Origin of the sequence: Priestia sp. YIM B13552, from assembly GCF_042787775.1 — a bacterium.
Taxonomy (GTDB): Bacteria; Bacillota; Bacilli; order Bacillales; family Bacillaceae_H; genus Priestia; species Priestia megaterium_E.
Genome location: NZ_JBHZOU010000001.1, coordinates 634,116 through 691,786, shown reverse-complemented (window position 1 = coordinate 691,786; position 57,671 = coordinate 634,116). Strand labels below are relative to the sequence as shown.

The 57,671-nt window shown below is 35.6% G+C and carries 43 protein-coding genes (2 of these 43 cut by a window edge); 41 read left to right on the top strand and 2 right to left on the bottom strand.

The features are described 5' to 3' along the window. From ACFX40_RS03410 to ACFX40_RS03385, 6 genes are all read left to right on the top strand, one after another. Window positions 1-1,218, top strand: the 3' portion of a protein-coding gene (locus ACFX40_RS03410) for a hypothetical protein (protein WP_377254119.1). It extends 315 nt beyond the left edge of the window; 1,218 of the gene's 1,533 nt are visible here — the last part of the coding sequence; its start codon lies beyond the left edge, outside the window; it ends in the stop codon at window positions 1,216-1,218. Window positions 1,219-1,382: 164 nt separating this feature from the next. Further along, window positions 1,383-3,095 (top strand): methyl-accepting chemotaxis protein, encoded by a 1,713-nt coding sequence (locus tag ACFX40_RS03405; RefSeq protein WP_377254117.1) that lies wholly within the window; start codon window positions 1,383-1,385, stop codon window positions 3,093-3,095. A 297-nt stretch (window positions 3,096-3,392) separates the two neighbouring features. Then, entirely contained in the window at window positions 3,393-5,393 is a 2,001-nt protein-coding gene (locus ACFX40_RS03400) for an Ig-like domain-containing protein (protein WP_377254115.1), read from the top strand. Between the two features lie 276 nt (window positions 5,394-5,669). After that, entirely contained in the window at window positions 5,670-9,044 is a 3,375-nt protein-coding gene (locus tag ACFX40_RS03395) for an Ig-like domain-containing protein (protein ID WP_377254113.1), read from the top strand. Window positions 9,045-9,204: 160 nt separating this feature from the next. Continuing rightward, a complete protein-coding gene (locus ACFX40_RS03390; RefSeq protein ID WP_377254111.1) occupies window positions 9,205-11,544 on the top strand; it encodes a SpoIID/LytB domain-containing protein in 2,340 nt (779 codons plus the stop codon). Window positions 11,545-11,654: 110 nt separating this feature from the next. Next, window positions 11,655-12,674: a hypothetical protein gene (locus ACFX40_RS03385; protein WP_377254109.1), complete on the top strand. Its 1,020-nt coding sequence runs from the start codon at window positions 11,655-11,657 to the stop codon at window positions 12,672-12,674. Window positions 12,675-12,728: 54 nt separating this feature from the next. Here the strand turns inward: ACFX40_RS03385 and ACFX40_RS03380 are convergent, their stop codons facing one another. Further along, window positions 12,729-14,975 (bottom strand): NPCBM/NEW2 domain-containing protein, encoded by a 2,247-nt coding sequence (locus tag ACFX40_RS03380; protein WP_377254107.1) that lies wholly within the window; start codon window positions 14,973-14,975, stop codon window positions 12,729-12,731. 293 nt (window positions 14,976-15,268) lie between these two features. Beyond that, window positions 15,269-15,718 carry a VanZ family protein gene (locus tag ACFX40_RS03375; RefSeq protein WP_377254105.1) on the bottom strand — a complete coding sequence of 150 codons (450 nt, stop codon included), beginning with the start codon at window positions 15,716-15,718 and terminating at the stop codon, window positions 15,269-15,271. A 754-nt stretch (window positions 15,719-16,472) separates the two neighbouring features. On the opposite strand from ACFX40_RS03375, the gene galU (ACFX40_RS03370) reads away from it, so the two are divergent. The 35 genes from galU (ACFX40_RS03370) to ACFX40_RS03200 form a co-directional block, all read left to right on the top strand. Continuing rightward, entirely contained in the window at window positions 16,473-17,366 is an 894-nt protein-coding gene (galU, locus tag ACFX40_RS03370) for a UTP--glucose-1-phosphate uridylyltransferase GalU (RefSeq protein ID WP_377254103.1), read from the top strand. 56 nt (window positions 17,367-17,422) lie between these two features. Next, window positions 17,423-18,076 (top strand): sugar transferase, encoded by a 654-nt coding sequence (locus ACFX40_RS03365; RefSeq protein WP_377254450.1) that lies wholly within the window; start codon window positions 17,423-17,425, stop codon window positions 18,074-18,076. A gap of 24 nt (window positions 18,077-18,100) precedes the next feature. Then, window positions 18,101-19,042, top strand: coding sequence for a GDP-L-fucose synthase (gene fcl / locus ACFX40_RS03360; protein WP_377254101.1), 942 nt, complete (start codon window positions 18,101-18,103; stop codon window positions 19,040-19,042). Window positions 19,043-19,101: 59 nt separating this feature from the next. Continuing rightward, complete coding sequence (gene gmd, locus ACFX40_RS03355; protein WP_377254099.1) at window positions 19,102-20,181, top strand: GDP-mannose 4,6-dehydratase; 1,080 nt, start codon at window positions 19,102-19,104, stop codon at window positions 20,179-20,181. Window positions 20,182-20,433: 252 nt separating this feature from the next. Continuing rightward, a complete protein-coding gene (locus ACFX40_RS03350) occupies window positions 20,434-21,699 on the top strand; it encodes a glycosyltransferase family 4 protein (RefSeq protein WP_377254097.1) in 1,266 nt (421 codons plus the stop codon). Between the two features lie 22 nt (window positions 21,700-21,721). Continuing rightward, window positions 21,722-22,801, top strand: coding sequence for an acyltransferase family protein (locus ACFX40_RS03345; RefSeq protein ID WP_377254095.1), 1,080 nt, complete (start codon window positions 21,722-21,724; stop codon window positions 22,799-22,801). 52 nt (window positions 22,802-22,853) lie between these two features. Continuing rightward, the gene (locus ACFX40_RS03340) at window positions 22,854-23,372 is read left to right on the top strand and encodes an acyltransferase (protein WP_377254093.1); all 519 of its coding nucleotides are present in this window, start codon (window positions 22,854-22,856) and stop codon (window positions 23,370-23,372) included. An 84-nt stretch (window positions 23,373-23,456) separates the two neighbouring features. Continuing rightward, complete coding sequence (locus ACFX40_RS03335) at window positions 23,457-24,365, top strand: glycosyltransferase family 2 protein (protein WP_377254091.1); 909 nt, start codon at window positions 23,457-23,459, stop codon at window positions 24,363-24,365. A gap of 25 nt (window positions 24,366-24,390) precedes the next feature. Then, window positions 24,391-25,533 carry a glycosyltransferase gene (locus ACFX40_RS03330; RefSeq protein ID WP_377254089.1) on the top strand — a complete coding sequence of 381 codons (1,143 nt, stop codon included), beginning with the start codon at window positions 24,391-24,393 and terminating at the stop codon, window positions 25,531-25,533. Window positions 25,534-25,558: 25 nt separating this feature from the next. Beyond that, window positions 25,559-26,656, top strand: a complete 1,098-nt coding sequence (locus ACFX40_RS03325) for a glycosyltransferase family 4 protein (protein WP_377254087.1) — start codon at window positions 25,559-25,561, stop codon at window positions 26,654-26,656. A 12-nt stretch (window positions 26,657-26,668) separates the two neighbouring features. Then, a complete protein-coding gene (locus tag ACFX40_RS03320; protein WP_377254085.1) occupies window positions 26,669-27,763 on the top strand; it encodes a glycosyltransferase family 4 protein in 1,095 nt (364 codons plus the stop codon). A 127-nt stretch (window positions 27,764-27,890) separates the two neighbouring features. Beyond that, window positions 27,891-29,144 (top strand): O-antigen polymerase, encoded by a 1,254-nt coding sequence (locus ACFX40_RS03315; protein WP_377254083.1) that lies wholly within the window; start codon window positions 27,891-27,893, stop codon window positions 29,142-29,144. Between the two features lie 26 nt (window positions 29,145-29,170). After that, window positions 29,171-29,842 (top strand): CatB-related O-acetyltransferase, encoded by a 672-nt coding sequence (locus tag ACFX40_RS03310; protein WP_377254081.1) that lies wholly within the window; start codon window positions 29,171-29,173, stop codon window positions 29,840-29,842. A 19-nt stretch (window positions 29,843-29,861) separates the two neighbouring features. Next, on the top strand, window positions 29,862-31,046 hold the full coding sequence (locus ACFX40_RS03305) for a glycosyltransferase family protein (RefSeq protein WP_377254079.1): 1,185 nt from the start codon (window positions 29,862-29,864) through the stop codon (window positions 31,044-31,046). Window positions 31,047-31,393: 347 nt separating this feature from the next. After that, on the top strand, window positions 31,394-32,785 hold the full coding sequence (locus ACFX40_RS03300; protein WP_377254077.1) for a flippase: 1,392 nt from the start codon (window positions 31,394-31,396) through the stop codon (window positions 32,783-32,785). Window positions 32,786-33,052: 267 nt separating this feature from the next. After that, on the top strand, window positions 33,053-34,378 hold the full coding sequence (locus tag ACFX40_RS03295; protein ID WP_377254075.1) for a UDP-glucose dehydrogenase family protein: 1,326 nt from the start codon (window positions 33,053-33,055) through the stop codon (window positions 34,376-34,378). An 88-nt stretch (window positions 34,379-34,466) separates the two neighbouring features. Next, a complete protein-coding gene (locus tag ACFX40_RS03290; RefSeq protein ID WP_367077433.1) occupies window positions 34,467-35,855 on the top strand; it encodes a sugar phosphate nucleotidyltransferase in 1,389 nt (462 codons plus the stop codon). Between the two features lie 66 nt (window positions 35,856-35,921). After that, complete coding sequence (locus tag ACFX40_RS03285; protein WP_377254073.1) at window positions 35,922-37,004, top strand: glycosyltransferase; 1,083 nt, start codon at window positions 35,922-35,924, stop codon at window positions 37,002-37,004. Window positions 37,005-37,021: 17 nt separating this feature from the next. Further along, complete coding sequence (manA, locus tag ACFX40_RS03280; protein WP_377254071.1) at window positions 37,022-38,032, top strand: mannose-6-phosphate isomerase, class I; 1,011 nt, start codon at window positions 37,022-37,024, stop codon at window positions 38,030-38,032. Window positions 38,033-38,235: 203 nt separating this feature from the next. Further along, the gene (locus ACFX40_RS03275; protein ID WP_377254069.1) at window positions 38,236-38,988 is read left to right on the top strand and encodes a YveK family protein; all 753 of its coding nucleotides are present in this window, start codon (window positions 38,236-38,238) and stop codon (window positions 38,986-38,988) included. Further along, window positions 38,978-39,688 (top strand): CpsD/CapB family tyrosine-protein kinase, encoded by a 711-nt coding sequence (locus ACFX40_RS03270; RefSeq protein ID WP_226701041.1) that lies wholly within the window; start codon window positions 38,978-38,980, stop codon window positions 39,686-39,688. The genes ACFX40_RS03275 and ACFX40_RS03270 overlap by 11 nt, the downstream gene beginning before the upstream one ends. A 225-nt stretch (window positions 39,689-39,913) precedes the next feature. Further along, window positions 39,914-40,813 carry a coiled-coil domain-containing protein gene (locus ACFX40_RS03265; protein ID WP_377254067.1) on the top strand — a complete coding sequence of 300 codons (900 nt, stop codon included), beginning with the start codon at window positions 39,914-39,916 and terminating at the stop codon, window positions 40,811-40,813. A 49-nt stretch (window positions 40,814-40,862) separates the two neighbouring features. Further along, window positions 40,863-43,523 (top strand): CgeB family protein, encoded by a 2,661-nt coding sequence (locus ACFX40_RS03260; RefSeq protein ID WP_377254065.1) that lies wholly within the window; start codon window positions 40,863-40,865, stop codon window positions 43,521-43,523. A 15-nt stretch (window positions 43,524-43,538) separates the two neighbouring features. Beyond that, window positions 43,539-45,146: a glycosyltransferase family 4 protein gene (locus ACFX40_RS03255; protein WP_377254063.1), complete on the top strand. Its 1,608-nt coding sequence runs from the start codon at window positions 43,539-43,541 to the stop codon at window positions 45,144-45,146. A 17-nt stretch (window positions 45,147-45,163) separates the two neighbouring features. Beyond that, window positions 45,164-45,886, top strand: a complete 723-nt coding sequence (locus ACFX40_RS03250) for a DUF6270 domain-containing protein (protein ID WP_377254061.1) — start codon at window positions 45,164-45,166, stop codon at window positions 45,884-45,886. Between the two features lie 339 nt (window positions 45,887-46,225). Then, window positions 46,226-46,993 (top strand): tyrosine-protein phosphatase, encoded by a 768-nt coding sequence (locus tag ACFX40_RS03245; protein WP_377254059.1) that lies wholly within the window; start codon window positions 46,226-46,228, stop codon window positions 46,991-46,993. A 20-nt stretch (window positions 46,994-47,013) separates the two neighbouring features. Further along, window positions 47,014-47,166 carry a hypothetical protein gene (locus ACFX40_RS03240; protein WP_170943804.1) on the top strand — a complete coding sequence of 51 codons (153 nt, stop codon included), beginning with the start codon at window positions 47,014-47,016 and terminating at the stop codon, window positions 47,164-47,166. A gap of 61 nt (window positions 47,167-47,227) precedes the next feature. Continuing rightward, the gene (gene wecB, locus ACFX40_RS03235; protein ID WP_095379785.1) at window positions 47,228-48,352 is read left to right on the top strand and encodes a non-hydrolyzing UDP-N-acetylglucosamine 2-epimerase; all 1,125 of its coding nucleotides are present in this window, start codon (window positions 47,228-47,230) and stop codon (window positions 48,350-48,352) included. A gap of 22 nt (window positions 48,353-48,374) precedes the next feature. Further along, window positions 48,375-49,256 carry a UTP--glucose-1-phosphate uridylyltransferase GalU gene (galU, locus tag ACFX40_RS03230; protein WP_275211457.1) on the top strand — a complete coding sequence of 294 codons (882 nt, stop codon included), beginning with the start codon at window positions 48,375-48,377 and terminating at the stop codon, window positions 49,254-49,256. A gap of 58 nt (window positions 49,257-49,314) precedes the next feature. Continuing rightward, the gene (locus tag ACFX40_RS03225; RefSeq protein WP_377254057.1) at window positions 49,315-50,568 is read left to right on the top strand and encodes a glycosyltransferase family 4 protein; all 1,254 of its coding nucleotides are present in this window, start codon (window positions 49,315-49,317) and stop codon (window positions 50,566-50,568) included. Further along, on the top strand, window positions 50,562-51,848 hold the full coding sequence (locus ACFX40_RS03220) for a glycosyltransferase (protein WP_275211823.1): 1,287 nt from the start codon (window positions 50,562-50,564) through the stop codon (window positions 51,846-51,848). The genes ACFX40_RS03225 and ACFX40_RS03220 overlap by 7 nt, the downstream gene beginning before the upstream one ends. A 24-nt stretch (window positions 51,849-51,872) precedes the next feature. Beyond that, window positions 51,873-52,133, top strand: a complete 261-nt coding sequence (locus ACFX40_RS03215) for a hypothetical protein (RefSeq protein ID WP_098332204.1) — start codon at window positions 51,873-51,875, stop codon at window positions 52,131-52,133. Next, window positions 52,130-55,639, top strand: a complete 3,510-nt coding sequence (locus ACFX40_RS03210; protein ID WP_377254055.1) for a CgeB family protein — start codon at window positions 52,130-52,132, stop codon at window positions 55,637-55,639. Before ACFX40_RS03215 ends, ACFX40_RS03210 begins: the two co-directional genes overlap by 4 nt. A gap of 10 nt (window positions 55,640-55,649) precedes the next feature. Beyond that, the gene (locus ACFX40_RS03205; RefSeq protein WP_377254053.1) at window positions 55,650-56,648 is read left to right on the top strand and encodes a glycosyltransferase family 4 protein; all 999 of its coding nucleotides are present in this window, start codon (window positions 55,650-55,652) and stop codon (window positions 56,646-56,648) included. 81 nt (window positions 56,649-56,729) lie between these two features. Continuing rightward, on the top strand, window positions 56,730-57,671 hold the 5' portion of the coding sequence (locus ACFX40_RS03200) for a nucleotide sugar dehydrogenase (RefSeq protein WP_377254051.1). 336 nt of this gene lie beyond the right edge of the window; 942 of the gene's 1,278 nt are visible here — the first part of the coding sequence; it begins with the start codon at window positions 56,730-56,732; the stop codon falls past the right edge of the window.

Genomic DNA, 57,671 nt, shown 5'->3' with positions numbered 1-57,671 from the left:
TTTACGTCTTCGGTCATTTACCTTCACGGATCGCAGCAATTGGAAACAGGAAATAAAACAACGATAAGCAACATCAGCATGATTAATATGTCAGGCTCTTATAATGGAAAAGGCATTTATTTTTATTGCCAAAAAGCGTGGGATTTTATCAGCTTTGTGAACGTATCCTTTGTACACCTTCGCAACTTTGAAAGAGGCGTACTGCTGCAAACTGAAAAAATCACCAACATCAATACACCTGCATGGATTAACGCGAATAACTTTAGCTATTTATCCATCGACGGCTGTCAGTATGGAATTGACGTAGCCGGTATCAGTGACGTACCGTATGAAACGTCAGGAAACAGCTTTGTTCATTTTCAAATGCAGTGCCGCAGCCAAACGAAACGAGCGATTAAATGTTCAGGTGCTTACAATACGTTTGAAGGGCATATTTGGGATACGTATTTGATGAACGGAGGAGAACCACCCGTAGAATTTACGAGTATCTCACATCGAAATCAGCTTGCCTCTAATCTTTTATCCACATCAATTTTAAACAACGGACAGTATAATGACATCACGTCTCCTTTTGAACAAACCCGAAATATATTTGCGCCAGGACTTCCGGGAAAACCTGATATCATCGGCAATCAAGACGATATTTTCGTACAAGCTGATAAAAAATATACCGTCAAACAAATCGCTGGAAAAGCCCCGTACGGAGGAAGCATCAGCAACTGCTTCAGCTTAGTTGATGAACAAAGCATGAACTATCTCGACGTGCCGGCTTCAGCTCCCGTTGTGATTGAAATGGACTTCAGCTCGAATCCAATTAAAATGCTGAATATGGCGGGCGTTTCATTTGGATGGGGTGAGTCACCTAAAAATATTAAATTTGAATATCTAACAGTACTAGACGGTGCGTGGACAACGGCGAAAGACGTAAAAAACAACTTAGGAAACACGGTAACGGCAGAAGTGCGAGCCAATACGCTGTATAAAATGAGACTCACGCTAAGCGAATATACAAAAGATCACAAGCGTTTTCGAATTAACCGTATCTTCGGTACGTCTTCTATGATGCCCGGTTCCTCTTGGGTGGCAACGTCCGGAAGCAAAATGTATGGGAATCTGGAGTTTCAGCAAGGAAACAGCCTGATCCTTAAATCTCCTGACGGACAAAGCTGGAAGCTAAGCGTCGATAACACAGGGAAAGTATCAGGGACAAAAATCTAAGTGGAGAAATTGTTTTTAAACCAGCTTCTTTTTATAAGAAGCTATTTTTTATGCCGATAAAAAGTCACGAGCGTACTATGGATAGAACACCCCCTATGACCGAGAGATATAACGAAGTGTGAAAATGAAAGCAGAAGAATACATCAGCGAAAAGGGGAAATGTTATGGGGGCATTACGAAATCTGAGTATCTATCGAAAGCTGCTAGTCATGGTTATAATTTCAACAATTTCACTTATTGCAGTCGCCGTGATCAGCTATTTTTACACACAGCGAATTGCTGACAGCTCGGAGTCTATGTACAATGACCGCCTGCAGCCAATCAGGCAGTTAGGGCAAATTCGTACGAATAACCGAGCGATTGATGCCAATACGCTTGAAATGATTTTATCAAAAGACGAAAACTATCAGCGTAAGCGTCTCGATGAAATTCAAGAAAAAGAAGCTGAAAATAACAAGCTTATCGAACAGTATAAAAAGACATTTTTGCTAGATAGTGAAAAAGAAAAACTGGCTCTATACGAAGAAAATATAGGTAACTTAACACAAGCAAGAAGTGAAGCCGTACAGCTTGCTCAAGATGAAAAAGGGGACGAAGCCTATAACGTTTTTTCTAAACAAATCGTCACCCTGCGTACAACCATAAACAACACGTTAGATGATCTTCAGACGATAAATAATAACGAAGCAAAAAGCATTTACCAAAAAAATAAGCAAAGCGTAAAATCAGCCGTTACTACTCTTTTACTCGTTAGCGCACTGGTTATTCTGCTTACGATAGCCGTAGGGCTTCTAATTGCACGCATGATTACAAAACCATTAAATGATATTAAAAACCTCATGGAAACAGCAAAAGACGGGGATTTTCAAGTGCAAGGCACCTACGAATCCAAAGATGAAATTGGCTTACTTACAGCATCTTTTAATAAAATGATCGGTGGATTAAAAGAAATGATTATGTCCGTTGGAAACATTTCATCAACGGTTGCCGCTTCTTCAGAAGAACTAAGCGCCAGCGCAGAACAAAACAACAGTGCGATTGAACATATTTCAAGCATCACTGAAAAACTAGCCTCAGGATCCAACCATCAAGTGAATCAAATTCAAGAAAGCTCCACCATTATTCACCGCATTACGAACCAAACATCAGAAGTTGTTGAAAACGTCGAGCAAATCACTAAGCGAGCACTCGACACGGCTGCGATCTCAAATAGCGGAACAGCGACCGTTGAAACAGCAGCCAAACAAATGAAATCAATCAACGAAAATGTCACTGAACTCTCATCTGTTTTTCAAGGTCTTAGCGAACACTCAGCTAAAATTAGTCAAATTAACGATGTCATTACAACCATTGCGGATCAAACGAATCTGCTTGCTTTGAACGCAGCAATTGAAGCCGCAAGAGCAGGTGATCACGGAAAAGGCTTTGCTGTTGTGGCAAGTGAAGTACGTAAACTAGCAGAAGGCTCATCCAACTCAGCGCATCAAATTAAAGATCTGGTTGCACTCATTCAAAGCGAAACAGCTCGAACGTTGCAGTCGATGACAACCACAACCAAAGAAGTAAAAGAAGGCCTAGCAGTAGTCGAACAAGCGGGTACATCATTTATGCAAATTAACGAAGCTGTACAGCACGTAGTGAATCAAATTCAGCAAATCGGAAGCGCTATTCACAATTTAGCCAAAGATACGCTTGAAGTCCAGCAGGCGATTCACGAAGTCAACGGTATCGCGGAAGAAGCGGCAGCAGGCGCGCAAAACGTATCTGCTACAACGGAAGAGCAGCTTGCTTCCATGGAGGAAATTGCTTCATCTGCGATGGATTTAGCCAATATGTCGGAGGAACTGCAAGAATTGATTGCAAGATTTAGAATCTAAGGAAAAGCATGGGGCGCTTGCTTCATGCTTTTTCTTATGAAATAGAGTTATAAAAACGGCGTATTAAGCCTACCCCTTGAAGTGCTGCCAAGCAGAAATTCCGTGCTCTTCCTTAAACAGTTAAAGTTGCAAAAAATGAATATGTCTTTGATTAAATTAGTTGGAATATTTAAAATAAATAAAACTTTAGTATTACTAAAATCCAATTATTGTTATATTATAGATTTGTTAGTTACATATGCCTAGAGGGAGGGAAGTAATGGTTTTGCACGGAAATTAAAAATAAAGGGGATATCTATGAAAAAAATAATGAAGAAGAGTGTATGGGGATTATTCATTTTATTAGTAGGAGCTGTAATTTTTCCACTCAATCAATCAGCTTATGCTGAAGCTTCAAAACCAAAGCTTATTTATGAAATAGAAAAGAATCAAAATTATAACGTAATAGATGCGTGGGATAATGGAGGAGTAATTTATCAAAAGCAGCAAGAGAATTATAGCGAGGAGCAAGAGTTTAGCGTCATTAATAATGGACAGAAAAAATGGAGTATCAAATCTTTAACGCTATTCTATATTGGAGATACAAAAGATAGCTTATATTTTTATAAGCGAAACGATAATAACTCCAAACAGCTTTATATTATAAGCAAAACAACGTGGAAACAAGAAACGGTTAATCTACCAGAATGGGTGTTAAGCAAAAGCGTTATCGCTCCAAATGGCATGATTTATATGGCAGGAGGAGAGCCTGAAGAAAAAAACTTCCTTTATGCCTTTGATTCAAAAGGGAAACTAAAGTGGCATAATGAATTTGTTGCTATAGGAATTACTGAATTGCTAGTGGACAAAAGCAGCAACCTGTATGCTAACGGTATAGAAGGTGTAACGGTATTTGATCCTTCTGGAAAAGTGAAATGGAAGAAATCTGGAGGTTCTGTGTTTGCAACAGATCCACAAAATAATATGATCTATTTTCAGGAAGGGTACCCGTCAAACTTATACGGTTTAAATGCAAACGGCTCTACAAAATGGACAAAGAAAATGACTGTGGATGTGTGGCCAGCACCTACTTATGATTCTACTAATAAAAATCTTTTAGTAGCAGATAACGAAGCAGGTATTTTATACAGCTATGATGGAGTAACAGGACAAGCAAAGTGGAACGTAAAAAGCGATGCTCCTTTTCCAGTAGGAATGGGTGATTATCGACCTTCCACTACCCCTGTTATAGAAACAGGGAAAAGTGGAACAACTTATTATTCGGCTCACCGAGGCGATTATGCACCAAAAGAAACATATATTAAAGCCATTAGCAAAGAAGGAAAAGTAAAGTGGACATTGAAGACAAATGAATTAGTTTCGATCAAGGAATCTGTTAATCAAAGTGTCTATCTAGCAGGAAAAACAACTCTAACGGCTGTACAGTCAAATGGTAAAAAAGCATGGGAGACACCAGGTGATTTTTCAAAAGTACAATTTATATCAACTGATAGTGGAGAAATCTATTATTCCCAAGGAGCTAAAGTTTATCAAATAAACGATAAAATAGCCCCTGTTGTCCCAGCAGCGCCAAAAGTGAATGCTGTAAGTGATCAAAATACAGCAGTAACAGGCACTACAGAAGCTAATGCCACAGTTTACGTAAAAGTTGGGAGTAAGACATTGGGAAGCGGCAAGGCAAATAGCAAAGGGGTATTCAGTATCAAGGTACCGAAGCAAAAAGCAGGTACCAAGCTATCGGTAACAGCTCAAAATGCAGCGAAGAATACTAGTACAGCAACGGTAGTAACGGTACAGGATAAAACAGCTCCATCCGCACCGAAAGTGAATGCGGTAAGTGATCAAAGTACAGCGGTAACAGGAACTACGGAAGCAAACGCCACGGTTTATGTAAAGGTTGGAAGTAAGGCATTAGGAAGCAGTAAAGCAAACGGTAAAGGAGCATTTAATGTCAAAATACCAAAACAAAAAGCAGGAACAAAGTTAGCCGTAACAGCTCAAGATGCTGCCAAAAATACAAGTAAAGCAGCGGCAGTGACGGTACAAGATAAAACACCTCCACCTGCTCCAAAAGTGAACAATTTGACTAGTAAATCAACTCACGTCATAGGCACAACTGAAGCTAATGCTACAATTGAAGTAAAAGTAGGTACTAAACTTATAGGAAGCGGAAAAGCCAATTCAAAAGGAAGCTTTGATGTAAGAATTCCAAAACAAAAGGCAGGAACAAAAGTCGATGTTTTTGCAAAAGATGCTGCTAAAAATCAAAGCAAAACGACTAAAGTAGTAAGTAAATAATTATTTATATGAAAAAAAGTCTGTTCCTCATATGAGAAACAGACTTTTTTTCGGTTTTATTATCAAGCAAGATATAAAGATATCTTTAATATTATAGCATGAATAGATAGAATAAGTCATTGAAATATGGAAAATAAATAAAAAAATATCTTTATTGGATGAATTAAATAATTATTCCTTTATTACCAATAACCATGATATAATTAGCTGATTTTTGAGTCTTAAGTTTTAGGTCTTTATAATCAATTATTGTTAGGGAAAAAGGAGAACAAGTTTATGTTGAAAAAATATTTTATAGCACTCCTGTTGCTATGTTTGGTTGTAATAGAGGTACCGATTAACCCTGCATTTGCAGCTGTAGATGTAACAAAGCCAACTTTAGAAAGCGTGAAAATAGATAAGAAAGAGGGAAAAGTAGGAGATATCATCCACATGCAGGTAAAGGCAAGTGATAAGGGATCAGGAATAAGGAGCGTATACTTGAATTACAAATCTCCTATAACAGGAAAATATAAGGATATGCAGTTAATGTACAACACATCCACAAAGTATTACGAAGGAGACCTGACAATTGATGAGTCAATGGAGTCGGGGGAATGGTATATAGGGTATGCGCTAGTATATGATAATGCAGACAACAATACCACAGTATACGGCCCAATCGAAGGAAGTAGTTTCGTAGTAAGAGGAACCAATCCAGATGTAACGAAACCAACTTTAGAAAGTGTAAAAATAGATAAGAAAGAAGGAAAAGTAGGAGATACCATCCACATGCAGGTAAAGGCAAGTGATAAGGGATCAGGAATAAGGAGCGTATACTTGAATTACAAATCTCCTATAACAGGAAAATATAAGGATATGCAGTTAATGTACAACACATCCACAAAGTATTACGAAGGAGACCTGACAATTGATGAGTCAATGGAGTCGGGGGAATGGTATATAGGGTATGCGCTAGTATATGATAATGCAGACAACAATACCACAGTATACGGCCCAATCGAAGGAAGTAGTTTCATAGTAAAAGACTATACCCAAGATAATAACAAACCCACGTTTAATGAAATAAAAGTAGATAATCCTAAAGTTGAAGTTGACAATTACAACCGCATCATAGTAAAAGCAACTGATGATACTTTAGTAAAAAGCGTAACGGTTAACTACATAAAACCGAATTCTAAAAAAACGGAAGCTATTGTGTTAGACAAAGGCTCTGATCAAGAAACCTTTTTTAAAGAATGGTACGTTCCAAGTGATGCTGAAGTTGGAGAATGGAAAGCAGCATCTATTGAAATTGTTGATTTAAATGGAAATAAAACAAATGTTACAACAAATATTCAAGATGGAAATTTTACTATTTTAAAACCAATTAAGCCTTTAGATAATTATGTAGTAACAAGTAATGAAGTTTGGTCAAATCAAGTCATTGATCATGATGTTTACATCGGACCAAATGCTATTTTAACTATTAATGGAAACGTAAGAATAAACGGTAACATTTACGTTTTGGGTGCGCTTAGGAGCTACGGAGGTTTAAGTATAAACGGAACAATCAATGCTAAAAACTTTACTTTCGGCTATAGCAACTCGTTATATAACGGGTCTGTTGTTCTAAGCGGAAGTGATTCTATCTCAGGACTAAATGCTTCAAATCAACCGTTAAAGGATGTTCCACTTACAGTTTATAATACAACGTTAAAAGCGGTTAACGGAAAAGTGGACATTGAAGGAGTGACGGTGCCTGTTGTAGATGTATATCTAAATGATCGCCCGTTAGGTTTAAATAGTAACGGAACATTCCGTTTAAATGGTTATAATGTGGAAAATCAAAAGCAGTTAACGTTCAAATTTATTGATGTGTTTGGAAATACAACTACTAAGACATATAAAGTGTACGGTGCTGTGCCAGTCAGCAAGCCGACAGTGAATGCTGTAAGTGATCTGGATACAACGGTGACGGGTACTGCTGATGCGGAATCCGTTGTAACGGTCAAAGCAGCGACTAGCACATATAAAGCTACAACAGATAAAAATGGCCAATACTCTGTCTTAATTAAAAAGCAAAAAGCTGGAACGAAATTAACGATTACAGCAACAGATGAAGTAGGCAATAAAAGTGAAAGCGCATCTGTGAACGTTTTAGATAAAACAAAACCTCAAACACCAAAAGTTAATGCAGTAACAAATGAAGATACTAAAGTTACTGGAATGGTAGAAGCAAAAAATAGCGTATACGTGAAACTTGGGTCTACAATCATAGGCCGAGCAACAGCGAATTCAAAAGGGCAATTTACTGCAACTATACCAAAGCAAAAAGCGAAGACAAAATTAAGCATTCTTTCTAAAGATGGAGCTGGAAACTATAGCCCGGCAGCTTCTATAACTGTAGGATATGTGGATCGAATTGCGCCACCATCACCAAAAGTGAATCCTGTAAGCGACCAAGATCAATTGGTTACGGGAACTGCAGAAAAAAATGCAACGATTGAAGTGAAAGCAGGAACTAAAACATACACAACAATTGTTAAAGCAGACGGAACTTATAGTGTAAGTATCGATAAACAAAAAGCAGGATCTACTTTATCTATAACAGCAACGGATCAAGCAAAAAATAGCAGTAATCCCACTACTGTTATCGTACAGGATAAAACGAAACCTAAAGCGCCAAAGGTAAATGCTGTAACAGCTGATGATTCAAAAGTGACAGGGGTTGTAGAAGCGAAAAATGCAGTCTATATAAAAGTCGGGTCAACTATTATCGGCCGAGCAACAGCGAATACAAAAGGAACGTTTACTGCAAACATTCCAAAGCAGAAAGCTAAAACAAAATTAGTTATCTTATCTAAAGATGCAGCAGGTAACTACAGTCCTTCTACTTCTATTTTAGTAGGCGCAGCAGATCGAATAGCACCGCCAGCGCCAAAGGTAAATGAAGTGAGTGATGCAGATCAAGCAGTGACAGGAACAGCTGAAAAAAATGTTTTAGTGGAAGTAAAGATTAACGATAAGGTATATAAAACGAGTGCTAAATCAGATGGTACCTACAGTGTAACGATTAATAAGCAAAAAGCAGGGACAGTCCTATCCGTAACAGCGAGAGATTCATCAAACAACACGAGCACTCCAACAAGTGTAACAGTTCAAGATAAGACGGCTCCGCTGCAAGCAACAGTAAATCCTGTAACTACGAACGATACAAAGGTCACAGGAAAAGCTGAACCGAAAACGTTAGTATTTGTCAAAGTGGGAGCTACGATTATCGGAAAAAACCAAACGGATGAAAAAGGTAGTTTTGCTGTTGCTATACCAAAACAAAAAGCGAAAACGAAAGTGAATATTGTATTAAAAGATGGAGCTGGAAATTATAGCCCATATACTCATGTAGTTGTCGCAGCTGGTTCTACTGAACAATCTTTATCGCCAGCAGTGGATCAAATAACATCGAGGGATACGAAAGTAACAGGAAAAACAGAGCCCAATGCTCTTATTTATGTGAAAGTGGGAGCAGATATTATTGGTAGAGGAAAAGCCAGTGCAGGCGGCAGTTTTTCTGTAAATATTTCATCTCAAAAAGCAGGAACAAAACTAAGTGTAACAGCTAAGAAGGTTTCTGGTAAGTATACGCCATACACGGTTCTAATTGTAAAATAATAGAGTTTTGATTGTAGCTTGTCACCTATTAGGTGACAAGCTATTTGTATATTTATAGATTAATATGCTTATTTTTGTTATTATTTTCAATTTCGTACCGATAGTAAATAAGAGATTTCCGAGGAGGACTATTAAAAACGAAAAAGGAGTAAAAAGATTAATGAAAAAAATAGGGAAAATTTTCTTTGCAGTCATCATTATGCTTATTGCTTTAAACGTTGTGAACAAAGCAGAAGCAGCTGAAACAGAGCCATTAATTTCAGTGAAGCTATCAAACTATTTAGGTAGCAAAAGCTCAATTACGATTCAGCCATCAGAAATTTATCGCATTAAAGATACTAATTTAACCTTAAGCGCCAAAAAAGATTATGAAGTGAAAGTAACATCTAACGGCGTAGCTATTTATAAAGGAACAGAGAAGCTTGGGGAATTTCCTCGCTTTGAAGTAACTCCTTCTACATATGATGCGACATTAAGTATACAAGGAAGAAAGTACTTAGGTGATGTAGCATTCACGAATGAAAATCAAAAGTACGTTCGTCCCATTAATACATTGCCAATGGAAGATTACCTAAAAGGTGTAGTTCCAGAAGAATCCTTAAAAAATTGGACTTCTTTAAATACATTTAAAGCCCAAGCAGTAGCAGCTCGAGGATATGCATTAAGTCATTTGAAGGAATCTGACCTTACAGATACACAGAATAGGCAAGTTTATGGAGGAAAACAAGAGCTGTCTATTACTCCTCTTACTGACAAGGCTATTGAAGAGACGTTTGGTGAAGTGGTGACGTACAATGGTAGAGCAGTAGAAACTTTTTTTTCTTCAAGTAACGGCGGAATTATTGAGGCTAACTCCAACTACTGGACTACTAGCGCTCCATTACCTTACTTTCAAGTGAAAAATGATCCGTACGATCCTCAAATGCCGTGGAAAAAAGTCGTAAATAAGCAGCAAATTGATTTATCAACAAAAGATTTAGCTGCATCCGATACGTGGTGGAGTCAAACGAACGAAAAAGATTTAAAAATGACAGATAACATTAAAAACAAAATGAAAGCTAACGGATTAGATACAAAAGACATCAAAATCACTGAGATTACAAAAATAGATTTTTATGATCGTGCGTCCGGTCAGCGTGTCACAAAAGGAGATCTAAGCGTTCGTTATATTAAGAAAAATGATGTGGATAAAGACGGTAAACTCCTTATTCATGATTGGGATTTAATAGGAGAAAGTGCTAAGACAGTTAAAAATTTAATTGAAGGATCATCCATGCTAAATCTGTACGTGATTCAGATTGAGGAAGGTGATACGTCGTTTACGATTCGTGGAAAAGGCTTTGGACATGGCGTAGGGATGAGTCAGCAGGGATCGAACGTAATGGCGAATCAAGGAATGGACTATAAAGAGATTTTAGCATTTTATTATCCAGGTACGGCTCTTACTGAATATTACAGCACAAAAGCAGAACGTTCTTATAAAACAGCTCCATATGCAGCTGCCTTAAATTCAATTAATGAAACGGATACAAAAATAACGGGAAAAGCAGAAGCAAATACGCTTGTCTACGTGAAATTTAATTCTACGAGTGCTGCGATTGCTGCCAGAGGGAAAGCAGACAGCAACGGAAACTTCTCTATTTCTATTCCAAAACAAGCAGCGGGAACAAAAATATATGTCATTTTAAAAAATGATGTGAATTATAGTCCTTATGCTTCAACCGTTGTAAAAGCAATAGCCGCACCTAAAAATCCGGCAGTAAATGAATTAAAAGAAACGGATACAGCCGTAAAAGGAACAACAGAGGCAAATGCGCTTGTGTATATTAAGTTTGGCTCTACTTCCGGACAGATTGAAGCCAGAGGAAAAGCAGATTCAAAAGGAAACTTTACTGTTGCAATCCCAGCGCAAGCGTCGGGAACGAAAGTATATGTTATTGCCAAAAATGCTGTGAAATACAGCAAGTATACAAGCGTTACTGTTAAAGCTTATCCTGCACCAGCGGCACCCGTGCTTAATCCAGTTACAGAGGATGATACCGTGTTAAGCGGAAAAGCAGAAGCAAATACGACGGTATATGTAAAATTAGATTCTAGTAAAAACAGCACTTCTTTTAGAGGGAAAACAAATGCAAAAGGTAGTTTTTCTATCTCTATTCCAAAGCAAAATGCAGGAAGAAAAATGTTCGTAATTGTAAAAAATACTATAAAATACAGTTCTTATTCTTCCGTTACGGTTCAAGCAAAACCAGCATCAAAAGCGCCCACTATTGACTCGGTTATCAGAACTTCTACATCTGTGTCTGGTAAAGCGGCGGCAGGAGCTTTAGTCTATGTCAAAGCTGGCTCAAGCAAATCTCCTATTGTCGGCCGAGGAAAAGTAGATGCGAGAGGAACATACAAGGTATCCATTCCTTCTCAACCAACAGGAACTAGAATGTATGTGATTATAAAAGCTGACGGCGTATATAGCCCTTACGCATGGACTACTGTAAAGTAAAGCTTACACCTATTTAAATACACCTTTTCTTCACAATATTTCGTATACGTAATAAAGAATCTCATGGTATAATGTAGTATAAAATACCAGTTAAATAGGAGAAAAGAATTATGTCTTTGTCAGCGTATATTATTGAAAATGAGAAGGTGTTTAAAGGAGCTCAGGACATTAAATATTTATTTATGCCTGCAAGCAAACCTTCTAAACATTTAATTGTTGTGTTTTCTGGTTTCAATGGAAAAGAAGAAGAAGGTGTTTTACCTTACTATAACTATGTAAAATATCTTAAAGATATAGATTGCCATCGCTTATTTATCCTTGATCAATGCTTAGGACACCCTTGCTATTATTTAGGTCATAATAAGAAGCTTGACTATGAAGTATCTGTTGCATCACTTATTTATTTGATTTCGAATGAATACAAGATTATGAGAAAAAATATTATGACGGCCGGATCTAGTAAAGGTGGAAGTGCGGCGGTGTACTTTGCGTTAAAGTATGATTTTGGTCACGTAATTGCCGGTGGCTTTCAATTTAAAGTAGGGGAGTACCTGTACACAACAAAGCGTTATACAAGGCAGACCGTTTTAAAAGTTATTACCGGCGGAAATACTTCAGGTCATAGAGATTATTTAGACCGAATCTATGTGGATCTTGTAGAGAAAGGTACATATACAACGAATATCAATGTGCACGTAGGAAGCGGCGACTCTCATTACGAAAAGCATATTAAGCCTTTTATTGAAATTTTACAAAAGCGAAACATTCCATATAATCTCGATGTACAAGACTACAGTGAACACGGAAAAGTCGGAGTCTATTTCTCTCAATATTTAATTGATCAAGTTTCGAATATAACAGGTCAGCTTGTGATTAAAGAAGCCGCGATTACCAATGAAAATCAGATGATTTCGGTATCATGCAGTGTGCCGCAAGACTCTAAAGAGCCGGTACACTTTGCGTATTATGTATTTAAACAAGGACAAGCGGATCCTGTAAAAAAAGTATCTTATTCTCCTAGGGCAAAGTTACGTTACAAAGTAGAACATCCAGGGAAATACAGCGTTAAAGTATTTGTGAAAAAAGGCGATCAAAAAGTAGCAAAACGCACGCCTGTAATAGAAGTATAAGTAACGAAAAAAGCAGCTTATGAAATAATCATAAGCTGCTTTTTAGTGTATTGCTTATTCTGCTTTAAATGGAACTGAAATCTTTGCACTTTCTAGCTTTTTGCTGCTTGTGCGGGTCAAAAGCACATTGCCTTTATTCTTTCCAAGCTGCTTAACAGATATTTTAACGTAATAAGTAGTAGCTGGTTTTGACGTTACAATCAGTTTGTTTTGGCTGTTATATACTTTAACAACATCACCTGTATATAAAGACTTAACGGTAATAACATCGTCTTTGTTGCGGTTATTTTCGATGGTTACTCTGCTAGCGGAAAGACTAGATGAAGTAACTGGTTCAGCTGCATAAGAAACAGCCGTTTTTCCGCTTTCAAGTTTGTTAGGTGTAAGGCGAGTAAGATAAACTGTTCCTTTTCCTGTACCAAGCTGTTTAACAGAAATGACAACAGAATCTTTTGCGGCAGCACCCGACGTAGCAATAAGCGTTCCTTTTGCGTCATATACTTTTACTTTGTCGCCTTTAGTAAGTGATTTAACTGTGATTGTATCGTTTTTTCCTTTGTTATTTACAATGGTTGTTTGCTGAGCTGAAACAGAAGACGACACAGCTGGTTCAGCTGCAAAAGAAGCTGATACCGTAGCGCTTTCTGCTTTATTGGGGCTGATGCGAGATACTAAAATCGTACCTTTCCCTGTACCAAGCTGTTTAATAGCTACTTTTGTATAATTCGTTGTTGCAGGTTTAGAAGTAGCAAGCAAAGTGCCTTTTGAATTGTACACTTTAATAACGTCACCTTTTGTGATCGAACGCACGGTTACAATATCATCTTTATTGTAGTTGTTTTCAACAGAAATACGTGATGAAGACAGTTTGCCAGAGGCAGGAAGTTTTTGAAACACTGGATTACCGAATAGAATATTTTGAGTTCCTTTTGCTCCTGCTTTTGAATCCACAGTAATCTTAAAATATTTAGTGCGAGCTGGGATTTGTAATGCTAAATTTTCAATGTTTGTTGACTTTTTAATTGTTTTCGCAAATATTTGCTTATTGTCTGCAAATATTTTTACTACGGATGAACCGTGATCACCCTGTACGGACTCGTAGTCAAGAGATAACTTGGCTTTAAACACATTTACGTCTGTATCACTAATATTATATTGAGCATAAGACGGGTCATAGGTTATGCCTTTTAACAGAATACTGCTGCTTCCTAAAGATCCGTTTGCATAATGCGTTACATAATCTGAAGAAGTGGGTTCATCTTCAAGCAGCATGTATGAGTCGTCTGCTCCGATACTTTGAGGAGACGTTGTGTATGGGACCGAAACAAATGCAGAACCAACGGTTTTAAACACAGGTTGGTTAAAGGTAACAGAGTGAGTTCCTTTTGCTCCTTTTAATTGCTGAGCAACAATTTTAATTTGTGAAGTATTTTTAGGGATATTGACTTTCACTGGCTGAACCGGAGTCTTAGACGACAATTCTTTTTCGTAGAGAAGATAAGAATCAGCATAAATGCCAACAACTGTTTTGCCATAATCCCCAGTGACATTATTCGAGTCAAGCGATACTGAAGTTTCGAACACATTATAGCCTGTATCATTTACATTGTAGGCTGCATAAGCACTTCCACTGTCGTAACTGTGCAGCTGGAAGCCTTTTGTAATAATATTTCCATTAATGTCTCGGAACGTTTTAGTGTCGCCTGTTATGTAGTAGTACTCGCTGTCAGAAGATCCAATACTTAAAGCCGAATGATATTGCGTGTCACCTACGTTTAAGAAAGAACCTGTTTTGATGAATTTTGCATCTTGAATAACAACTAAATGAGTACCTTTGCTGCCATCTAACTGCATAATCACAATAGAGAATGTTTTTGTGTTTTTTGGTAACGCTACGTCGTAGCTCTGTGACGAACTTGTTCGATTCATTTGCTTTTCGTAAACTAAGCGATCATCTGCGTAAAAACCTACAGCTGTTTTTCCATAATCCCCTTGCAAGTAGCGGCTGTCTAACGTTACTTTCCCTTGAATATGAGTATAATTCTGGTCTTCTACATCGTATGAAACATACGATTCATCACCAGCACTATAAGTTTTTAACCCGAATCCATTTGACACATTTTTGCCAGCGCTATCTTTAAAAGCTTCATCGTTCCAATCCGTGTAATAACCAGTAGAATCAGAAGGATCTAAGGATGTTAAGAAAGGACTTGAACTGGCGGCACTTGCCTGATGAGGAAGAGCTAAGCCCATAAACAGTGCAAATAGTGCAATGAACCCTAACCATTTTTGTGTTTTCATACTAAAGTCTCCTTAAATTAAAATATTTTACCATTTAAATATTTTAATTGACCTAAAAGAGCATAGCAATTTGTTTTGTTCGACATTTTGTGACAAAAGGTTTATTTTTGTAGATTTCTTATAAGAGTTATGACTTATGAAAGAAGAAGGAGGATAAGAGTACTTTTTACTAGTTTTGAAAACTAAAAAACGAAGTAAAGGGTAGACATGGAGAACAGTACAAAAAGGTAAAGATAACTTATGCATAAGGAATTTGAGTACTTATATAAAGTTTATTACATATAAAAAGATCTCTAGATTTTAGAGATCTTTTTGTATCTGTATAGTAAAAATAAAAATAGCGCCCCACCAAATGAATCGATAGCCACATCGATAATTCGCCCGTCACGTCCAATAATAAAAGCTTGATGCAGTTCGTCTAAAAAAGCAAAACAAGCGAGTAAAACCCACGCTTTTACATATCTCCAAGAACTTTTTTTCAAATTCCAGTAAATTAATAGGGCTAATAAGCCGAAAAAAGAAATATGAGCAATTTTACGCAAAATAAATTCTAAATTAAAGCCATAGGAGTATGAAGTGTAAAAAGGGCTGCCAGGATGTAGCACAGACCAAAGAGTAGCTTTATGATTCCAGACTGAAGCATTGCTCCATGAGTTTGGGTCCGTCACTTGAAGATGAGGCGTGTGGGAAAAATGGGAAATAGCAAGTATCATCGCAACAACACAAATTCTTTTTAATATCATACAAAAAATTCCTTTTGTTTTTAGATTTATCTTCATATCGTAAGAGAAAAGCAGTGAAAATGCAAGAAATATTCATGTGTCTCTCTCTATATAAATCCTCTTCTAAAATATTTTCATATAGAAATATCAATTATTTCAAGTATAGATGACAAAAGTTCTAACACATTACTAAATTTAGAAGAATATGAGACTATCAGCATTTAACGACATAAAAAGGTCTTTTGAAGCGAAAATATTATCTTTTCATTCAAAAACCTTGTTATATCGCAAATTTCGACAAAAAAATTCATCCCTCTTTTCCTATTTTTGTGATAACATTAATTTTGCGATTGCTTCATAAGTTATAGGTCTAATGACTGTTAATAAAATCTTATAGAAATAATTGAGAATAGATAAGATAAATGAACTATAAAAAATCATCGTAGATAAAGTATCGAAGCCTTAGAAACTTGTTGAAATTAAAGACAAGTTTTTAATTTTTATCTAGTGAAGGATGAATATTCAAGAAAAGTCATATAAAGCGCAATATGTATGGTGATGTCTCCTCAGCCACTATCAAAGGAGGCACTCGGCCGCACTGTGGGTAGAAAACTACCTTAGACACGTTTGTTGTCAGGAGTGTGGTGTGAGGTGGGGTTAAATGCCCCTATTAATTTATAAGCATTAACGAATGCGCTGCAGCTACAGCTGCAGCGCATTCGTAAGTGCTTACAAAAAATATATATAAATAGGAAGAAACGGGGAGTGAGTGACGATGAAAAAAATAAAAAAAGCTATTATTCCAGCTGCTGGACTGGGCACGCGGTTTTTACCCGCAATGAAAGCAATGCCAAAAGAAATGCTTCCAATCGTTGATAAACCAACTATTCAATATATCGTTGAAGAAGCGGTTCAATCGGGTATTGAAGACATCATCATCGTAACGGGCAAAGGAAAACGCGCGATCGAAGATCATTTTGATTATGCTCCAGAACTTGAAAATAATTTAGTCGAAAAAGAAAAATTTGATATTTTAGAAAAAGTGCGTCAATCCTCAAATGTTGATATTCACTATATCCGTCAAAAAGAGCCAAAAGGATTAGGTCATGCCGTATGGTGTGCTCGTAACTTTATCGGCGATGAGCCATTTGCGGTATTGTTAGGCGATGATATTGTCCAAGCAGAAACACCTTGTCTTCGTCAGTTGATGAATGAATATGAACAAACGCTTTCGTCGGTAATAGGCGTGCAAACGGTTCCTGATAATCAAACGCATCGCTACGGCATCGTAGATCCAATTTCAAACGACGGCCGTCGTCACCAAGTGAATACATTCGTAGAAAAACCAGCGGCAGGTACAGCTCCTTCAAATCTAGCAATTATGGGACGCTACGTGTTCACTCCTGAAATTTTCAAATTTTTAGAAGAACAAGAAGTCGGAGCCGGTGGTGAAATTCAATTAACAGATGCTATTCAAAAGCTAAACGAAATTCAGCGTGTGTTTGCGTATGACTTTGAAGGCAAGCGTTATGATGTAGGGGAGAAGCTAGGATTTATTCAGACAACCATTGAATTTGCTCTCCAACATGACGATTTACGTGAAAATCTTTTAACAATTATGGAAGATTTATTAAAAAAAGAAACAAAGAAACCGGTAGAAATAGAGTAGAATAGAAGGAGTGAGTTGCGTTGCCATCAGTTGCTGAACCTAAAACGGAAACTTCTATTCAACAAACACAAGTTGTGCAAAAGCAAGTTCAGCCTAATAATCAAGCCGGGTACCTTTTGGCGAAGAGATGTATAGATATAGCAGGAGCACTCGTTGGTTTACTTGTTTTGTTTGTTGTTTTTCTTATTATTGGTCTTTTAATAAAACTCGAAGACCCTAAAGGTTCAATTTTCTTTTCTCAAAAAAGAGTGGGGAAAAATGGTGAAGAATTTCATATGTACAAATTTCGTTCCATGGTTTCAGATGCCGAAGCAAAATTAGCTGCATTACTTGAACAAAATGAAGCTACGGGCGCGATGTTTAAAATGAAAAACGATCCTCGTATCACGAAGATAGGGAGGTTCATCAGGAAGACTAGTATTGATGAACTTCCTCAGTTAATCAACGTCTTAAAAGGCGATATGAGTCTAGTAGGTCCACGACCGCCGCTTGTAAGAGAAGTAAACGAGTATACAGAATATCAAATGCAAAGATTGCTTGTCACTCCTGGCTGTACAGGACTTTGGCAAGTAAGTGGAAGAAGCAACGTAGGGTTTGAAGAAATGGTCGAATTAGACTTAACATACATAACAACACGTTCACTAACGGCCGATATTAAAATTATATGCCGAACTATTTTTATGCTGTTTGGCTCGAAAAATGCTTATTAAATCAAGGAAAGCTGGTGTCTTAAAATGAACAAAAATTCAAAAATTTATGTAGCTGGCCACAGAGGGCTTGTCGGTTCAGCTATCGTACGAAAACTGCAAGAAAAAGGCTATAGCAATCTAGTGTATCGTACAAGCGCTGAGCTAGATTTACGAGATAAGTCGCAAGTAGACGCATTTTTTGCTGAAGAAAAGCCTGAATTTGTTTTCTTAGCAGCAGCTAAAGTAGGCGGTATTGTGGCAAACAATACATATCCAGCGGAATTTATTCACGATAACCTATTGATTCAATCAAATATCATTGACGCGGCGTACCGAAATAATGTAGAGAAACTATTATTCTTAGGAAGTACATGTATTTATCCAAAATTAGCGCCTCAGCCATTAAAAGAAGAATACTTACTAACAGGTGCGCTTGAACCAACAAACGAACCGTATGCGATTGCTAAAATTGCCGGTATTAAAATGTGTGAATCGTATAACCGTCAGTACGGCACAAAGTACATCTCAGCAATGCCTACTAACCTTTACGGTCCAAACGATAACTTTGACCTTCATACATCACACGTTCTTCCTGCACTGCTTCGTAAGTTCCATGAAGCGAAAGAAAGCAATTCACCGTTTGTGGAAATGTGGGGAACAGGTACACCAAAACGTGAATTTCTATATTCAGATGACCTAGCAGATGCGTGCGTATTCTTAATGAATACATATGAAGGCAATGAAATCGTTAATATTGGTGTGGGAGAAGATATTACGATTAAAGAGCTTGGCGAAAAGGTAAAAGCAGTTGTTGGTTATGAAGGAGAAATTCAATTCGATACCTCAAAACCAGACGGAACGCCTCGTAAACTAGTAGACGTAACAAAGCTGAACGGTCTTGGCTGGAAAGCAGAAACTGTTCTAGAAGACGGTCTTCAAAAAGCGTATCAATGGTTCTTAGATAACGAACTGGCTACAGCAAAATAATTAAAAACTTTTAATTAACCAAAATCATAAAATAACAGTTGATATATATGGAGGATACGATGAAAACAGCATTAATCACGGGTGTAACAGGACAAGACGGATCATACTTAGCAGAATTTTTACTAGAAAAAGGTTACGAAGTGCACGGATTAATTCGCCGCAGCTCTTCTTATAACCAAGAGCGCCTAGAAGATCTTTTAACAGAAGAAGCAGCAAGCGCATTATTAAATAACTCAAACTTCCATCTTCATTATGGTGACGTAACAGATGCATTAAACGTAACGCGAATCATTGGTGACATTCAGCCAGATGAAATTTATAACCTAGCAGCACAATCACACGTACGCGTGTCTTTTGATATGCCTGGATATACATTAGATGTTGATGCAAAAGGTACGTTAAACATTCTTGAAGCTGTACGTATTTTAGGATTAACTGACAAAACACGCGTGTACCAAGCTTCTACATCTGAGCTGTATGGAAAAGTTCAAGAAGTACCACAAAAAGAAACAACGCCTTTCTACCCGCGTTCTCCGTACGGCGTAGCAAAAATTTACGGCTTCTGGATTACAAAGAACTACCGTGAATCTTACAACATGTTTGCAGTAAATGGTATTTTATTTAACCATGAATCAGAACGCCGCGGTGAAACGTTCGTAACGCGTAAAATCACACTTGCTGCTTCACGTATTGCACAAGGTAAACAACAAAAATTAACACTAGGAAACTTAGATTCTCTACGCGACTGGGGTTATGCTAAAGACTATGTAGAATGCATGTGGTTAATTCTTCAACATGACAAGCCAGAAGATTTCGTTATTGCAACAGGTGAGATGCACTCAGTGCGTGAATTTGTACAGCTTGCTTTCAAGCACACGGGCATTGAAATTGAGTGGAGCGGTGAAGAGTTAGAAGAAAAAGGAACAAACAAAGCAACAGGTGAAGTGATCGTCGAAATCGATCCTAAATTCTTCCGACCTGCAGAAGTGGATCAATTGTTAGGTGATCCGACTAAAGCGAAGACGTTATTAAACTGGAATCCGACGAAGACTTCGTTTGAAGAGTTAGTTCGTATTATGGTTGAAGCGGATATGAAGAAGGTTGAGAGTGAAGAAAAGATTAAGGTAATGTTTGATTAATTTTTTAATTAGAATTAATGATTGGTTAAATTTGATATATGGCTGTTAGAAGGAGCTAACTTCTTTCTGTTTGAATGTACTCATTACATAAAAATAGGAGAGAAGTGCTCTTTTTGACGTTTTGGAATATCGGGATAAAAAGCTTGAGAAATCAAAGATAGTTTATAAATAATATAATATAGAGGCTAGTAAAGAGGGGTCTTTGTTAAGGCAAGTAAGTGTAGCCTCAGGCAGATAGGAAAGAGATATTCTATGATTGAAAAGGTGAAAACTGATAAGAAAAAACTATTAATATACGCACATTATTATATTCCAGATGTAGCTTCGACCGGTCAGATCCTAAGAGAGTTAGCGGAAGGAATGATTGATGAGTTTGATATAACTATAGTCTGTGTAGTTCCATCTTATACAGGAAAAGTTGCTGACGAATATAAAAAGAAAATGTTTTACAAAGAAGAAATTAACGGCGTAAAGGTTATTCGAATCCGTGTACCGGAATTTTCTAAGAGCAATAAACTAAGCAGAGTTAAAAATATTCTTTCCTATTTTATTGGAGCTATGATCGCTACCTTTAAAGTTGGAAAAATGGACTACGTATATTCTATTTCTCAGCCACCTATTTTAGGAGGCCTGCTCGGTGTTTGGGGTAAATGGATGAAGCGGGCTAAGTACATTTACAATATCCAAGACTTTAACCCGGAACAGACAATGGCTGTTGGATATAGTAAAAACAAGCTGGTACTAAAAGCTATGATGATGTTTGATAAGTTCAGTTGTAGACAAGCGGATAAGGTCATTGTGGTTGGGCGCGATATGGTTGAAACATTAAAAGGTAGATTTAAAGGAAGAAAAGTACCTAATCATACATTTATTAATAACTGGATCGATGAGAAAGAAATTTATCCTTTGCCAGCAAATCATGAAAAAGTGGTAGCTTTCAAAGAAAAGTATGGTTTGCAGAATAAGTTTATTATCATGTATTCAGGTAATCTAGGACTTTATTATGACCTTGAAAACTTGATGAATGTTATAGAAAAGTTTAAAGATAGAGACGATGTAGTTTTTGCTTTTATAGGAGAAGGCACTATTCGAGAGAGCTTAGTTCAATACAAAGAGAAAAATAATCTTCAAAATGTCCGATTTATTCCTTATCAAGATAAAGCAGATTTAATTTATAGTTTAAATGCTGGTGATGTCCACTGGTGCTTAAATGCTAAAGGAATTAAAGGAGTATCAGTACCGAGTAAGTTGTATGGAATTATTGCTGCTGGAAAACCAATATTGGGTGCCCTAGAGAGAGGATCTGAGGCACGATTAATTATAGAAGAGACGCAGTGCGGGTATGTAACTGAACCAGGGAATTATGCAGAAATTGAGGGTGTGATTGAAAAAATCCTCAAAGATCGAGGTACTTATACACTAACTAAAATGAGTGAGTCCGGAAGATCATATCTAATTAGAAACTTAACTAAAGATGTTTCTATTAACAAATATAAAGAAAAAATACTTAAATGTTAATGTTTATTAAAGAGGTAGTATTATGAAGCTTTCAAAAGATACGTACTTTGATAAGTTTAGTATAAAGGTCACTCTAATCTCATTTATTATGTCAATATTTGTAATATACATCCATGCAAATAATCTAGCATACTACGGTATAGAGAATGATTTTAATTCTATGGCTTATAAAATAGAGCAGGTAGTTGGAAGTGGTATAGGTGGGATAGCCGTACCATTTTTTTTTATGATGGCAGGATATTGGTTTTTTAGGTTTGATTTGGATAAAGTGAATATATCTCAAATTATTTCTACTAAGTTAAAGAAGAAGATATTTACTTTGTTAATTCCCTATGTGTTGTGGAATTCTTTTGGCATGATTTTTTATATGTTAGTTCCAAGGATTCCTATTTTTGGGGGATTTATGAATGGTGAAGCAGTGGAAATCAACATGGAGAATACTATAAACGGTATTTTTTTACATGCTAATTATTTTACTTTTTGGTATTTACGAGACTTGATATTACTAACATTTCTAACCCCCTTCTTTGCTATAGTCCTTAAAAGTAAAAAGGTTAGTATCGTTATTCTTATTGCCTTTTCTTTAATTGAGATGTTGGGGGTTGATTTGATTGTTTTCAATACAAAATCTTCATTATTTTTTTTCTTTAGTGGATGTTTTATTTCAACATTTTATAGAGATATATTCGAAAGAACTCAAAATAATAAGGTGGGTATAATTTCTTTCTTAATCTTTATTTTATTAATAGTTATTCGACTTTTAGATATTCGAATTTTTTCGGAAATTATGTACATGATATCTCCTCTATTTTTATGGTTTGCATTTGATGTATTACAAAATATAAAGAAAATAAGAATACAAAATCAGCTATCTTGGTTTAAGCACCAAAGTTTTTTTATATATGCAGTACATATTATTCCAGTTACTATAATAGGGAAGGTTTTTTTGAAAGTCAGAAATACCAATAATAGTCAAGTCTGGATAATAGCAAGTTATGTACTTGTTCCTATTATCACGCTATTAGTAATCTATTTTGTGGCTAAGTTTCTAAACAGATATTGTAAAAGATTTTATAAATTGATATGTGGAAATCGGGGATGAAAGGAAAACAGATAATTAAATGAATAGTAATTGGTTTAAGGTATTTATGAAAATGTCTAAAGTAAGATATGGAAAAAAGCTAGTATTAGAGGGTGTTCCGATTATTGTAAATAGGTCAGGGATAAAGCTTACAATTGGAGAAAATGTAACAATTAAATCATCTCTTTTGTCAAACCTTGTAGGCCTATATTCAAGAGCAATTATTGTTACTCGAACTTCAGAGGCCGAAATAAGTATTGGAAACAATGTTGGTATTTCTGGTGCAACGATTTATGCTAGAAGATCAATTACTATTGGAGACAATACACTGATAGGTGGAAATGCAAAAATCTTGGATAATGACTTTCATCCAATTGAAGTAGAAGCCAGAAATGCAGATATTAAAGAGAAAATCATTACTAAGCCAATTGTTATTGGGAAAAATTGCTTCATTGGTTGTAATGCATTAATCTTAAAGGGAACAGTTCTTGGAGATGGTTGCGTAGTAGGAGCGGGGGCTGTGGTTTCAGGAAAATTCGAAGAAAATAGTGTTATTGTGGGGAATCCTGCAAGGGTAATCAAGAAACTTTAAAAGAGATTTGCATCAACTATCTTTTATAAAATTTTTATAAAAGATAGTTGATGCAAACTTATTAACTGATAAGTAGGAGATAGAATGATAGATTTAACAGTAGTCATACTTACAAAGAATGAAGAAAAGAATTTAAGAAAATGTATAGAGTCTTTTCAGGGTATTGCTAAAAGGTTTGTAATCGTGGATAGTTTTAGCACAGATGAGACAAAAAGCCTTTGTGAAATCTTAGACTTAGAACTTAAACAATTTGGTAGTAAACTGGATTTTTATCAAAATAAATGGATAGATTACGCTACTCAGCTTAACTGGGGGCTGGCTCATACCGATATTAAAACTGAATGGACAATGCGTATGGATGCTGACGAAGAATTAATGGTAGATTTAGTTGAAGAAATATCTAGGAAACTACCTGAGGTTAAACAGGACGTTAACGGTATTATCCTTCGAAGACGAGTATATTTCATGGGTCGTTGGATTAAGCATGGTGGCAGATATCCAGAATTACTGCTTCGGGTTTTTCGAACTGGGAAAGCTACATGTGAGCAAAAAATCATGGATGAACATATGATTTTACATGAGGGGCGGACAGTAGAGTTTAAGAATGATTTGATTGATAATAATACTAAGGATTTGGAATGGTGGACAAATAAGCATAACTGGTATAGCAATCGTGAAGTACTAGATTATCAAACTAACCTTGACAATGAATTGAAAGAAGCAACACTACTAGGGAAGGGAAAGTCTTCGAAACAAGCTAAAGTCAAGAGAAAAGTTAAGAATAATGGATATTATAAATTGCCAAAGTTTTTTAGAGCGCATTTATATTTTGTTTATAGATACTATATAAAGCTAGGCTTTCTGGATGGTCCAGAAGGAAAGATATTCCACTTTTTGCAAGCCTACTGGTACAGGTTTTTAGTAGATGCTAAAGTATATGAGTGTGAGAAATTTAATAAAAAAATGGGTCAACAAGGTGATTTAAAGCAATAATATGTAAGGAAGGAGAAGAAAAGTCATGACGAACGGCAAAAAAAACATTTTAATTATTATGGGGAGATATTTGCCGGGCTATAAAGATGGTGGGCCTGTTCGGTCAATTAAAAACCTTGTTGATTTCTTAGGTGAAGAATACAATTTTATGATTCTTACTTGCGATCGAGATCATGGTGATGACAATCCATACAGCAATATAAAAGTTAATAGTTGGAATAAGGTTGGTAATGCAAAGGTTTATTATGTTCCACCTAAAGGATTTACGTTTTCAGTAATTAATAGACTTGCAAAGCAATCAGATCTTTTATATGTCTGTGGTTGCTTTAGTGATTACGCAATTAATACACTAGTATTAAAACGATTGGGTTTAATTAGTCCACCGGTAGTAGTAGCATCCATGGGATTATTTTCACCTATGGGATTTAAGCTTAAATATAAGAAAAAGAAGTTTTTTACGACAATGTTCAACATTACGGGAATGTTTAAAAATATATATTGGTCAGCTACTTCTAGTATGGAAATTAAAGAGATTAATCAACAGGTTAAAACTTTTAACAACTACTTTATTGCAGAAGATCTCCCGAGAAAAGTAAGAAATGTTCCTGTGTTAAAGAATAAAGAAATGAAAAAGTTAAAAGTTGTCTGGATATCTCGTATAGCTCCTAACAAAAACTTAATAGGTACCATTCAAATATTGCAGCGTGTGAAAAGCGATATTGATTTTACAATTTATGGACCGATTCAAGCAGAAAAATATTGGGATGAATGCCAATACGAGTTGAAAAAACTCCCTCAAAATATTACTTGGAATTACGCAGGGGATATAGAGTCAGAAGATGTGATAGACACTTTGAAGAATTATCATTTATTCTTGTTTCCAACACTTGGTGAAAACTATGGCCATGTTATTCATGAAGCATTATCTGCTGGATGTGTAGTAGCTCTTTCTGATCAAACACCTTGGCAGGGTTTGGAGAAATTTGGTGTGGGACATGTCTATCCCTTAGATTCTACTGAGAAGTTTGTCTGTGTGGTCGAAAGATACGCAGCTATGAGTAATAAAGACTTTCAGATTGTAGCAGATAAAGCTTTAGCCTATGCAATAGAGAATAGTAATGAAAAGGTAAAGTATACCGGATACAGAACAATATTTAATAGATTGTAAATAATTTATCAATGAGGAGCAGCAAATGAAGGTTTTGTTCACAACAAATATTCCCTCTCCATATAGGGTTGATTTTTTTAATGAATTAGGAAGATATTGTGATTTGACAGTTTTATTTGAGAGTAAAATAGATAAAAGCAGGGATAGAAATTGGATTGCAGATAAATTCTCAAACTTTAAAGCTATTTTTATGAAGGGGATCAAGATAGGAGAAGCAGATGCTTTTTGCCCTGAGATTATTAAGTTCCTTTCTTTAAAGAAGTTTGATGTAATTGTCATTGGAGCCTACCATACTCCATCTGGTATGTTAGCAATTCAATATATGAAAATAAAGAACATCCCATTTATTCTTAATACTGATGGTGGGATTAAGAAAGAGGATAGTGGTATTAAGCATAAAGTTAAAGAAAACTTTATTAGTGCTGCAAGTGGATGGCTCAGTACTGGTCGAGTGACTAGCGACTATCTTGAGAATTATGGAGCAAAGAAGGATAAGATTTATGTTTATCCTTTTACATCTATAAAGAAAGTAGACATATTAGAAAAACCCTTGAGTTTAGATGGGAAAATAAAAATAAGAGAGAAGTTAAACATTCGGGAAGATAAGATGATTTTATCCGTTGGTCAGTTCGTACATAGAAAAGGCTTTGACGTTCTTCTTAAAGCTGGTAATAAAATTGATAGAAATGTTGGTATTTATATAGTTGGCGGTAAACCAACAGCTGAATATATTAAAATGCAAAAGGACATGAATCTAACCAATGTTCATTTTATAGATTTTATGCAAAAGGATGAATTATCTAACTATTTCAAAGCGGCAGATTTATTTGTTCTACCAACTAGAGAAGATATTTGGGGGTTGGTTATCAATGAAGCTATGGCTTATGGTTTACCTGTAATTACAACTAAAAAATGTGTTGCTGGTATAGAAATGGTTGAGGATTATACGGGTAATTTAGTTGAAGTAGATGACGCAAATAGTTTAGCAGAAGAAATTGAGAAAGTTCTTAATGATAAAAAAGTTACTAATCCAGAAAAATGTATTGAAATTGCTAAACAGTATTCTATAGAAAATATGGCAAAAAGACACTATAGTATCTTCACAAAGTTTCTTAATAGTTGAGGTGAAACAATTATGAATATCTTATTATGCGGTACATGTTTACCGCCACAATATGAAACTAAAATAAAAGATTTATCTGCAGCAGGTAATAAATATCAAATTAACCTGTTCAAAAATCTAAAGCTACTTGGTAATGTTAAAATTTTATCATATATTAATATAGATGTTGCTAACCTTCATGAAGATATTATGCAGGATTGTAAAGCTTTTTCTATAGATTGTGTTTTTGCAAATGGAAATTTAGCTCAAGGGATAATGGAGTATAAAAAGAAACTAAAAAAACACTTAGAATGGGCAGATGTTATATTAACTTATAACGTCTTATATCCATGGTTTGGCTTAGGCACCCTCGCGAAAAAAAAAGATAAAAAATCTGTAGCTATTATTGCAGATTTTACACCTCCCGAAGAATATAAAAATTTATCCAGAAAAGTTTACGCTTTTCTCATGGCTAAACAGTTTAGAAAATATCAAAAGGTAGTTATGTTGTCTTCAGGAGTTTCTAAATATTTGAGTTCTCATAACGAATTAGTTACCGTTAATGGATGTATTGATTTCGAAAAGTTTAAAGATTTTACTATGACACCAGAAGGTAGCAGTTATAACTTAGCATACTCGGGATTGCTATCAACGGTCACAGGAGTCGACTTGCTAATAGATGCTTTTAAGTTAATTCCTAATCCGAATGTCCGTTTATATATCAGTGGTAAAGGCGATTTAGAGCAATATGTAATAGAAGCCGCAAAGCAAGATAGAAGAATTATTTATAAGGGTTTTTTGGAGGAAAAAGAATATTATAAAATGCTTAACTCTGCACATGTGTTAATTAATCCTAGAAATATGCATCTTCTTCAAAATCAAACAAACTTCCCTTCCAAAGTTCTGGAGTACCTGGCTGCAGGAAAAACAATCGTTTCAACTCGATTTAATGGTTATGAAAAATATGAAGAGAATATGTATTTTACTGAATCTGAAGCAGAAAAACTGGCTGAATGTATACTGGATGTAATAAAAAACTATAGTGACATCGCTGAGAGAGTATACAACATAAATCGTAATAAAGCAAAAACGTTAACGTGGGAGAATCAAATTAAATTGTTTATATAGGTTAGACTTATTTATATTACAGTCTTTTTATACTCATTTACATTTTCGAAATAAAAGGAGAAGATTAATGAGCTATATAAATTAAAATTAAATCCTACAATTAGGAATGAAAGTGGAGTATAGAAGAATGATAACTACTACAATTATAGTTGGCTTTGGGATCTTCCTTATAAATTTATTATTATATAAAAATACACTTAACCCCTTAAGTGTATACACACTCTTTTTTACTATTTGTACAGGATTAGCTTCATTAAGGTTGAGAGGAGAATTTGAGGCTTCTAGTTTAATTTATGGTCTTATACTAATAAGCATAAGTTCTTTCTTTGTAGCTTATGTTATTTCATATGCGATAACGAAGGTAAAGCACGAATCGGGAGAACTTGATGAACGACCAATAAATTATAAAATTCTATACTTTATGGCGATAATTTCTTTAGCATATACAGGTATTAAGTTTTATCAATCTATTCCGATGTATATGTCAGGAATGAGTATCGGGACAGTGAGAGGAGAATTATTAACGGAATCATCTAATGCTATCGAAAATTTTCTTGATTCTATTTTGAATTCAGGTATAAGACTAGCGTTAATATTCATTGTTGTTGTTGAAACTTTTTTTGGGAAAAGAAAAGATATAAAACTAATTTTGCTTGTAGGTTTTAATGTACTAATGTTTACTTTTACTAATGGTGGAAGGCTGATATTATATGATACTTTGGTAATCTTTCTTGCTTGTTTTTTATATTGGAAGAAAGTAAACAAAGTAACTATCAAAAGTTTAAAGAAGTACATTTTTCCTGGTACTATATCTGTAGGTAGCATTATTTATTTAATTATTTATTTAACTTCAGAAAGACAAAGTGATATGGCCTTTTGGGAAGCACTGTATTCAATATTTACTTGCTTTTTGCCATTAATGAATCAGACAATTACTATGTTAGAACACACGCATGATTTAACACTTGGGACGACTTTCTTTAGTGGATTTTTAATTCCAATTAATACTCTTTTTGACTTTTTGAATTTTCCTCGTATAGCTGATACAAATATAATTAATAAGTATGATGTAGCTTTTTTCCATATTGGTGGAGGGAATTATGCAAATGCATATACGTCTCATATTTTTTATTTCTATTTAGATGGAAGAATACCAGGAGTAATCTTAGGAAATATTTTATTTGCTACATTTGCAGCAATAGTTTTTAAATATTTAAAATATAGCCCTAATAAAAGAATAATTGCTTTGTATCTGTTCGTAGTTTATCTAATATTTCGAACTATAGTTAGATGGCAACTGGCACAACCATCCTCCGTAGTTGCGCTTATTATACTTTTTTTAATTTTCAAAAGTAAAAAAAGTACATATAAAATTAAATAGTGTTTAGCGAATTAAGAGGTGAAGGTATGAAAATTTTCAAAAAGATAAAAAAAGTAATGGATTTAAAAATAAATGCTAAGAGAAATCAATCTAAATTAGGTTCTCTTTTGCATGTGAATAACTTACAATTTGCGGGAAACAACATTGTTTATAAAGGCTGTAAACTAAATAATGTTTACTTAGGGAGATACTCTTATATTGGAGGAAAAAGTAAGCTTTTTAATACTAGCATTGGAGCATACACTTCAATAGGTTCTGATGTAAGAGTTGTTATAGGCCAACACCCTACAAAAAGATTTGTGTCCACTCACCCTATATTTTATTCTGAAAAAAATGATTTTGGAACAGATTTTGTAAAGCAGCAATCTTTTGAAGAATATAAGTATGCAGATGAGAAGCATAAGTTTTCTGTTGTTATAGGAAATGATGTTTGGATAGGTGAAAACGTTACGATTTTAGAGGGTGTTACAATAGGGGATGGTGCAGTTATAGCAACTGGTGCAGTAATTACAAAGGATGTATCACCTTATGCAGTAGTAGGTGGAGTACCAGCGAAACTAATAAGATATCGTTTTTCAGATAGTGAAATAGAATATTTACTAAATTTAAAGTGGTGGGACAAAGATTTTAAATGGATAAAACAGCACACTCCTGAATTTTTGGACATAAATATTTTAATTGATAAAAATGAGATTTAAGACAGGTAGGCGTATATCGATGGGGAATTTAGGAATTGTGGTAATAGGATATAATCGTTTAAATAATTTAGAGCGAATTTTAAATAGGCTGAATAAATGTTATTATGGCAAGGACAAAGTGACATTAATTATTAGCTTGGATAATAGTGGTATGAAATCATTGGCGGAATTTGCAAAGAAATTCAAATGGTTACATGGGGAAAAATATATAAAAACTTTTCCGGAGAGATTAGGTTTAAGAAAACATGTTTTTACATGTGGAAATTATTTAAATGAATTTGATTTAGAGGCTATCTCTGTTTTCGAAGATGATATTTTTCCAAGTAGTGGATTTTATAATTATATGAAACAATCTATAAAATATTACAAGGATGATGACCGAATTGCTGGTATCTCTTTATACAAACATATGTGGAATGTGAATGCTAATGCACCTTTTGAGACTTTATATAACAGTGATTCAGATGTTTATTTTATGCAATTTGCCCAATCATGGGGGCAGATTTGGATGCGTAAACAATGGAATGATTTTTATCAGTGGTACTTGAAGAATGATACTTTTATTGATAACTATTTAATTCCAGAAACTGTTTCAAATTGGCCGGAAACTTCGTGGTTAAAATATCATGTAAAGTACTGTATTGAAAATGAAAAGTTCTTTGTATATCCTTATCATTCACTTACCACATGCTTCAGTGAGGAAGGAGAGCATGCAGTTGCAAAATCTACAACATTTCAAGTTCCACTAGAACAATCATTCAAAAAGGCTTATAAATTTCAACCACTAGACAAAAATGCGGTTGCTTATGATGCATTTTTTGAATCATTAAATATATCAAATTCTCTTAAAGTAGATAATGGTAATTTAATAGTTGATTTGTATGGAACAAAAAGAAAATTTCTTCGAGGGAGTTATGTGTTGTCTACGAGAACTTTAAATGAACCCATAATTAAAACCTATGGTTTAGAGTTAAAGCCAATGGAAATGAATGTCTCTTATGATATAGAAGGACATAATATTTTCTTATATCATATTTCATCTGATAGGTTGCAAAATAGGAATGAAAGTGAATTGCTAAAGTGGATATATTTTCACCGTACTCTTCCTAACTGGAAAACTCTTCTCCAAATTGTTAAATTTAAAATAAAATTTCTAACGAAATTAATTACAAAGAAAGGGATTTTAACTAAAATTAAATTTTAGTTTATTTATATAATTGGCACTGTTGCGAAAATTCGTTGTTTTATTGCAAGGATATAGATACTATCTAAAACAGCTGAAAATATATCAATATACCAATTTAATATATTCTAGATGATATCAATGTCAAGAATCACAAAAGAATTTAGAAGAGATAGAATTTGATTTTGGTGAGTTTCGCTAGCTTGTTTTATAAGAAGTACGTGTTAACCGACTATGTGTTATATTCTTAATATTTGTTGCAATTGATCTTTCTGTCAAGAAAGTAAAGAGAATACAGTAGTGTAATATTAGTACTTAGATGAGTAGTAGTTTTGTTGAATACCAACATAGTAAGGTTGTTGATTTAAATGATGAAATTAAAAATTAATAAAGTATTACCGTCGTTTGTTATACAGAAACTAGAAGGACGTCTTAACTTAAAAAAAGTTATCACTAATACAAGTTGGTTATTTCTTGAACGTATTTTGAGAATGGGAGTAGCATTAATTGTAGGGGTTTGGGTTGCCCGTTATTTAGGTCCGCATCAATTTGGAATTTTAAGTTATGCACAGGCTATGGTTGCTTTAGCTTCACCAATTGCAAGCTTGGGATTAGATAATATTGTTGTGCGGAATATTATACGTAATATTAAAGATAGAGATAAAATATTAGGTACGGCATTTATGATGAAATTAATAGCTAGTACTCTTTCTATTATAGGAGTTATTATAATTACTTTTATGCTAAGACCATCCGATTTGGTTACCACAACTCTAGTAGCTATAACATCCATGGGGGTGATATTACAATCTGTAGACGTTATAGATTATTGGTTTCAATCGCAAGTTCAGTCGAAATTTGTTTCAATATCTAGAAGTACAAGTTACATTATTAGTTCTATATTAAAGATTATACTGATAGTATTAAATGCAGACTTAATATATTTCGCAGTTGCTACCGCTGTTGAGTGTTTAGTCTCGGCGATATTATTATTAGTAATGTATAAAAAGCAGAAATTAGCAGTACTTAAATGGAAACTCGATTTGAATATTATGAAAGACTTGCTAAAGGATAGCTGGCCACTTATTCTATCAGGAATGACTATTATTATCTATATGAAAGTCGATCAAATTATGCTAGGTAATATTTTAAATGATGAAGCTGTAGGGATATTTACAGCTGCTACTAGATTGTCAGAGTGTTGGTACTTTATACCAACTATATTGATGGTTTCTTTTGCACCTACTATTTCAGAATCATTTAATAAAAGAGATTATATTAATTACTATAAAAAAATACAAACATTAATGAATATACTTGCTTCTATTGCTATCGTTATAAGCATACCTGTTACTTTTGTTGCACCGATAGTCATTAGAATCTTATATGGAGATGGTTATACAGAATCAGCAACCGTTTTATCAATCCATATATGGGCGTCTATATTTGTATTTTTAGGTGTTGCTCGTAATCCATATTTAATTAATGAAAACCTCACAAAATTTTCGTTTGCATCAACAGCTCTAGGTGGAATTGTAAATATTATTTTGAATATGCTACTTATCCCTAACTATGGAGCAATTGGTGCATCATTTACAACTTTGATTTCTCAGGCAATTGCGTCCTATTTTGCTAATGCACTTTACCCTAAGGTTCGTCCTGTGTTTAAAATGCAAACTAAAGCAATAATTAGTCCTTTTCTAATGGTATATAGTTACACTAAACAAATTAAAGAAAGTGATTATGTAAGAAAAACATAAATAAAAATATACATGAATATAAGAGAGCCGAGTTCTTTTCCAAAGAATAGTTTTTTTGTTAAAGGTTAATTTATTAAATCATAAGGTAGATTATTTTACGATTATGATAACGATAAAAAAGTTATATTCATGAAGAATGTTGACTAGAGGGGCAGTAAATTTAGCTTTTATTAAGTAAGCTCGTTAAAATTTATTTATAACTTTAAGCAGGATGTTTCATAATTAATTAAGCAAAAGAAACTAAAAATTGTTATTGTACAAGGGGGAATGAGTGTGAAAATTGCAGTAGCTGGAACCGGATATGTAGGTTTAGTAACGGGTGTCTGTCTTGCAGAACATGGACATTCTATTACATGTGTAGACATAGATAATAAAAAGGTAGCATTAATGGAATCAGGAATTTCTCCTATTTATGAACCAGGTCTTGAAGAGTTAATGAATAATAATATGGAACGTTTGCATTTTACCACAGACTATCAGTCGGCTTATAAAGATGCAGACGTTATTTTTATAGGTGTTGGTACTCCGGAAAAGTCTGATGGCTCAGCAAATTTGAGTTACGTGTATGGGGTAGCGGAGCAAATCGCTTCTAGCATTGAAAAAGACTGCGTAGTAGTAGTGAAATCCACAGTGCCAATTGGTACGAATGATAAAATCGAAAGCTTGATTAAAACTCAATTAAAACACGATGTGAATGTATACGTCGCTTCGAATCCAGAGTTTTTATCTCAAGGGACAGCTGTAAGAGATACGCTGCATACTTCTCGAATTGTAATTGGAGTAGAAGAAGAGGTTGCCGGTGATGTATTAAAAGAAGTGTATCAAAACTTTGACTCTCCCATCGTTGTAACAAACAGAAAAAGTGCTGAGATGATTAAGTATGCATCTAATGACTTTTTAGCGTTAAAGATATCGTTTATTAATGAAATTGCGAATCTCTGTGAGATTATTGGTGCAGACATTGAAGATGTGGCGCTTGGTATGGGGTATGACGGTCGTATTGGAAATAAGTTTTTAAATGCGGGAATTGGTTACGGAGGGTCTTGTTTTCCGAAAGATACCAAAGCTTTGCACTGGCTGGCGAACTTCCATGATTACGAGTTAAAGACGGTAAAAGCTGCGATTGATGTAAATGAAAATCAAAAGCTCAAGCTTATTAAAAAATCCCGCAAGTACTTTGATAGTTTAAAAGGATTAAATGTAGCCGTTCTAGGACTAACGTTTAAACCAGGAACGGATGATTTACGAGAAGCACCTACGCTTGTAAACATTCCGCTTATGTTAGAAGACGGAGCAAATGTTAAGGCTTGGGACCCGATTGGCATTGATAATTTTAAGAAAGTACATCCGGAAGATGTGACGTACTGTTATTCAATTGAAGAAACGCTTAAAGATGCGGATGTTTGCTTTATCTTTACAGAATGGGATCAAGTAAAACACTTTGATTTAGCAAATTACAGCAAATTAATGAAAAATCCAATTGTTATTGACGGTAGAAATTGCTATGACTTGGAAAGTGTAAAAAGTGCAACTATGGTGTACGACTCTATTGGCAGAGAGACGATTCATAACTTAGAAGTTTCATTAATTTAATGATGTAATTCTGAAATGAAATTAATTTAAAATAAACTAAACGCAAGAGCTGCATTGAAGCAGGTCTTTTTTTATTGGAGGGAAATAAATGAAACTTGTGTTGTTATCGGGTGGATCTGGTAAGCGTCTATGGCCATTATCAAATGATACGCGTTCGAAGCAGTTTTTAAAGGTATTAGAAGGGCGAAGCGGACAGAAAGAGTCGATGGTTCAGCGCGTCTGGAATCAAATTGAAACGGTTGGGTTAAATGAATCAACAGTTATTGCGACGTCTAAGCTTCAGCGTGATATGATTCGAAGTCAGGTTGGCACCGACATTCCGCTAATTATCGAGCCTGAGCGCCGGGACACGTTTCCAGCGATTGCTTTAGCTGCTTCATATCTTCATTCTGAAGAGCAAGCATCTGAAGATGAAATTGTTGTGGTGCTGCCGGTAGATCCGTATGTGGAAGACGGATTTTTTGAACGTGTAAAAGATTTAGAAAGTGTGCTTCGTGATTCAAAAGCAGATTTAGCGTTAATGGGTGTCACACCTACGTATCCTTCATCTAAGTACGGGTACATCGTGCCGGAAGGAAAGGTACAAGAGGACAGTTATTTTACAGTGAATTGTTTTACAGAAAAGCCGAGTGAAGAAGCAGCTGTTGGATTAATTAATCAGCGTGCGCTTTGGAACTGTGGCGTTTTTGCATTTCGCTTAGGTTATTTGCTTCAAATTTTACAAGAAAAAAACCTCCCGCTTCAATTTGAAACGCTGCATAAAGAATATACAACATTGCCTAAAATTAGTTTTGATTATGAAGTGGTGGAAAAGGCAAGTCATATTGTCGCGCTTCCGTATGATGGGTACTGGAAAGATCTCGGCACGTGGAATACGTTAACGGAAGAAATGGCAACGTCTCAAATTGGAAAAGGTGTGTTAACGGATGACTCAGATAATACGCATTTAGTAAATGAATTAGATATTCCGGTTACGGTGTTAGGCGTGAAAGATGTAGTTGTTGCGGCTAGTCCAGACGGAATTTTAGTTGCGGATAAAGCATCTAGTCCTAAGATTAAAGAAATTATTGGTGACTGGAACTATCCTCCAATGTATGAAGAGCGCCTTTGGGGCTGGTCACGCGTGTTAGATTATGCGAAGTATGATGAAGAAACTGAAATGGTTACAAAACGTATTCATATTTCGAAAGGAAAGAACTCGACGTATCACTATCATAACTTACGTGATGAAGTATGGACGATTGTACGCGGAGAAGGAGAGCTTGCGCTTGATGATTACATCCGCCGCGTAAAAGCAGGAGATATTATTCACTTGCCTGCTGGCAAAAAGCACGGAATTCATGCGTTAACTGACCTTGAATTTATTGAAGTCCAAACGGGAAAAGTGATTTCAAACGAAGATACTATTCGTCTTATTTATGATTGGAATGATGTGATCAAACAATTCCAATCATCAAGACCGCAGGTGATTTTATAAGGGATAGAAGCTTAGATAAAGTAAAAGCTTCTATTTTTTATGTAACTAATGAGGAGGTGCTTCTGGTTGAAAACAATTGCCTATTATATTTCAGACTACGGATATGGTCATGCGACTAGAAGCACGGCCATTATTCGTCAATTATTAAAGCAAAATGAACAAATAGAAATTATTATTTGTCATTCATTTGCGATTGAGTTTCTTAGACAATCTTTTAAATATGAACATCGTGTAAGGTTTCGAGAGATTTTAACGGATGTGGGCTACGTCCTAAAAGAAAATTCTCTAGAACCAGACGCTGATTTGTTAAACCATAAAGTTGCTTCTTACGTCTCAAGCTTTCATACAAAGCTTATGTATGAAAAGAGATTTATGAAAGTAGCCAATGTTTCATTTGTGATTTCGGATATTTCTCCGTTAGGGATCGCAGGTGCCTATCTATTAAACCTGCCTTCTTTAGGAATATCAAATTTCACTTGGTTTACAGCATACGAAGGGTTAATTGGAGAGCTATCGCTGGAATTTTTAGAAAAACGTTATAAGCAGATGACGTATCAGTTTTCGCTAGCATGCAGTGATGAGCCGCATTGGGGTATCAAAGAAAATCAAAGCTTTGGTTTTTATTCAAGAGAAATAAACGATTCTGAAGTACAGCGTATTCGTAAAGAGATTGATCCTGAAGGTGAGAGTCACATCATCTACTTCGGCCTGGGGATGAAAGTAGATATTGGAACGTTGTCGGACTTGCCTATTTGGCAAAGTCCAAACTGCAAGTTTATCGTTTCATCGAATGTTGATGTTACTCATTCCAATGTATATAAAATTCCTCAAGAGGAAACAGAAACGCAGCACTATGTAGCGGCAGCTGATCTTGTTTTAACAAAAGCAGGCTGGGGGACGATCAGTGAAGCGGTTTGCGCTGGTGTGCCGCTATTGATTACAAATCGCAGCAGCATGAAAGAAGATCGTCATACGATTGATTATTTAGTTCGTCATCAGCTATGCGACTTAATAGAGTGGAAAGAGCTAGAAAGTTTAGTAGTAACTCCTTCGCTTATTGAGACATGCAGGCGGCAGCAAATCAATCGCTATAAAAATGAAGTGATGCATATTGCCGAAGAAATCAATAAAAAAATAAACAGTAAGTAAGGAGTTCATTCAAAACGATGAAAAAAGCACCTATTTTTTTAGCGCCTCTATTTCAAGAACGTATCTGGGGTGGAACGGAGTTGGAGAGTCAGTACGGGTATCGTATACCTTCTGCTCAGACGGGCGAGTGCTGGGCGATTTCAGCTCATCCAAACGGTCCGAATACAGTTCGAGAAGGTTATTATGCCGGCAAAACGCTAGGTGAGCTTTGGGATGAGCATCCAGAGATATTTGGGCATTTTAACAGCCCTTGCTTTCCGCTTTTAACAAAAATTTTAGATGCCAATGATGATTTATCCATTCAGGTGCATCCAGGTGATGAGTATGCGCAGGAGTTCGAAAATGGTGAGCTTGGAAAAACAGAATGTTGGTACATCTTAGACTGTAAAGAAGGTGCAACAATGATTTTTGGTCACCGTGCACAAAGTAAAGAAGAATTTATGCAGCTGGTAAACGAAGGTCACTGGAATGATTTATTACAGCGTGTAAAAATCAAGCCCGGTGATTTTTTCTATGTTCCAAGCGGTACGCTGCATGCTCTTTGTGAAGGAACTCTCGTTCTTGAAACTCAGCAAAGTTCAGATACAACGTATCGTGTATATGACTACAATCGCCTCGGACAAGAAGGAAAGCTGCGAGAACTTCACTTAGAAAAAGCAATTGATGTGACAACTATTCCTCATACTGCGTCGCATATAGAGCCTATTAGTATTCAAGAAAAAGGCGGCACCATCACTACTTTTTTAGAAGAAGATTATTTTTCGGTCTATAAATGGGAGATACAGTCTTCCCTTGAGTTAGTTCAAACGCAGCACTTTACATTAGGAAGTGTCATTGAAGGAAACGGAACGCTTTGGACAGAAGAAGGAGAATTTCCCCTGCGAAAAGGAGATCATTTTATTTTGCCAAGTTCGATTGAAGCATTTACTTTAACGGGCCAGCTCGAAGTTATTGCTTCTCATCCAAATGAGAAGAGTCAGCGTATGTACGAAGCTGCAAATGTTTCGGGAGATATGGCGAGGATCTAACGGATTGTGTAAGAACTTAATAGATCATTTATCATGAAAAGTATAAAAATTTTACATGCTATGTCGATATAAAGATAGAAAGAAAAAATAAGAACTGTCAATATTTCATTTAATTTACAAAAGAACATAGTAAAAGAATCTTTTGTCAACTATAATGAACAGTATATTGAATTTTTAGAAGTTACTAAGTTCGGAGGTCAACTATGGAAGAGACAATTAGTTTGCGAGAGTTGTTTGCAGTGCTTCGTAAGCGTCTTTGGCTTATTGTACTGATTACAATTATCGCTGCAACCGTAAGTGGAGTGATTAGCTTTTTTGTGCTAACGCCTGTGTATGAATCCAAAACACAAATTTTAGTCAATCAAGCGAAAAATGATCAGCAGTTATATAGTAATCAAGCTGTTCAAACAAACGTACAGCTTATTAACACGTACAATGACATTATTACAAGCCCGGCTATTTTAGATAAAGTGGTCAAAGAGTTAAAAATGAATACGTCTGCTCAATCCCTAAGCGGTCAAATTCAAGTAACAAGCGCACAGGATTCGCAGGTAGCACAGATTGTCGTACAAGATACAAGTGCAAAACGTGCAGCTCAAATTGCGAATACAACGGCTTCTGTTTTTCAAAAACAAGTGCCTAAACTTATGAATGTAGACAATGTTAAAGTGCTGTCAAAAGCAACGGTTGGTGAAAGTGCTAGCCCAATCAAACCTCAGCCGCTTTTAAATATTGCGATTGCGGTAGTGGTCGGTTTAATGGTAGGTATCGGGCTGTCATTCTTACTTGAGTACTTAGACAACACGTTAAAAACGGAGCAAGATATTGAAAATATTCTAGATCTTCCCGTAATTGGAGTTGTGACGAATATTAAAGATGTGCCTAAGCCAACAAACGTATCGCGACCAGATGTAGCTGCTCGCGTAACGCAAAGAGGTGAAACGTATGGCTCGTAAAAACAAAGCTCAAAAAAATGATAAAATGTTAACGTTGAAAAGACGTTTGCTTGCTCATAACAGTCCAAAAGATCCGGTAGCAGAACAGTATCGTACGATTCGTACAAATATCCAGTTTTCAAACGTTGATCAAGATATTAAAACGATTGTCTTAACATCAAGCGGAGCAGAAGAAGGAAAGTCTACGACTTCTTCTAATCTAGCAACGGTTTATGCACAGCAAGGTTTAAACGTATTACTAATTGACGCTGATTTACGTAAACCAACGGGTCATTACACATTCCGCTTAGAAAACCACATTGGCCTTACGAATGTATTAACTCGTCAATCTACGTTAGCGCAAGCGGTTCAAGAATCAGAAATTCCTCATCTTTCTGTTCTAACAAGCGGTCCCATTCCGCCGAATCCATCTGAACTGTTAGCATCTGCTCAGATGACAGAGTTGTTAAAAGAAATGAAGAAACAGTTCGATATGATTATTTTTGATACGCCTCCGATTTTAGCCGTGGCCGATGCGCAGATTTTAGCGAATCAAGTAGACGGCACAATTTTAGTAGTCAGCAGCGGTAAAACAGAGAAAGACGCTGCGTTAAAATCGAAAGAGCTGCTAAGTAATGCAAAAGGCAAACTGCTTGGGGTTGTGTTAAATAACCGCAAAGTAGAAGAAGGTAATTATTATTACTACTATGGTCAAAACTAGTTAGTAACCAGCGCCTCTCTAGTTCGAACTAGAGAGGCGCTTTTTTTGCGTTTATTTTTATAGAGTGTAGGTGTTTTGAACCACAAACAAAAGGTTTATTAGTAAAATATATTTATAGCATTCACGTTTCATGATAGAATCTACGTAGTATATTTGTAGATAATTAGAAGAAAAACTATTTTTTTCTATGAAGCTTAATAGCTAACAGAGGAGGAGTTATTCAACATGTCCACCAAGACAATGAATAAAGCAAAAGAAGCTGACCATTCAGCAGCTTATTTACATAAGGATGAAGAAAAAGATCTTATTATTCAAAAATTAATCAACGAAAAAGAAGCATTAGAGCAGGAGTTTACAGAAATCCTTGAATTTATTTTGAAAGATATGAAAAACCAAGAAGACTTATTCTCTGAAAAAAACAAAGGATTATTGATGCACTTAAATCATGATTCTCTGTATAAACAGAAATATGAAAAAGCAGCAGCTGACTTAAAGCATTTGCATGCGATGAAAAAAGAAACAGATAAACTGATCGCGGTGTTAAAAGAAAATGAGAAAAAAGAGCAGCAGCGAGCGGTGCAATTACAAAAAGAAACGCAGCAAATGAACCATAAGTTAGCAGCAGTTAGTGAAGAAAAACAGCAGCTAAATCATAAGCTTGCTTCAGTTAATGAAGAGAAACAGAACGTGATGAAAGAAGTGACAGCACTAACAGCTGAAAATGCAAAGGCAGTGAATGAACGAACAGCCCTCACCAAGGAAGTGACGTCACTAAAACAAGCGAATCAAGAAGCTTTGAAACAAAATGAATCACTAGTAAAAGAAATTCAGCATCAAGATGAAGAAATGAAAGTGATGAAAAAAGCAAAAGATCGTTTGAAGACAGATGTGCTTACGTTAGAAGCTGCTAATAAGAATATAGAAAGTGAGTTAGAGTCGTTAAGAAAGCAGTTAACGAATGCTAACACACAAATCAGCGAAATGAAGCAAGAAAAAGAGCAACTGAATAATCAAGTAGCTGAGCTTCGAGATGAAAAAGAAAAATTAGAGCAGCGCGTATATAATTTAGAAAACTCGAAATTAGGAAAAATTACGGTTTCATATTGGAAAATGAAAAATAAGTAAAAACGAATGAATAGCAAAGTCTATTTAATGAGTATGAGTGGAGGAACACATGAGTAATCGTTTTTTGCCTTTATATAACCAGTATAGAGTAGAAATGAAGAGTTTGGACTTCTTATTAAAAGCCAAACACAGCTATCCAAAAGATATACTTAGTTTGAATAAAGAAAATTGGAGCATACATACGGAAAACGTAACAGTGGCGAATGAAGCGAACTCACTGTATGTAGATCATACGATGAGTAAGAGGGATTCTTTTTACATTGCGTATTTAGAAGAGAATACAAACTTTAGTACAGGTCCCATGTATGACTGTCAATTAGAGCCTGATCAAAAATATTTTGTTAATTTTAACGGTCTCACAGATGAACATGTAAAAATAAATTTATTTGTGATTTCGTACAAAAATCAAAAGAAAGTCAATATCCAGTCGGTTCATTTGAATCGCAGCCAAACGATTGAAACAGAAAAAGACGCCGATTCATTTCGGATAGCCATTCGTTTTATCGGAAAAGGAAGTTCTGTGATTCAACAAGTTCAATTTGTTGAATTAAATACAATTTTAGAGACAGTTTCACCTTCTGTACAGCCAAAAAAAGAATCAATTAATTTAGAAGAATACAAATGGCAACAAGTTATTACTTCTAACGAAATGTTTAATGAGAAGTGGTTTGTTCCTGAAGCAAAAAATACAGCAAAAGTCACGGTTTCTCCTAACAGCATTTATGCGGATTTCGATTTTGAAGAAAATGAGTATCAGTATATTTCGTACAGAGAACAAAATATTAACTTTGGCCAAAAGTCCATGAAGTTTCCACTGGAAGTTAATTCTGAATACCGATATGAAGCGACGGTAAAAGGAAATAAACAAGATACAGCAGGCGTTCACTTTTTCCTTATTTTCTATTCAGAAAAAGGAACAAAAGAGCAAGTCGAAGTATTAAATTTAAATGAAACAAAGTCGATTCAGCTTGATTCTTCGGTTGTGTCTTGTCGCCTTGCGGTTAAATTTTTTGGCAAAGGTTTTGCAGAGATTGAAGAAATTGAGATTAAGAGAAAACGAGAAAACAATTTCTTGTCTCATACACACCTTCGTCAGCTAGGCTTTGATATCCCTAAGAAATTAAAGGATGTTAAATTAGCCGTGATTTGTGATGATTTCACGATGCAGTGCTTGAAGCCGGAATGTGACTTGATTACGTTTGGACCAGATGATTGGAAAGCACAATTTACGATTAATCGACCTCACGCTCTTTTTGTGGAATCTGCATGGCACGGTAACGGAGGAAGATGGACGAGGAAAGTAGCTAAAGGGAACGGTAAAAGTAATTTAGATCTTTTTGAACTCATTAACTGGTGTAAAGAAAACGAAATTCCAACAATTTTCTGGAATAAAGAAGACCCTGTTCATTTTAACGCATTTGTAGATATCGCAAAGCATTTTGATTACATTTTTACAACGGATCAAAATTCAGTGGAGAATTATCAAAAAAGAGCTAACCATAAGAACGTAGCTGCTCTTCCGTTTGCGGCTCAGCCTTCTATCCATAATCCGGTGGAGCTATATAAACGCGAAAATGGAATTAGCTTTGCTGGTTCTTATTACGCGGTTAAATATCTCGAGCGTCAAAGAGATATGAATATGCTGTTAGAATCGGCTGCACATTATAATTTAACAATCTATGACAGAAATTACGGAAAGAATTTAATTGAATTTTATTTTCCAGAGCACTTGCGACAGTATACAACAAACAGCTTAAAGCCGTCTGAAATTGACAAAGCGTATAAAGGCTATAAAGTTGCTTTGAATGTAAATAGTGTTGTAGATTCACCAACAATGTTTTCACGACGTGTATTTGAATGCTTAGCTTCCAATACACCAGTTGTAAGTACCTATTCAACGGGAATTGAAAATATTTTTAATGATATCGTGTTTATGGGAACGACGGAGCAGGAGTTTGAAAAAGAATTCGACAAGCTGTTACATGATGAGGCTTATTACAGACGCAGAGCTCATCAAGGCCTACGAAACGTGCTGCAGCATCATACTTATGAGAATCGCTTAGAGTATGTGTTCAACCAAGCTGGCTTTGACTTAGAAGCGACGTCTACCATGACTCATGTATATAGCTTAGTAGAAAATAGCAGTGAGATGAGACGCGTTTTAGATATGTTTACCGAGCAGTCATATGATCACAAAAAGCTAACGTTTATTCAAACAAAGCCTTTCACTTACGAACAGCTGAAAGCGGATCTGGAGAAAACGAATGCTGTTTGTGTAACAGAAGATGAATTTAAGCAGTTATCGCTTCAAGACCAGTCCGGCTATGTTGCTTATTTTGATTCATCTAACTTTTACGGAGAACATTATTTAATGGATTTAGCATTAGCTACAAAATATACAACGAGTGAAGCAATTGGAAAAGGCAGCTATTATACGTATGAAAATCAGCAGTTTACATTATCATACGTCGATAAGAGACATGTCTACACAAATGAGTTAAATATTGATTCTTGTATGCTAAAATCAGAGGTTTTACGTCAAGTAAGCATGGATGAATTAGTAGAGCTTTTCCGTTTGAAAGGTTCAGTTGATTTTCTATTTGCAAAAGGATACCGACTTTTTTCTATAGATAGTTATAACTTTGTTCGAAATCTCAAAAAAGTTCCTAAACAGGCTAAAAAGCAATTAAATGACTTGGTGAATATTTAAGACGGGAGTTATATAATGAAGACATTTTCTTTAACACCTACCGAGGTTCTGAAATTTGAAGACCAGTGGGTGTACGGTAAACAAAATAGCTTTACGTTTGAGTCAAAGCGTATAGAGCAAGAGTTGATTATTAATGTGAAAAAAGTAAAGGAAGAAGCTAGTCATACATTTATTTCTTACGGTGAAGATTTAGAAGTAGACGTTAGTGCTGACAATACGTATATCGCTACTATTCAAGGAGATACGTCAGATAGTTTGGATGTCCAGCTTATTGTATCAGGTCTAGTCAATGGAAAAAGTGTATTAACTGAGCAAATTGGATTGGATATTAGTAAAACGATTACCTTCCCTGACGGTACAGAAAAAGCAAAAGTAAAATTACGCGTAAGCGGGAGCGGACAAGCAAAAATTAGAGAAATTAGCTTGTCTGCTTTCTCAGCAGAGCTAGTGGAAGTAGAGCAAGCTATTTATCGTAACAATCAAGAAGCAGAATATCTTGTTTTAACGAACGTTTATCCTGAAAAAAATAACCTCTATCGAAATATGTTTGTTCATAGAAGAGCGGAATTATATGAACAGCACAATTTGAACGTGGATGTATTCAGATTAAACATAAAAGAAAAAGCATTAGGCTATTATCACTTTGAAAATATCTCTGTTTTAACAGGTGGTCAGAAAGAATTAACTAATGTATTAAATGAGAAAAAATACAAGAAGATTTTAATTCATTTTGTTGATCAGCATATGATGGAAGCAATTGAAGCCAGCAGCGTAAAACAGACGCCGATTCTTGTCTGGATTCATGGAGTAGAAACAGAGAAGTGGTATAGAAGATGGTTTAACTTTACCAATGATTCAAGCAGTCTGGAAAAAGCGCTTGCTTCTATTAAAGAGAATAAAAAACGAACAGATTTTATGAAATCTGTCTATGAGAGCACAACGTTAAATATTAAATTCATCTTTGTTTCGAAATGGTTTAAAGAAGCAGTTGCAGAAAGTGATACAAATGCATTTGTTAAAAACTACTCTATTATTCATAACGTAGTAGATGATCAGCTATTTAACTATGTGAAAAAAGATCCCGAGCAGCGTAAAAAAATATTGAGTATTCGACCATTTGCATCTCATAAATATGCAAACGACCTTTCAGTGAAGGCTATTTTAAGCTTATCTACAAAACCTTATTTTAATGAGTTAGAGTTTAATATTTACGGTCAAGGAGCATTGTTTGACGAAATCTTGGAACCTATTCGTTCTTTTAGCAATGTTCATATTCATAACCATTTTCTTCCTCAGGTAGAAATAGCAACTATTCATAAAGAACATGGCCTATTTCTATGTCCAACTCGTTTAGATGCGCAAGGTGTTTCTATGTGTGAATCGATGTCGAGTGGATTAATTCCTATAACGAACGGTGTAACTGCTATCCCTGAGTTTGTGAACAACGATTGTGGATTCTTAGCAGCACGAGAAGATGCTGAAGGACTTGCTGAGAGCATTGATTATCTTTATCATCACCCAAAAGAGTTTACGAGAAAGTCAGCAAATGCAGCTCAGCGTATGAGAGAGCAGTGCAGTATTCATAAAATTATTGATCAAGAATTAACTGAAATTCTGGGTTGATAGAGAGGGAGTAAATAATGAAGAAACTTGATATTTTAGGAAGCTGTGTGACAAGAGATGCTTTAGAGTTCACAGAAGAAAGCCAGTATACGCTGGAGACGTATTTTGCCCGTTCTTCTCTCATTAGTCTCTATTCACCTAAAGTTGATATTAAAAGAGAAGACATTCAGTTAGCTTCAGATTTTCAAAAAGAGATGGTGTACTACGATCTCACGAAATATTTTCCACGTTACATAAAAGAAACGGAAGCAGACTATCTTCTTATTGATTTTATTGACGAACGAATGGAAGTGCTTGAAAGAAACGGCAGCTATATTACACGTTCAAATGAATTTGTTCATTCAAATGTGAATGAACAAATTCAATATGAGACAAGTGCGTTAAACAAAGAAGAAATTAACGAACTGTGGAAAAAAAGTGCTTTGCAGCTGATTGAAGATTTAAAAGGCAGATTTAATCCTAAACAAATCATACTGCACAAAGCTCTTTGGCGATATTCTTACATTGACAAAAATGGAGAAGAGCAAACGTTTAAAGAGCATTACTGGATCAAGCGGAACAACGACAAAATAGATGGTTACTATGAATTCTTCCAAGAGAATTTTCCAGGCATTCACGTAATCGATTTAAATGATCAGTATCATGCTGATGAATCTAACAAGTGGGGGCTTTCTCCATTTCATTACGAGGAAAAATATTATCAAGTATTCATTGAACAGTTAAATAAGATATGTCAATAAGTACTATAAGATATATTCATAACAAGGAGAAAAGATATAGTTTCTCAGGTGAAAATATGCAAAAAGACATAAGTATTTTATGGTAAATTAAAACGTTGAATAAAAGAGTTAATCTTAAATTTGTCGTTAAAATGTAGTTTAACCAGGCTTAAAAAGCGCTTTTTAAGCCTCAAACAGCGGGTAGATTGAAATAGATAGATTTGTTTATAATATTCTAAAAAAATGACAATAGACTCTGAAGAGGAAAATTCGACAAAAAAAGACATAGAAATACATGTCATAATATGCTAACATAAGTATTGCTTTTATTAGGTCTTAAGAAGGATAGGGTGAAAGTTAATGATTGACTTACATTGTCATATTTTAGCTAATATTGATGATGGTTCTCGAAGTGATGAAATGAGCATAGCGATGGCTAGAAAAGCTGTTTCAGAAGGAATCACCCAAATTGTAGCCACACCCCATCATCAAAACGGCCGATATGTAAATGAGAAAGACCTTATTGTGAAAAAAGTGAACGACCTAAATGAATTACTTGTTAAAGAAGATATCCCTTTAACCGTATTACCAGGTCAGGAAAATAGAATTTATGGCGAAATTTTGGAAGATTATCAAGATTCCAAAATATTAACTTTAAATGATACTGGCAAATATATATTTATAGAATTGCCTTCTAGCCAAGTCCCTTATTACACCGAGCGACTTTTATTTGATATTCAGTCTAAAGGAATTGTTCCCATCATTGTTCATCCTGAACGAAACAGTCGATTGATAGAAGAGCCAGAGCTTCTTTATAATTTAATCAGTAAAGGTGCATTGGCTCAAGTAACGGCTTCTAGTGTAACGGGACGATTTGGAAAAAAAATAAAGAAATTTTCTCATCAGTTAATAGACGCTAACCTTGTTCATTTTGTTTCGTCGGATGCGCATAATCTTGATGGACGTTCTTTTCATATGCAGGAAGCTTTAGAGAGCATTGAAAAAGAAAATGGAAGAGAAATGATTTACGCTTTTTTAGAAAATGCTGAGTACGTCATAAAAGGGCAAATGTGTTTTAAAGAGCCTCCAGAAAGAGTAAAGAGGAAAAAAATTTTAGGGATTTTTTAGAAGTCAGATAGGTGAGAGAAATGAAAACTTTTGATACATTACCTAAAACAGTAAAAAAAACTGTCCGGTACATTAGTCAAGACGCTTCTTATGATCAGCTTCTTGTCTTAAAAAGGTATTTGATGGAAGCAATAGATAAAAAAGAGCAGGAATTTTATAAACGAAATAACTAAGCTTCTAGTAAACTAGAAGCTAGTATTTCTTATACATACTTACATGAAATCAGGTGACTCTATGAAAAAACGTATTAAAGTAATGACGATTTTTGGAACACGTCCAGAGGCTATTAAAATGGCTCCCCTTGTATTAGAATTAAACAAACGTTCAGAAGAATTTGAATCTATCGTGACCGTAACAGCTCAGCACCGTGAAATGCTAGACCAAGTGCTGCGTGTGTTTGATATCACACCAGATCACGACTTAAACATTATGAAAGACCGTCAAACGCTGATGGATGTAACAACACGCGGACTTCAAGGACTAGATCAAGTCATGAAAGAAGTTCAGCCTGACATCGTACTTGTTCACGGTGATACAACAACAACTTTCATCGCGGGTCTTGCGGCTTTTTATAATCAAATCAAAGTAGGTCATGTAGAAGCGGGTCTTCGTACATGGAATAAATATTCTCCGTACCCGGAAGAAATGAACCGCCAGTTAACAGGTGTATTAGCGGATCTTCATTTTGCTCCTACTACAAAATCTGCGCACAACTTGCTGCAAGAAAACAAAAAAGAAGAAACGTTATTTATTACAGGAAACACGGCAATTGATGCACTAAAAACAACTGTGTTAGAAGAATATTCTCATCCGGTATTAGATCGTGTAGGCGACGACCGTTTAATTCTGTTAACTGCTCACCGCCGTGAAAACCTTGGTGAACCAATGCGCAATATGTTCCGTGCGATTAAACGAATTGTAGAGGAACATGATGACGTACAAGTAGTCTATCCTGTACATTTAAATCCTGTTGTTCGTGAATTAGCGGATGAAGTGTTAGGAAATGATCCTCGTATTCAATTAATTGAACCTCTAGAAGTAGTGGACTTCCATAATTTCGCTTCTCGTGCCCATATCATTTTAACGGATTCAGGCGGCGTGCAAGAAGAAGCTCCTTCATTAGGTGTACCTGTATTAGTGCTGCGTGATACAACTGAACGTCCTGAAGGCATTGAAGCTGGTACATTAAAGCTTGCAGGTGTAGAAGAAGAAACCATTTATTCACTTGCTAAAGAGCTTTTAACAAATGAAGAAGAATATGCCCGTATGTCTAAAGCATCTAACCCGTACGGTGACGGCTTTGCTTCAAAACGTATTGCTGATGCAATTAGTGAATACTTTACTGCTGAAAATAACTAATTTTAGATAGGGGATTTAGGCGATGTCGAAAATAAAAAAAGCAATTATTCCAGCTGCTGGATTAGGTACACGCTTCTTACCGGCAACAAAAGCAATGCCAAAAGAAATGCTGCCGATTGTAGACAAACCGACCATTCAATACATTATCGAAGAAGCAATTGAATCTGGTATTGAAGATATCATTATCGTAACTGGTAAAGGCAAACGTGCTATCGAAGATCATTTTGACAACGCACCGGAATTAGAACAAAACCTAGTAGAAAAGGAAAAGTTCGAGCTTTTGGAAAAAGTGCGTCAATCTGCCAATGTAGAAATTCACTACATTCGACAAAAAGAACCAAAAGGATTAGGGCATGCGGTTTGGTGCGCACGTAAATTTATTGGGGACGAGCCTTTTGCTGTACTGTTAGGAGACGATATTGTTCAAGCAGAAACGCCTTGCTTGCGTCAGTTGATGAATCAGTATGACGAAACGTTATCTTCTGTCATAGGTGTGCAGACGGTTCCAGAAAACGAAACGAATCGTTATGGAATTGTAGATCCTATTTCGAGTAAAGGACGCCGCTATCAGGTTGATACTTTTGTTGAAAAACCAGCACTAGGAACAGCTCCTTCTAATCTGGCGATTATGGGACGCTATATCTTCACGCCTGAAATCTTTAAGTTTTTAGAGCAGCAGGAAGTAGGAGCAGGTGGAGAGATTCAATTAACGGATGCAATTCAAAAGCTTAACGAAATTCAGCGTGTGTTTGCCTACGATTTTGAAGGAAAACGCTACGATGTGGGTGAAAAGCTAGGGTTTATTCAAACGTCGTTAGAATTTGCTCTGCAGCACGAAGATTTACGTGAAGGTTTACTTACATTTATGAATGAGCTATTACAAAGAGAAAACGTAAAAGCTTAATTGATATTTCACTAGTTCGCTTGGTGAACTAGTGAAATTGTATTGGAGTGAAGTTGTTTTGACAAAAAGGGTACTTGTGATTTCTCAACATTTTTATCCTGAAATCGGTAGTGCAGGAAATCGTATGAAGAATATATATAAACTCTTAAAAGATGAAAATTATGACGTAAATGTACTGACCACTGAGCCTACATATCCAAATAAAAAGATATATGATGATGAACAGTTTTGGGATGATCATTTAATTGATGAAGAAAATGATGTAACACGCATCGGTGTGAAAAATCGCAAGTATTCCAGAAGTATTATTAATCGTTTGATGTATTATTTAGAGATTGCTTTTAAAATGATGTTCTTCATTTTAACTGACCGAAAAAAGTATGATGTGATTTTTGTTACGTCTCCGCCCATCTTTATTGCAGTAGTTGGATTGCTTGCAAAGTATCGCTATCGGAGACCTCTTATATTGGACATTCGGGATCTGTGGCCAGAGTCATTAAAAGGCGTAGGTGTGTTCAATTATCCGATTGTCATTTCTGTTTTTAGCTGGCTTGAGAAAGTACTGTATGTCAAAGCCAATCATATTATTGTAAATAGCCAAGGGTTTATTCACTTTATGACAGAGAAATATTCAATTCCATCAAGCAAAATTCATTTTATGCCCAATGCTGCCAATGGAACTGAAATTTCTATGGTTGAATCTGGAAGCGATACGTTCAAAGTGATGTATGCAGGTAATATTGGTTTAGCCCAAGATGTAACGGTTCTAATGGATCTTGCAAAAGAATTACATGAGTATAATATTGAATTGACGGTTATGGGATATGGGTTTAAAAAGAAAGAATTTGTTCAGTTTGCGAAAGAGCATAGATTAACGAATGTTCGATTTATTAAGCCTACAACCCGTCAAAAATGTTTACATATTATTTCCGAGCATCATATTGGTCTTGTTACATTAAACGGAAAGCAAGTGTTTGAAACGGTGCTGCCTGGTAAGATTATCGATTATATGACATGTGGAATTCCAATTGTTGCATCTGTTTCTGGTTATGCAAAAGAGATCATTTTGTCACATGAAGCTGGAATTGTGTCGGGTACAAATACAGCAGATGAAATGCTAAGACATATTTTACATTTGTATCAGCATCCTTCTAAGCGCAGTAAGATGTCTCGCAACAGCTTGAATTATGTGAAAAAGCATTTCTATTGGGAGAAAAATATACAAGTGTTATTACAGTTGATTGAGAATAAAGGTTCTGAACCTCTGCAAGTAGAACAGTCAGAATCAGTTGATAAGGTTGAAGTATTATGAGAAAAAATGTCTGTATGTTTGTGTGGAATCACTTTACAAATGATGCGCGCGTACTGCGTGAGTGCACTGCGCTATCCAAGAATGGCTACTCCGTTGATTTAATCTGTATTCATGATCCTAAAAATTCAGATTTAAAACAATATGAAGAAGTAAATGAACATTTTCATGTTCATCGCGTGAAGCGCTATCCTTCTTCTCTACTATTTATGAAAAAAGCGTATCGAGCACTTCTAAAATATAAAGTGCTTGCTCTGATCGCTTTTTTACTGTGGTTAGGAGCAGCGTACGTAGCTCCTTACGTAGTCCTTCCTGTTACAATTGTAGCTGCTCTGTTATTAAAAACGAAGCTGCAAGTGGTCTGGGTAAGAGGAAGTATTATCTTAAGGATGATTTTGAAAGGCAGGAAGAAGAAGTACGATATTTATCATTCGAATGATTTAAATACGCTTCCTCAAGGATTTATCTGTTCAAAGCTTCGCTTTAAGCGTAAGTGCCTTGTGTATGATTCTCATGAGGTACAAACGAGCCGAACGGGTTATGACAGCGGCGTATACGCAAAAATGGAAGCTTTCTTTATTAATAAGATTGACTCCATGATTGTAGAAAATCATACACGTGCTAAATACAATGAAGATTTATATGGTTTTTATCCAAACGTCGTCTACAACTATCCGTTTCAACCCAAAAAGCGTCATCAAGAAACAATTAATTTACATGAACGTTTAGGGCTTCCTGAAAATGAAAAGATTCTGTTGTATCAAGGCGGTATTCAAACGGGAAGAGGCCTTGAAAAGCTCGTTCAAGCAGCGCCGTTATTTAAAGAGGGGACACTAGTCTTTATTGGAGATGGACGTATTAAGCCAGAGCTAGAGCGTATGGTAGCGGAAATGAAGTTGGAAGATAAAGTGAAATTCATTCCGAAAGTGCCGCTGCAAGACTTACCGAAGTATACAAAAAATGCGTACTTAGGTTTCCAAGTATTAAATAATGTTTGTTTCAATCATTATTCAGCTTCTTCAAATAAATTATTTGAATATATCATGAGCGATGTGCCGGTAGTAGCATGCGATTTTCCAGAGATTAAAAAAGTAGTAGAAGGCGAGCATATAGGACTTTGCGTGGACTCGCATGATTACGAAGAGATTGCTAGTGCTGTCAATCAGTTGTTAAGAGATCCTGTGCTCCGTGCAACCATGAGTAACAACTGTAAAACAGCTAAATTTAAATATAATTGGGAAAATGAACAGCTTCAATTTCTGAAAGTCTATCAAGCAATATAAAGTAGAAAGGAGTTATTTGAAAGCATGGCCGTAGAGTTAAAAAATCATGTATCTGCAGATGTATTAGAAAAAGAACTGGCTTTAGTCAAAAAAGAGCTGATTTCACAATTAAATATGAGAGAAAAAGAGCTCAAAGAATATAATGACTTGCAAAAGCGTTACGTAATGTTGGAGAAACGTTATGCTGCGATTACTCGATCTTTTTTAGGGAAAGTAACGTTAAAGTACTGGAGACTACGAAGAAAACTGAGCAATAAAAACGTATCAAAGGGGAATGCTAAATGATAATCGATGTTCAAGAACGGATGAAATTGATTAATCAAAAGAGAAAATGGGTAACCGCTCCGCGTGTTCAAAATTTAGAATTTGCAGAAGTTGAATTCAACAGCGGTTGGTTTAAGAAAAGTGACGCAGCTATTTCTTTTGATACTCAGTCAAGAGCTTTTACTACAGATTTAAGTTCTACTGAATATACTTATTTGACTTATCGTGAGCAAAATTTAGACTTTCAAAAAGAGCCTCAAGAAGAGTTAATTACCATTAGTGATTCTTACAAAGAAATTGTGAACTTTAGAGGTGAAGCTAAAGACCTTTCAGTAGAGCTATTCATTATTGAGTATGTTGGCGGCTCGAAAAACAGCATGCACAGAGTTGAGCTGAATAGTGAACAGACTATTTCATTCTCTTCAGATACTGAAAAAATCCGCTTAGCCCTTCGCGTCAAGGGAAAGGGATCGTTCAAAATTGATAAATTGCTAATAGGTGAACAAGCGTATTGGGCTCAAAAATCTTTATCAATTGAAGGAAACTTCGTAGCTTTAGAGCAGAATCAATGGTTTATGCCTAAATCAGCAAAGTTATATTATGATCCATTTACACGCGCATTTCATGCCAATTTCGATCAGAAACAATTTGCGCATATCGCTCACAGAGCAAGTAATTCAAATTTCGCTGTTGCTCCTGCTAATCCGATTATTATTAACTCGGACAAACTTCGAATTGATTTTAACGGTGAAAAAGAAGCAGCTATCGATTTAAGGCTAGTGGTAATCTTCTATGAAGATCTTAAGAAGATTTCCGCAGAGGAAGTGCAGGTAAACAATAAGCGACTTATTACAGTACCAGAAGGGGCTAAATACGCAAGGTTAGCGATTAGAGTGGCCGGAAAAGGACAATTCACTATTAACAATATTGTTCTTAATAATATTGGCTATTGGTGGAACGACAATACTTCGTTAACTCAACATAAAGTATCGGTGAATCCAGACGTTAAATTATCATTGACGAAACAATCTCTAAATGGTTGGGAACAAACGGATGGGAAAATTATTTATCATCCATGGAACCAATTCTTTGAATCTACTTTAGTAGGCCAAGAGTTTATCCATTTAGGCTGTGATGATACAAAAAAGAAGCAGCCCTATGCTATTAATACCAAAGAAAAACACCTTTATACAATTACTCCGTCAAGTGACCTTTACGGGGACGTTCAAATAACGCTATTTATTTTAGGGTTTAAGCGTAATACTCAAACCGAAGTACATCAGGTTAATGTGAACGAATCACTAGAGCTTAGATTTGGGCCAGAAACGGAACGAGTAGAATTTTTAGTGCGAGTAAGTGGAGAAGGTTTCTTCAAAAGCTTACAAGTAAATGTAGATGAGAAACCAGTTGAAATTACTAACAGTCTTACATTAGAGCTAGAAAATTCAAACTGGTTCAAGGGAAATAATAAATCTATTCAATTTGTTAATGAAGCAAATCATTTGAAAGCGCATGTAGATATTGAAGACGGAAAAAATGTCTATATGTCTTATAAAGAAACAAATAACAGTTTCAAAATGCTTCCTACTCATCATTTAATGACGATGCTGCCAGATCACGAGTATGAATTCTTAGTAAAAGGAATAGCTGCTGACGATGCAACAGTAATTCCGATGTTCATCGGTTATTCTGGAGATGAAAAAGTACAAGTTTTACAGCTGAAGTTCAATTCCATTACAAAAGTAAAGCCTCATGAAGACGTAACTCAATTTAGATTTGCCTTGCGAGTAGCAGGTAAAGGTAATATTGAAGTGACTGATATTATCGTCAACGAGATGCAAAGTATTGAAGCTACATCTACTGTTGAATATCTGAGTAAATCAGAGATTGATGCATTTAGTATTTTGCCGCCAAAGCCAATTAAAGAATTAAAAATGGCTGTTATATTTGATGAGTTTACGACAGCATCTTATGAAGATGAATGCCATCTCATTAAAATGACACCGGACAATTGGCGCGAAGTCATGACAAAAGAACATCCAGACCTCTTAATGGTAGAGTCTGCTTGGCGAGGAAATGAAGGAACTTGGAATAGACGTGTAGGATATTACGGTGAAGAAAACATGAAGCCGTTATTCGGACTATTGCAATGGTGTAAAGAACATAACGTGCCTACTGTTTTTTGGAACAAAGAAGATCCTGTGCATTTTAATCGTTTTATAGAGACGGCTCGTCGTTTTGATTATATCTTTACTACTGACGAGAACATGGTTCCATATTATCAGGAAAGAGCCGGCCATGAGAACGTGTTTGCGTTACCGTTCGCTGCACAGCCATCTATCCATAACCCAATTAAAATTGTAGAAGAACGAGAAAATAAAGCTTGTTTTGCCGGTTCTTATTATCGTCATCACGAAGAGCGCTGTATAGATATGGACCGTCTATTAGATGCAGCTGCTAAAGTAGGCTTGGATATTTATGACCGAAACTACTTAAAAAACTTAAAAGGCCTTATGCCAAATCATCAATTCCCAGATCGTTTCCAACCTTTTATAAAAGGAAACTTGAAATACTATGAAATTGACAAAGCCTATAAAGGTTATAAGGTAATGATTAATGTAAATACCGTAAAAGAGTCTCCGACAATGTTCTCTCGCCGTGTATATGAAGGGTTAGCATGTGGAACTCCTGTGATTAGTACTTACGCTCAAGGGATTGAAGAAATCTTTCCAGAATTAGTCTATATGTCTGAAAAGCCTGAAGACCTCTACCAAGAGTTCAAAACGTTGTTAGAAAATGAGCAGTATTACGAAGAGAAAGCATTGACAGGAATTCGAGATGTGTTAACTAAACACACGTATACGCATCGTTTGGCGGATATTATTGATAAAGTAGGTCTAAACTTTGCAACTCAATTGCCGGACATTACCGTAGTAGCATTCGCACGTAACAAAGAAGAGTTCGAAAGAGTTGTTTCTCAATTTAACTCTCAAAAATATGAAAATAAAAAATTGTATGTATTAATTGACACATTTGATGGTTATTTAGATCTTTATAACAAGTATAATACGTCAACTGTTCAAACCTTTGTACGCAGTTATATGCACAACTACTTAAATATTCGTGATTGGATTGAAACACCGTTCGTCACATATTTTGGACCAAATAGTTTATATGGCGAAAATTACTTGCTTGATTTAATGCTTAGCACCACTTTTACAGATAGCGATTTTATTGGTAAAAGTTCACATTTTACAGCAGTTGGTAAGGAATTAAAGCAGCAGCACCAAGGGCATGAATATGAATTTAATCCATTCTTAACTCCAGAGCGAACGATTGCTAAAACAAATGCTTACAGCAATATCTCTCTTGAAGAAGTATTTTTAATGTTTGAAGAAGAAAAAGACCTTTCTTTCTATGCGAGATTTGGAAAGCAGTTTTTCAGCAGTGATAAGTTTAACTATGTTTACGTAAAAGATTGTGCAGAAGCAGAATTGGATTCTATTCTAAAAAAAGTAGAGCTATGAGGTTTTAAAAATGAAAAAAACAAAGATATTATTTGCAGGTCATGACTTAAAATTTGCTCAAATTATTATGAACAGTTTAAAGAATCAAGGTATCTATGAGCTTCGAACAGATGAATGGACAGGCCATAATTTACACAATGAAGAAGCAAGCTATGAATGCTTAGAGTGGGCAGATGTCATTGTATGTGAATGGGGATTAGGAAATGCAGTCTGGTACTCAAAGCATAAGAAACCGCATCAGCGCTTAATCGTTCGAATGCATCGACAAGAAATTGAAACAGAATATCCGTTTCAATTTGAACTCGATAATATTGATCATATGATTGCTATTTCCCCATATGTGTATGAAGAATTTTATCGCGTTTTCCGTTTTCCACGTGAGAAAATGAAGATGATTTATAACTTAGTAGATACCGAGCGTCTAAACAAACCTAAAATGGAAAATGCACAGTTTAACCTTGGCATTATCGGTATTTGTCCGAAAATGAAAAGGTTAGACTTGGCAGTAGATGCTTTTGAGAAACTATGGGAACAGGATTCTCGTTATAAATTGTATGTAAAAGGCAAACTTCCTCAGGAGTATACGTGGCTTTGGGGGAGAGAAGAAGAAAAAAATTACTATGAAGAATTATTCCAGCGTATTGAGGCAGCTCCTTGGAAAGAATCTGTTATATTTGATGGATTCGGATCGGACATTGATGAATGGCTTTCTAAAATCGGATTTGTCCTTTCGACAAGTGACTTTGAAAGTTTTCACTTATCACCAAGCGAAGGCATGGCTTCAGGTGCTTATCCGCTTATCTTGAAGTGGGATGGCAGCGACACTATTTATCCAAAAGAATTTTTACTTTCATCAGTTGAGGAAATAGTAAACAAAGTCATTACTATTAATTCGGCATCAGAGCCGCAGTATAAGCCCCAGCGTTTAAAAGAGTATGTTGCACATTATTTTGGAGTGGAAAGAGCAACAAGAGAATGGCAACAATTAATTACAGCTCCAATTAACTAGTTATATACATACAAGTACTATAGAATAGATAGTATTAATGTTTATATAAGAAATTTTTAGTAGCAATCGGGAGGATATAAAATGAAACTTTGTACAGTAGGATTAGGATATATTGGATTACCAACGTCTATTATGTTTGCAAAACATGATGTGGACGTTGTAGGTGTCGACGTAAGTCAACGCGTAATTGAATCATTAAACAATGGAAAAATCCATTTAGAAGAGCCTGGTCTGCAGGAAGCATTAAATGAAGTAATTGAAAAAGGCACATTCCGCGCAGCATTACAGCCGGAAAAAGCAGATGCATTCATCGTAGCTGTACCAACACCAAACCATGATGACCAACACAAATCTTGTGATTTATCATATGTATTAAGCGCTGTAAGCAACGTAATTCCTTACTTAGAAAAAGGAAACGTATTAATCGTAGAATCTACAATCGCACCGCGCAGCATGGATGACCATGTGAAACCGTTGGTAGAAGCAGCTGGCTTGGAAGTTGGAAAAGACGTGTTCTTAGTACATTGTCCAGAACGTGTACTTCCAGGACAAATCCTTCATGAACTAATCCACAACAACCGTATTGTTGGAGGACTTACGCCAAACTGTACAGAAGCTGGCGCAATGGTATACAGCACATTTGTACAAGGTGAAATCATTAAAACAGATGCAAAAACAGCAGAAATGTCAAAACTAATGGAAAACACATTCCGTGACGTAAACATCGCGTTAGCAAACGAATTAACAAAAGTATGTAACGAATTAGAAATCGATGCGTTAGAAGTGGTTCAAATGGCTAACAAGCATCCTCGTGTAAACCTTCATACACCAGGACCAGGTGTAGGCGGGCACTGCTTGGCTGTAGACCCATATTTCATCGTTGCAAAAGCGCCTAAAACAGCTCAGCTTATTAATCTAGCAAGAACAATTAACACGTCTATGCCTCAATACGTAGTAGACAACACAAATGCTCTAATGGAAAAAGTAGACGGCCGCATTGTGACAGTATTTGGTTTAACGTAT

Excerpts from the sequence above, each read along its gene's own strand:
- ACFX40_RS03405 (WP_377254117.1), top strand. The coding sequence starts at position 1,383 with ATGGGGGCATTACGAAATCTGAGTATCTATCGAAAGCTGCTAGTCATG.
- ACFX40_RS03400 (WP_377254115.1), top strand. The coding sequence starts at position 3,393 with ATGAAAAAAATAATGAAGAAGAGTGTATGGGGATTATTCATTTTATTA.
- ACFX40_RS03395 (WP_377254113.1), top strand. The coding sequence starts at position 5,670 with ATGTTGAAAAAATATTTTATAGCACTCCTGTTGCTATGTTTGGTTGTA.
- ACFX40_RS03390 (WP_377254111.1), top strand. The coding sequence starts at position 9,205 with ATGAAAAAAATAGGGAAAATTTTCTTTGCAGTCATCATTATGCTTATT.
- ACFX40_RS03385 (WP_377254109.1), top strand. The coding sequence starts at position 11,655 with ATGTCTTTGTCAGCGTATATTATTGAAAATGAGAAGGTGTTTAAAGGA.
- ACFX40_RS03380 (WP_377254107.1), bottom strand. The coding sequence starts at position 14,975 with ATGAAAACACAAAAATGGTTAGGGTTCATTGCACTATTTGCACTGTTT.
- ACFX40_RS03375 (WP_377254105.1), bottom strand. The coding sequence starts at position 15,718 with ATGATATTAAAAAGAATTTGTGTTGTTGCGATGATACTTGCTATTTCC.
- galU (WP_377254103.1), top strand. The coding sequence starts at position 16,473 with ATGAAAAAAATAAAAAAAGCTATTATTCCAGCTGCTGGACTGGGCACG.
- fcl (WP_377254101.1), top strand. The coding sequence starts at position 18,101 with ATGAACAAAAATTCAAAAATTTATGTAGCTGGCCACAGAGGGCTTGTC.
- gmd (WP_377254099.1), top strand. The coding sequence starts at position 19,102 with ATGAAAACAGCATTAATCACGGGTGTAACAGGACAAGACGGATCATAC.
- ACFX40_RS03350 (WP_377254097.1), top strand. The coding sequence starts at position 20,434 with ATGATTGAAAAGGTGAAAACTGATAAGAAAAAACTATTAATATACGCA.
- ACFX40_RS03345 (WP_377254095.1), top strand. The coding sequence starts at position 21,722 with ATGAAGCTTTCAAAAGATACGTACTTTGATAAGTTTAGTATAAAGGTC.
- ACFX40_RS03340 (WP_377254093.1), top strand. The coding sequence starts at position 22,854 with ATGTCTAAAGTAAGATATGGAAAAAAGCTAGTATTAGAGGGTGTTCCG.
- ACFX40_RS03335 (WP_377254091.1), top strand. The coding sequence starts at position 23,457 with ATGATAGATTTAACAGTAGTCATACTTACAAAGAATGAAGAAAAGAAT.
- ACFX40_RS03330 (WP_377254089.1), top strand. The coding sequence starts at position 24,391 with ATGACGAACGGCAAAAAAAACATTTTAATTATTATGGGGAGATATTTG.
- ACFX40_RS03325 (WP_377254087.1), top strand. The coding sequence starts at position 25,559 with ATGAAGGTTTTGTTCACAACAAATATTCCCTCTCCATATAGGGTTGAT.
- ACFX40_RS03320 (WP_377254085.1), top strand. The coding sequence starts at position 26,669 with ATGAATATCTTATTATGCGGTACATGTTTACCGCCACAATATGAAACT.
- ACFX40_RS03315 (WP_377254083.1), top strand. The coding sequence starts at position 27,891 with ATGATAACTACTACAATTATAGTTGGCTTTGGGATCTTCCTTATAAAT.
- ACFX40_RS03310 (WP_377254081.1), top strand. The coding sequence starts at position 29,171 with ATGAAAATTTTCAAAAAGATAAAAAAAGTAATGGATTTAAAAATAAAT.
- ACFX40_RS03305 (WP_377254079.1), top strand. The coding sequence starts at position 29,862 with ATGGGGAATTTAGGAATTGTGGTAATAGGATATAATCGTTTAAATAAT.
- ACFX40_RS03300 (WP_377254077.1), top strand. The coding sequence starts at position 31,394 with ATGATGAAATTAAAAATTAATAAAGTATTACCGTCGTTTGTTATACAG.
- ACFX40_RS03295 (WP_377254075.1), top strand. The coding sequence starts at position 33,053 with ATGAGTGTGAAAATTGCAGTAGCTGGAACCGGATATGTAGGTTTAGTA.
- ACFX40_RS03290 (WP_367077433.1), top strand. The coding sequence starts at position 34,467 with ATGAAACTTGTGTTGTTATCGGGTGGATCTGGTAAGCGTCTATGGCCA.
- manA (WP_377254071.1), top strand. The coding sequence starts at position 37,022 with ATGAAAAAAGCACCTATTTTTTTAGCGCCTCTATTTCAAGAACGTATC.
- ACFX40_RS03275 (WP_377254069.1), top strand. The coding sequence starts at position 38,236 with ATGGAAGAGACAATTAGTTTGCGAGAGTTGTTTGCAGTGCTTCGTAAG.
- ACFX40_RS03270 (WP_226701041.1), top strand. The coding sequence starts at position 38,978 with ATGGCTCGTAAAAACAAAGCTCAAAAAAATGATAAAATGTTAACGTTG.
- ACFX40_RS03265 (WP_377254067.1), top strand. The coding sequence starts at position 39,914 with ATGTCCACCAAGACAATGAATAAAGCAAAAGAAGCTGACCATTCAGCA.
- ACFX40_RS03260 (WP_377254065.1), top strand. The coding sequence starts at position 40,863 with ATGAGTAATCGTTTTTTGCCTTTATATAACCAGTATAGAGTAGAAATG.
- ACFX40_RS03255 (WP_377254063.1), top strand. The coding sequence starts at position 43,539 with ATGAAGACATTTTCTTTAACACCTACCGAGGTTCTGAAATTTGAAGAC.
- ACFX40_RS03250 (WP_377254061.1), top strand. The coding sequence starts at position 45,164 with ATGAAGAAACTTGATATTTTAGGAAGCTGTGTGACAAGAGATGCTTTA.
- ACFX40_RS03245 (WP_377254059.1), top strand. The coding sequence starts at position 46,226 with ATGATTGACTTACATTGTCATATTTTAGCTAATATTGATGATGGTTCT.
- ACFX40_RS03240 (WP_170943804.1), top strand. The coding sequence starts at position 47,014 with ATGAAAACTTTTGATACATTACCTAAAACAGTAAAAAAAACTGTCCGG.
- wecB (WP_095379785.1), top strand. The coding sequence starts at position 47,228 with ATGAAAAAACGTATTAAAGTAATGACGATTTTTGGAACACGTCCAGAG.
- galU (WP_275211457.1), top strand. The coding sequence starts at position 48,375 with ATGTCGAAAATAAAAAAAGCAATTATTCCAGCTGCTGGATTAGGTACA.
- ACFX40_RS03215 (WP_098332204.1), top strand. The coding sequence starts at position 51,873 with ATGGCCGTAGAGTTAAAAAATCATGTATCTGCAGATGTATTAGAAAAA.
- ACFX40_RS03210 (WP_377254055.1), top strand. The coding sequence starts at position 52,130 with ATGATAATCGATGTTCAAGAACGGATGAAATTGATTAATCAAAAGAGA.
- ACFX40_RS03205 (WP_377254053.1), top strand. The coding sequence starts at position 55,650 with ATGAAAAAAACAAAGATATTATTTGCAGGTCATGACTTAAAATTTGCT.